Consider the following 49111-nt stretch of genomic DNA (forward strand, 5'->3'; position numbering starts at 1 on the left):
TGGCATTCGACATAGGAGCGGTAGTCGGCCAGCAGCATATACGGGTCGGACCCGAGCAGATTGTCGACGATCGGCTTGAACAGCTCGCGGTCGCCGTTGGCGAACGCCCCGTCGGCGATCGCGTCGACCACGGCCCGCAGCTCGTCGTCCGACTGGTAGTGATCATAGGGTCGATAGCCCTGGGCGAGCCGCCGCTGGACGTCCTCCACCGTCATGCCGAACAGGAAGAAGTTCTCAGCGCCGACGGCGTCGCGGATCTCGACATTGGCGCCGTCGAGCGTGCCGATCGTGAGCGCACCGTTCAGCGCGAACTTCATGTTGCCGGTGCCCGACGCCTCCTTGCCCGCCGTCGAGATCTGCTCCGAGAGATCCGCGCCCGGGAAGATCCGCTGGCTGTGCTTCACGTTGTAGTCCGGCACGAACAGGACGCGAAGCCGGCCGGCGACGCCGCGGTCATGGTTCACGATGTCGGCCACGGAGTGGATCAGCTTGATGATCCGCTTCGCCATCATGTAGCCGGGCGCGGCCTTCCCCGCGAACACGACCGTGCGCGGCGGCGCGCCGTATCCGGGGTCGCGCTTCAGGCGGTGATACAGCGTGATGACGTGCAGCAGGTTCAGGTGCTGCCGCTTGTACTCGTGGAAGCGCTTGACCTGGATGTCGAACAGGCTCGCCGGGTCTGATGTGACTCCCGTCTTCCCTTGAATCTCCGCCGCGAGCGCCTCCCGGTTTCGCCGCTTCACGCGTCGCCACTCTTCGCGGAACGCCGGGTCGTCCGCCATCGGCTCCAATGCGCGCAGCTGCTCCAGGTCGCGCGTCCAGCCATCCCCGATCGCGTCCGTCACCAGCGTCGTCAGCCCGGGATTCGTCAGCATGATGAATCGCCGAGGGGTCACGCCATTCGTCACATTCAGGAACTTCTCCGGCCACAGCTCGCTGAAATCGCGCAGCACGTCGTGCCTGAGAAGCTCGCTGTGAAGGGCGGCGACGCCGTTGATCGCATGGCTTCCGACGCAGGCGAGATGCGCCATCCTGACCGACCGGTCGCCCGATTCGTCGATCAGCGAGAGCCTTCGCTCGCGATCATGGTCGCCCGGATGCCGCGACCTGACCTCGTCGAGGAATCGGCGGTTGATCTCGTACACGATCTCGAGATGCCGCGGCAGGACGCGTCCGAACAGGCCGACCGACCATTTCTCGAGCGCCTCCGGAAGCAAGGTGTGGTTGGTGTAGCTCATCGTCTGCCGCGTGATGTCCCACGCCGGCTCCCAATCCATGCCATGGTCGTCGACGAGGAGGCGCATCAGCTCGGCGACCGCGAGCGCCGGGTGCGTGTCGTTGAGCTGAACCGTGTACTTCTCGTGGAAGCGCGAAAGGTCGGGCGCCGTCTGCCGGTAGATGCGGATCATGTCCTGCAGCGCGCAGGAGACCAGGAAGAACTGCTGTTCGAGGCGGAGCTGCTTGCCCTCCAGGCCGGTATCGTTCGGGTACAGCACCTTGCTGATCGTCTCGGAGGCGACCTTCTCCTCCACGGCGCCGTAGTAGTCGCCGGTGTTGAAGGAGTCGAACTCGAAGGAGTTGACCGCTTCCGCGCTCCACAGGCGGAGCAGGTTCGCCGTGTTGACCCGGTATCCGAGGATCGCGGTATCGTGGGCGATGCCCCTGACGAGACGCGCGGGATGCCAGCGGACGCGATAGCGGCCGGTCTCGTCCGCGTACGGCTCCGTATGGCCCCCGAAACCGACATTGATCGCGATCTCGGGGCGCGAGATCTCCCACGGATTGCCGAGGCGAAGCCATTTGTCCGCGATCTCCGCCTGCCAGCCGTCGCGGATCTGCTGGTCGAAGATCCCGAATTCGTAGCGGATGCCGTAGCCGATCGCCGGGATCTCCAGCGTCGCCAGCGAGTCGAGATAGCAGGCCGCGAGGCGCCCGAGGCCGCCATTGCCGAGGCCCGGCTCTTCCTCCTGGTCGAGCAGCTTCTCGAAATCGAAACCGAGCTCCTCCATCGCCTGCTTCGCCGTGTCGAACGCCCCGAGGTTGAGGAGGTTGTTGCCCAGATGCGGGCCCAGCAGGAACTCGGCGGACAGATAGCAGGCCGTGCGCACCTGCTTTCGGTAATAGGTCTCGGACGTCTTGACCCAGCGGTCGAGTAGCCGGTCGCGCACGCTGTAGGCGAGCGCGAGGTACTTGTCATTCGCGGTAGCGGTCGCCGGGAAGCGGCCCAGGACGTAGTAGAGGTTTCTGTGGAACGCCCGCTTCCAGGCCTCGACCTCGGTGTCGCCACCCACGTCGTCGGCCATCGCGAGATCGTCGAGACGCTCGATCGCCATCGGAGTCCTCCCTCCAGCCGTGCGTGCCGTCGCTGCATCGGGAACAATGCCCGGCACCGCCGCCGGGGAGTATGCACCCTGGACCGCGACCGCTTCATGACTGCCGGCGAAGGCCTGAAGGATCATCGGCCATATCGATGCGAATTTAGCTGGAATTCGTTGTGAGCCGCCTCGCTGATCCAGCGGATGCACGGGCCGCGCGAATCATGCTCTAAGCGATTCATCGGACTCACGAACTCCTTCCTGGATCGCGCGCGACAGCATCGGCCAGGTCACCGTCGAAACGACGACGGTCCGCGACGGCGCGCCCGGGGTGGCCATTGCAACGGAGCCGGAAAGCCATGCAGCGGATCAGCCGACTGTCTCGTCCTGTCATCGCGTCGCTTCGCCCGACCCTTGCCGTCCTCCTCATCGCCACCCCGGCGCTGGCGGCGGATTACCAGCCGCTCGAGACCTTCGCGCCGCGGGAGATGGGGCAGGCGGTCAACGCCTATCGGTCGGGCAACGGCGCGCCCGGCCCGGACTACTGGCAGAACCGCGCCGACTACCGGATTCAGGCGACGCTTGACCCCAAGACCCCGTCGCTGAGCGCCGAGGAGGTGATCGCCTACACCAACAACAGCCCGGACGCACTCGGCGAGCTGTGGCTGCAGCTCGACCAGAACATGTACCGGCCGGACAGCCGCAGCGTCTTCGCCTCCGGCAAGCCGAGAAAGGGCGCCTCCGACGGCTACGTGCTGGACGAGGTCGCCATCGAGCGCGACGGCAAGACCACGCCGGTGTCGGTGCAGGTCAGCGACACCCGCGGGCGCATCCCGCTCGGCACGCCGCTGGCGCCGAAGGGCGGCCAGCTCAAGCTCCACATCCGCTACCATTTCACCATTCCGGGCGAGGAATGGGGCGGCCGCATGGGCTGGGGCAAGGCCAAGGACGGCCCGATCTACAGCCTGGCGCAATGGTACCCGCGGATGCAGGTCTATGACGACATCCGCGGCTGGGACACGCTGCCCTTCCTGGCCCAGGAGTTCTACCTGGAATACGGCGATTTCGACTACGAGATCACGGTGCCCAGCACCATGATCGTCGCCGGCTCGGGCGAACTGAAGAATCCCGATCAGGTCCTGACCCGGGACCAGCGCGCCCGGCTCGACAAGGCCCGCGCCAGCGACGCGACGGTGACGATCATCGGCCCGCAGGAGATCGGCGACGCGGCGACGCGGCCGAAGACCGACGGCACGCTGACCTGGCATTTCGCGATGCAGCACACGCGCGACGTGGCGCTGTCGATCTCGCCGACCTTCGCCTGGGACGCGGCCCGCATCAACCTGCCGGACCACAAATCGGCGCTGGCGATGTCGTTCTATCCGGCCGAGAGCCAGGGCGCCGACCGCTGGGGCCGGTCGACCGAATATCTGAAGGACTCCGTCGAGCGCTTCTCCGCCCGCTGGTACCCCTATCCCTGGCCGGTCGCGGTCAATGTCGCGGGGCCCGACAACATCGCCGGGATGGAATATCCGGGCCTCCTGTTCGACGGCATCAGCGACGCGGGCAAGACCCTGTTCTGGATCACCGCCCATGAGATCGGCCACACCTGGTTCCCGATGATCGTCGGCTTCGACGAGCGCCGCGACGCCTGGATGGATGAGGGCTTCAACACCTTCATCGACGTCTACCAGTCGGACGAGTTCAACCAGGGCGAATACGCCCCCAAGCGCGACAGCGAATATGCGCCGGGCGGCGGCAACCCGGCCGACGAGATCCTCGCCGTGCTCAAGGACCCCGACGCGCCGGTGATCCTGTCGCGCGCCGACACGATCATCGAGACGTACCGCCACCCGGTGACCTACTTCAAATCGGCCTTCGGTCTGATTCTGCTGCGCGAGGAGATCCTCGGGCCCGAGCGCTTCGATGCCGCCTTCCGCGACTTCATCGCCGTCTGGGCCTTCAAGCATCCCAAGCCGGCCGACTTCTTCCGGTTCATGGACAGCGCTGCCGGCGAGGACCTGTCCTGGTGGTGGCGCGGCTGGTACGACCACAACTGGTCGCTCGACCTCGCCATCGGCAAGGTCCAGCCGGGCGATGCGGCCAGGGGCACGGTGATCACCATCGAGGCCAGGGACAAGCTGATCATCCCCGCGACCCTGCGCGTCGATTTCACCGATGGCAGCCACCGCGACTATCGCCTGCCGGCCGAAAGCTTCATCCGCCAGGCGGCAACGACCGTGACGACCGAGCCCGGCAAGACGGTCGCACAGGTGATCCTCGATCCCGACCACAAGCTGCCGGACGAGGACCGCACCGACAACGTCTGGAAGGCCCGCACGCATTAGAGCGGGATGGGTTCGGCCAGATCTGGTTATCCTGACCGCACCAAGGCGGTGAGTTGTTGCCTCTCCCGCTTGCGAGACCTTTTCAGAACAACTGAATCCGCTCCTTTCTAGTCCCCCTCCCCTTGCGGGAGGGGGCAGGGGGAGGGGTCTGCGCGCGTCCGCGCGCGAATGGGCAAAGGGCAAGCTTTGCCGGTTGGGGCCATTTCACCAGAGTTCAGGCGACTCTGTCGCGCCCGCACCGTTGCGGATGGTCCGGGCATGGGCTCCCGCGAATCCCGGACTCAGCCGGCGGACGGCGGCACGCCGATCAGCCGGTAGAACGCTGCCGCCTGCGGTGGCCCCTCCGGCCAGGCGGGGACCTGCGGGTCGAGCGTCAGCCAGGGCTGCTTCCGCCTCGTCCACATATGGGCGACCACGGCCAGGCGATGGCTGTCGTCGAAGGTGCCGGCCCGGATCGCCACCAGGCCCGGGCGCGAACTGTTGGTGTTGGTGACCCGGGTGAAGCAGGCCGGGCAGGCGACCTGGTGCGAGATCCGGCTGCCGTCGGCGCTGGGCAGGTCGAATCGGCCGACCGGGCCGGTGCAGGCGAACCGGTCCTGCGCCACGATCGCCTGCTGGCTGAAGGCGCTGCCGCTCCAGGTCTGGCAGTCCAGGCAGTGGCAGGCATAGGTCAGGGGCAGGCGCTCGGTATCGAGCCGCCAGCGCACGGCGCCGCAGCGGCACCCTCCTTCGATCCCGGCCAATTTGCCCTCCTGCATCGTCTGCGGGCCCGAGAATGCGGGATCGGGTCGGGGAAGGGAACGGCCGTTGTCGCGCCTGCCGATCCCTGTCTACCTCGACGGGCAGGGACGATGGGCAACCGGGGGCGCGCGATGGACGCTGCCGAGTTCTGGGCCATTCGTGCCGGAGGCACCGAGATCGAGAATCCGATCTCGCCGCACAAGCTTGACCTGCTGGCGACCATTGCCGGGTCCGCGACGGCGCGCGACGAGGCCGTGGACCTCCACGCGCCCGACCGTCTCCAAAGGGCGGAAAGCGGAAATGAGCAAAGGCGGTGACAAGGCCCCTGGCTTCGGCCATAACGACCGGTATCAGCGATCAGCTAGCGGCATTGCCGCTCTCGCATGTCCAATCTCTATCGAGCAATTCACGTCTGGCGGCGAGTCGACGCCACCAAGTCGGTTCGTTATGCCTGCTTTGAGAATATATCTCAGAAGGGCTATTGCGTACTTGCGGCAGATTTCTTCAACTTGCCACTAGATCCTCGATTGCAGGCGTGCCAGGACCGCAACCTAATAGAACTTCTGACGGAAGAAGACTTGTCGGAGCGCTGTGAGTGGTTTGCCACGCTTCTGGAAGCCGTCGAGCGCCATGACAGGAACTTTCAAAACTTTTGGGATTCATAGAGTCCGCAACGGGTCGCATGCGGTCCTCCGCGTCCAGAAGCGCGCGATCCTGAGCGTCCTTCGGACCTATTGGAGAGTAGGCCAGTTCCAGGGAAGCAGCTCTTCGATCCGAGAGATCGGGTGGCCATCGGCGATGCGGGCGAGGACGTCGCGCAGCCAGGCTTCCGGATTGAGGCCGTTGACCATGTGTCCACTGCGACCTTGATGGACACCATGATCGTGAGATCGAACCCTTGCTGATAGACGGCTCAGACCGGACGCTTACAGTTAACACATTGTTCTCTTGTATTAATCTGCGATCGTGTTCATGCTACGTTCTATGGACAAGGCGCAGACCGATTCGATTTCGGAAGCCCCGGCCGCTCCCGCGGAGGAGCGGGCGGCGCGGCGTCTGCGCGTGCTCGCCCGGCTGGTCGAGATCCAGATGGAGGTCGCCGAGGCCACCCGCACCGAAGCGGTCGAGGCGCCGCAGCCCGGCGTCGACTATTGCACCCGGATCGCCGGCATCGCCCGGTCGGTGCGTCTGACGCTGCTGCTGGAGGACAAGATGTCCCGCCCGCCCGAGGAGCGGCCGCGGAAGGCCGCGGCCAGATCGGCCGGATCGGCCCGACCGGCCGGGACGACCGACGAGGCGTCGCCCGAGCTGCGGGTGATGCTGGCCATGGGCGCCGCGGTCTATGACGGCGCCGAGACCGAGGACGAGAAGGAAGAGGCTCGCCGGCGCTTCGGCGAAATCCGCGAACGGCTGGAGCGGCCGGAGCAGGCGGAGATGGTCGAGACCTGCCCGGCGCCGGCGGCCGTGGCCCGGCTGTGCCGGATGTTCGGGCTGCCGGAGGAGACGGAGCAATGGCTGGCGGCGGCGGATGCGGCCCTGGCGGAGATGGGCTTCGCGCCGCCGGAGACGGCGGCCGCCGACCCAGGCCCGGCCCTGGACCAGGCCAGGATCCGGCGCCGGCTGCGGGTGATCATGGCGTTGGGCGCCGCGATCGAGGCCGAGAGCCAGGACGAAGAGGAAAACGACCGCCGCTTCTGCGAGATGGCCGTGCAGATGGACCGGCCGGAGGAGATGGAGATCGCCGAAAGCTGCCCGGCGGTGGACGCCGTGGCCCGGCTGTGCCCGAGATTCGGCCTGCCGCCGGAGCAGGCGGAGCGCTGGGTCGCGGAGTCGGACGAGTTCCTGGCTAGGCGGGACCTGCCGCCGGTGGACCTGCCCGAGCCTCGCTCAGCCGCCGTCAGCCGCCGCAAGCCGCCGGACACGGGATGACTGCCGGCGCGTCGCACTCACCCCATCCGCCCATTTTCGGCATCATGAGCGCAGCCTTCCACACTCCCCCTCCCCCTGCGGGAGGGGGTTGGGGGAGGGGCTGCGCGCGTCGGCGCGCTTGTGGCGAGTCTTCGTCCGGCAGTCGGGGGCTGCAGCCACCCATCGCCGGCTCCGGCGGGGCCAAACCCCTCCCCCTGCCCCCCTCCCGCAAGGGGAGGGGGAGGGTAAAATCATCGCCCGGAGGCTCGGAACAGCAAGAGGCGCCCCTCAAGCCGCCGCGATGCGCCGGCCCTTCAGTTCGAAGCCGCCGCCGTCCAGCCGGTGCAGGGCCGGGGCCGCGGCCAGCAGCTCGCGGGTGTAGTCGTGCCGTGGATGGTCGAACACCGTGTCGCGCGGCCCGGACTCGACGATCTTGCCGGACTGCATCACCGCCACCCGATCCGCTACCTGCTCGACCGCGCCCAGATCGTGCGACACGAACAGGCAGGCGAAGCCGTAGCGCTCCTGCAGCGCCCGGAACAGCTCCAGGATCTGCTTCTGCACCGTCATGTCGAGCGCCGAGACCGGCTCGTCGGCGATGACGAAGGCCGGACGGCGGATGATCGCCCGGGCGATCGCCACGCGCTGGCGCTGCCCGCCCGACAGCTGGTGCGGATAGCGCCTGGCATGGTCCGGCGTCAGGCCGACATCGACCAGGGTCTCGGCCAGCCGGTCCGCCTTCTGCTTGGCCGTCATCTCCGGCGCCAGCCGCAGCGGCTCGGCCACGATCGGGCCGATCCGCATCCGCGGGTCGAGCGAGGAGTACGGGTCCTGGAAGATCATCTGGCAGTTCAGCCGATGGTCCCGCGCCGCCTCGCCCTGGCGCGCGCCATGGACGTCCTGGCCACGGAACCGGATTCGGCCGGCGGTCGGCTTCAGCAGACCGACGATGGCGCGGCCCAGCGTGGTCTTGCCGCTGCCGCTGCCGCCGACCAGCGCCACCGTCTCGCCCGGATGGATCGCCAGGCTGACCCCGTCCACCGCCCGCTTCGGCGGGGTGCGCGAGAACAGCCGCTGCCGGCCGGCATGGTCGATGGTGACGTCCTCGACCGCGATCAGCGGCGCGCTCTGGTCGACCGGCGGCCGGGCGGTGCCGCGCTTCGGCAGCGCGTCCAAGAGCTTGCGGGTGTAGTCGTCGCGCGGGCTGAGCAGGACTTGTTCCGTCGGGCCGCCATCGACCGCGCGGCCGCGCTGCAGCACCACCACATGGCGGGCGTAGCGGGCCACCATCGCCAGGTCGTGGCTGATCATCAGCACCGCGGTGCCGTTCTCGCGCGTCAGCTCGACCATCAGGTCCAGCACCTCGCGCGCCACCAGCGTGTCCAGCGCCGTGGTCGGCTCGTCGGCGATCAGCAGCGCCGGCTTGGTCAGCATCACCGAGGCCAGCATGATCCGCTGCCGCATGCCGCCGGAGAACTCGTGCGGATAGGCCGACAGGCAGCGCTCCGGATCGGCGATGCGGATCCGCTCCAGCATCGCCAGGCTGCGGCGCCGGATCTCGGCGTCGTCCAGGCGCAGATGCAGCTTCAGCGCCTCGGCCATCTGCCGGCCGATCGGCATCGCCGGGTTCAGCGACACCATCGGCTCCTGGAACACCATGCCGATGCGGGCGCCGCGGATCTTCCGCAGGCCCTTGGGCGGCAGCGTCGCCAGGTCCTGGCCGTCGAAGCGGACGCGGCCCGCGATCCGCTGCATCGGCGGCGGCAGCAGGTCCAGCACGGCGCGCGCCGCCATGGTCTTGCCGCTGCCGGATTCGCCGACCAGCGCCAGCATCTCGCCGGCCGGCAGGGCGAAGCTCAGGTCGTCGACCACCAGCGGGCCGCCGTCGCCGGCGCGGATGGTCAGGTGCTCGACCGAGAGGAGGGGGCTCATCGCTGCATCCTGGGGTCGAGCCGGTCGCGGATCGCGTCGCCGAACAGGTTGATGCCGAGCAGGGTGAGGGAGATGCACAGGCCGGGGAAGATGCCGAGCCAGGGCGAGGTGCCGATATAGGGCCGGCTGGCGGCCAGCATGTTGCCCCAGGTCGCGGCCGGCGGCGGCACGCCGAGGCCGAGGAAGCTGAGCGCGCTTTCCGACAGCAGCACCCAGCCGAACATGCTGGTGGCCAGCACGGTCAGGGGGGCGATGCAGTTCGGCAGCACGTGCCGGGCCATGGTGAACAGCTCGGCATTGCCCATGATCTGCGACGCCTCGACGTACTCGCGGCCGCGGATCGACAGCACCGTGCCGCGCACCACGCGGACCACCGAGGGCATGTAGGCCAGGCCGAGAGCCAGGATGATGCCGTATTTGTTGGCGCCGAGCACCGCCATGATGCCGAGCGCCAGCAGGATGCCGGGGAAGGCCAGCAGCGCGTCGTTGAACATCATGATGATGCGGTCGACCCAGCCGCGCATGTAGCCGGTCAGCACGCCGATCAGCGTGCCGCCGGTGACCGCGGTGGCGACCGTCAGCAGGCTGATCCAGCTGCTGGTGGCGGCGCCGCTCATCGCCCGGCTCAGCACGTCGCGGCCGAACTCGTCGGTGCCCAGCCAATGCGCGGCCGAGGGCGCCTTGAACCGCGACAGGATGTCGATCTTCAGCGGGTCGTAGGGCGACCACACCACGCTCAGCAGCGCGGTCGCGATCAGCACGCCGATGATCAGCCCGCCGATCGCCGCATTGGCGCGGATCCGGCGCCGCTTCGGCAAAGCGAGGGTGGTGGGGGAGTCAGCCTGCGCGCTCATGCCGTCACCCGCGGGTCGAACAGGGGATACAGGAGGTCGACGAACAGGTTCACCACGACATAGATGCCGGCGACGAACAGCAGGCAGCCCTGCACCACCGGATAGTCGCGGGCATAGATCGAATCGACCAGCAGGCGGCCGAGGCCGGGGATGGTGAACACGGTCTCGACCACGGCGATGCCGCCCAGCAGGTTGCCCAGCATCAGCCCGATCAGCGTCCAGGTCGGGGCGAAGGCGGTGCGGAAGGCGTGGCGCCACAGCACCGCGCTCTCCGACAGCCCTTTGGCCCGGGCGTGGGTAATGTATTCCAGCCGCATCACCTCGATGGTGCTGGCCCGTGCCATGCGGATGATCACCCCGGTCTCGACCAGCACTAGCGTCGCCACCGGCATGATCATGTACAGCAGGGCGGCGCCGGCATCCTCGCCGAACGGGACATAGCCGATGACCGGCAGCCAGCCGAGCTTCAGCCCGAACAGCAGCAGCATCAGCAGGCCCAGCCAGAAGCTCGGGATCGACAGCAGCAGCGTGGCGCCGGAGATCACGGTCAGGTCCAGCGCGCTGTCCTGCCGCCAGGCGGCGATCATGCCGGCGGGCACGGCGACCAGGCTGGCCAGGGCCACAGCCGCCAGCACGATGGTGGCGCTGACCGAGAACCGGTCCAGGATCAGCGGCAGCACCGCCTGGCCGGTGCTGATCGAGGTGCCGAAATCGCCGGACAGGACGTTGCCGAGCCAGTACAGGAACTGCACCGGGATCGAGTGGTCCAGCCCGAGCGACCGGCGCAGGTCGGCGACGGAGGACGGGTCCGCCATGTCGCCGAGCATCAGCGTCACCGGGTCGCCCGGGATCAGCCGGATCATGGCGAAGACGGTGATGGCGACGATCAGCAGCGTCGGCACCGCCATGCCCAGGCGTTGCAGCAGGAAGCGAAGCATCGCGGCCTCCCCCGAGCGCGTCGGTTCAGTTCTTGATCGCCACGTTCCACAGCCGCGGCTTCGACGCCGCCCAGGGCTTGTAGCCCTCGAGCCGGTCGGAGACCGCGGCGATGTCGGCGCCATTATAGGTCACGATCAGCGGCACGTCGGCGATCTGCATCTGGTGCAGCTTGTCGAAGATCGCCTGGCGCTGCTTCGGATCGCTGGTCACCATCGCGTCCTGGATCAGCTTCAGCGCCTCGGGGTTCTCCCAGACCTTGCGCGGCTGGGTGTCCTTGGGGCCGGACATCATCTCGTAGCTCAGCGCCGGGTCCATGCGGGCGGAGTAGCTGAACGACATGGTCTGGTACTGGCCGGAGGTGTAGCGGTCCAGCTGGGCGCCCCAGTCCAGCACCTCCAGTTCGATGGCGATGCCGGCCTGCTGCGCCAGGGCCTGGGCCAGGATCGCGGTGTCGTAGACGCTCTGGATCTTGCGGTTGACCAGCATCTTGATCGGCTGGCCGGTGTAGCCGGCCTCGGCCAGCAGCGTCTTCGCCTCCTCGATGTTCGGCGTGTAGCCCTGCCGCTCGACGTCGGTGTAGTAGGGGCTGGCGCTCGGCATCACCGAGGGGTTCGCCGGCGAGGTGCCCTGGGTCAGCGCCTGGGCGATCTGGCTGCCGTCGATGGCCAGCGCCAGCGCCCGGCGGATGCGGACATCCTTCAGCAGCGGGTCGCGGGTCTGCAGCAGGATGGCGTTCATCGACAAGGCCTGCGCGAACTCGGTGCGCACGCCCTTCTGGCCGTCGAGCTCCTGCTTGTCCGCGATGCTGACATCCGGCACCAGGTCGATGTCGCCGGACAGCAGCGCCGTCTTCGCCGCCGCCGGGTCGCCGATGATGGTGAAGCGCACGGTCTCGGCCAGCGCCTGCTTGCCGCCGGTGTAGCCGTCGCGCTCACCGCCGCGCGAGGCGTAGTCGGCGAAGCGCTTCAACTGCACGTACTGGGCCGGCTCCCACTTCTCCAGCTTGTACGGGCCGGTGCCGATCGGGGCGATCCACTTGCCGTCCGGCCCGACCGAATCCGGATGGATGATCGCGCCCTCGGCGCAGTCGGTGCGGGCGATGGTGGCCAGGAACAGGGCGCTCGGCGCATTCAGCTTGAACACCACCGTCTTCGGGTCCGGCGCCTCGACCGCCTCGATCTTGATCCGGCCGCGGCCGTCGAGCTCCGGCAGGCAGCGCCATTCGGTCTTGGGATCGAGCCAGCGCTTCCAGCTCCACACCACCTCGGCCGAGGTCATCGGCGCGCCGTTGTGGAACTTGATCCCGTCGCGCAGCGTGAAGGTGTAGGTCTTGCCGTCGTCGGAGACGGCGACGCTGTCGGCCAGCATCGGCCCGACCGAGGCGTCCTCGCGATAGGCGACCAGGCCCTCGACGATGTGCAGGATCACCGCATCGGTGTTGTCGTCGCGCTTGGTGCCGGGATCGGTGCTGCGCAGGTCGCCGTTCAGCTGCACGCGGATGGTGTCGGATGGCGGCGCCGCCCAGGCCGGAATGGACGAGACGAGCGCCGCCGCGAGCGCAAGAAGGGAAAGTCGGGTCATCAGAGCCCCCCTGTGTTGAGGCGTTGCAACAGGCCGGACCGCGTTAGGCCGCGTTCTTCGTCCGGCGGGACAGATCGAGCGAGTAGGTGGTGAAGGTCCGGTTCAGGGCGGGCAGCGGCGCCACCTCCATGGTCCCCTCGGCCGGGCGCATGATCACCATGGCGACGGTGGCCGACAGGTTGGCGCGCGACGACGGCCGCGGCGGCCGGCACACGGCGTAGGGCGTGCCGAAATCGTCGAAGAAGGCCGCCTTCATGTCCTCGGCGGTCAGCCGGCCGCGCTTGGCCTGGAGATGCTGCTGCACCCGCCAGTCGCGGTAGTAGCTCTCGGGCGAGCCCGGGATGCCGGCGTCCTTCAGCTTCGTCAGCGCCACCGGGCTGCGCCAGTGGTTGGCATGGACCAGCAGGCCGTCCTCGGGATACAGCGGGAAGGTCTCGTCCGGCGCGCATTCGAAGTCGATGGCGAAGCCGCCGGCATTGCTCAGGATCATGTTGTTCGAGGCGGATTTCGCCGTCGTCGCCACGATCCGCATCGACAGGGCGAAATGCTCCTGCTCCAGCGCCTTGCGCCGGATCAGCGGCAGCGGCACGCCGACCTCCAGCTTGTAGTCGCGGTCGGATTCCAGGTAGTTCGCGGTGATCGCGGTGCCGGCCGAGTTCAGCCCGTTGCGGGCCAGGCCGCCGGCCTCGGTGAAGGTCAGCACGTCCGGCCCGTCCTCGCGCCGCACCCGCAGCACGATCGCGGTCTCGGCGCATTCCGCCCGCCAGTCCCAGTTCTGGCCGTGGATCAGCTGGCCGTCGGCGCTGGCCGACCCCAGGATCACGGCGCCGGTGCAGCCGTCCGGATCGTCCTCGACCATGCCCTTGCGTCGGTGCGCCAGCTGCATCACCTCGGTGCGGCAGTTGATCAGCGCCACCGCCTCGAAGTCCAGCTCCGCACCCTCGGCGATGCCGCGCATCTCCTCGATCAGCTCGGGCGCGAAATCGTCCATCTTCGGCAGGAAGTCGCTGACGAAGCCGCGGATCTGCGCCCAGTCATAGCCGAGGTCGCGCAGCTGCCGGGCATAGACCTCGACGCTCTTGCGGGTGCGGTCGGCCGCGGCGGCGCCGTATTGCCGGCCGCGCTCGCGCGGCGTGCCGTGGATGTCGACGAAGGGGAAGGGCGTCATGATCGGGGACCCGTTGTCATCGGTTGGTCACACCGTAGTGCACTTTATGGAGATGAAAAACATATTTTTGGGGCATGCTGCGAAGTCGAAAGATTTTTGCGCGCTTGGCGCACGCCCTTTCCCCGCGCCGCGCGATCGTTATCATGAAGGGGCACAGCGTGGAGCACAGCGTGTCAGCGGCGGAAGCGGCGGAGCGGGCGAGCCCGCTGCAATTGGAACTGGCCCGGCAGATCGTCGAGCGGATGCGCGACGAGGCCTGGGGGCCCGGCATTCGGGTGTCGGAGCAGGCCTTGGCCCGCACGCTCGGCGTGTCGCGCTCGCCGATCCGCGGCGCGCTTGACCTCCTGGTGGCGCAGGGCGTGCTGGAGGCGGCATCCGGCCGCGGCTTCGTGGTGCTGCGCCGGCCGGAGGGCGACGAGATCGCCCGGCTGATCCCGCGCTCGGAGGGCGAGGAGGTCTATGTCGCGATCATGACCGACCGGGCCAATGGCCGCCTGCCGCAGGAGGTGTCGGAGGCCGAGCTGATCCCGCGCTACGGCGCCCCGCGCGGGGTGGTGCGCAAGGTGCTGATGCGCTTCGCCGCGGAAGGGCTGGTGCAGCGCCAGCGCGGCCATGGCTGGCGCTTCGTCGACAGCCTGGAGACCGACGAGGCGGTGAACGAGAGCTACCAGTTCCGCATGGTGGTGGAATGCGCGGCGCTGCGGCAGCCCGGCTTCCGCGTCGACCGCGACCGGGTGCAGCAGCTGCGCCGGGCGCATCAGGACATCATGGCCCGGGCCGCCGGCGGCGTCGGCACCGACGAGTGGTTCCGGGTCAACACTGCGTTCCATGAGATGCTGGCGGCGTCGTCCGGCAACCGCTTCTTCCTGCAGGCGGTGCGGCAGCAGAACGCGCTGCGCCGGATGCAGGAATACGCCGATTTCGTGCAACTGCCCCAAGGCCGGGTCGAGCAGTCCTGCCGCGAGCATCTGGCGATCCTCGACGCGCTCGAGGCCGGCGAGGTCGAATGGGCGGCGGCGCTGCTGCACCGCCATCTGGCGCTGGCCGCCGGCACCTATGCCGGCGAGGCCGCGGTGGAGGGCAAGCAGCGGGCCGAGCTGAGCGCATGACGGCAGTCGTGCCCTACCGCATCCGCCCGGGCCGCCCCGACGAGGTCCAGGCCGTCCGCGTCATCGAGGTCGCGGCCGCGTCGCAGTTCCGCGGCATCGGCCTGCCTAAGATCGCGGCGCTCGACCCGGCGGAACGGCAGGAGGTGATGCTGCGGGCGCAGCAGGGACGGCTGCTGGTCATGGCCGACGCCGCCGACCGGCCGGTCGGCTTCGCCCTGTTCAGCGAGATCGACGGCACCCTGCACATCGAGGAGCTGGACGTCCATCCCGACCATGCCCGCCGCGGCCTGGGCGCGGCCCTGATCGAGCGGCTCGACGCCGTGGCCCGGGAGCGGGGGCTGCCGGAGCTGACCCTGTCGACCTTCCGCGACGTGCCCTGGAACGCGCCCTACTACGCCCGCCTCGGCTTCCTGCCGATGCCGGACGAGGCGCTCGGCCCCGGCCTCGCTGCGATCCGCGACATGATCGCCGACAAGGGCATCGACATCATCCCGCGCCTGTTCATGCGGCGGCCGGTGGCCCCCTGAAGCGGAGCTCGATCGGGCCGAAGAAGGGTAGGTCATCTCTCGACCCTTTGGGATAGTGCCCAGTTCGGCGAGGCGACCTATGCAACGGGTGCGAGTGTCTCGCTGCTGTCCGTGTCGATCTGACCGCCACCCGTGACGGCATTGGACTCGCGAATGAGATCGATGAACGCACGCAGGCCGGCGGGAATATGGCGCCGCCCGGAATAGTACAGAGAGAGCCCCGGGTAGGACGTCATCCAATCCTCCAGCACAGGCACGAGTCTTCCCGCGGCGACATCCTCACGGGCATACCATTCGGCGATCTGGGCCAGGCCTTGGCCTTGGCGGGCCGCCTCCTGCATCAGAATCGGCGCGTCCAGAATCAGATTGCCCGGGACATCGACGCGAAAGACTTCGCCTTGCTTCATGAACTCCCAGGGCGACGGCGCCCCGCTGGGAAGCCGGGTGCGAATGCATCGGTGCGCCGAGAGATCGTCGGGTGAACGGGGCCGTGGATTCGTGGCGAAGTATTCGGCCGACCCCACCACGATCATGCGGATGTCCGGTTTGATTGGCACCCGGATCATGTCCAGGGGCACCAGTTCGCCGGCCCGCACGCCCGCATCGAACCCTTCGGCGACGATGTCGACCATGCGGCCTTCCGTGACGATATCGACCGTCATGGCCGGATAGCGACGCAGGAAATCCAGCACGATCGGCTGGAAGATCATGCGCGCCGCCCCCAGCGAGCTGTTGATCCGAAGGGTTCCGCTGGGCGTGGAGCGATGGTCGCTGATGGCGCTCATGGCGCCCTGGATCTGGGCAAAGGCCGGCCCGACCTGGGCCAGAAACTCCTGTCCGGCCTCGGTGAGGGACACGCTCCGGGTCGTGCGATGGAACAGGCGAACGCCCAGGCGGGCCTCCAGCCCGGCCACCGCACTGCTGAGGGACGATGTGGACATGTCGAGCTCGAGCGCCGCCGCGCGAAAGCTGTGGCGCCGCGCCACGGCCAGGACAGCCTCGAATTCGACCAGTCCTGTCTTATACATTGTTCGCGATTACAGGATAACGCATCCCCGTTTCTCCTTATTATTAAAACGATGGCGGGTCCATAGATTTCACGCAACCGGAAACTCCGGATGCGATTGGAGCGAGTGTCATGAGGCGCATTTCCGAGGCCTATATCGACGGTGCCTTCGTGCCTGTGCAGGGCACCGAGGTCATCGAGACCATCAACCCGGCCACCGAGCAGGTGATCGGCACCGTCACGCTGGGCAACCAGGAAGACATGCGGCGTGCGATCGCCGCCGCCCAGCGAGCCCAGCCCGCGTTCGGCCGCACCACGAAGCTGGAACGCATCGCCATGCTCAAGCGCCTGCAGGCTGCGGTCCTGGCGCGGACGGACGACATCCGGGACGCGACCATCGAGGAGTATGGCGGCGCGTTCTCCCGGGCCCAGTGGGTCAGCCAGTATGCCTCGCAGTGCTTCGCCCATGCGGCGGACACCCTCGACGCCTATGCGTTCACCCGGCAGATGGGCGCGGCCACCGTGGTCATGGAGCCGGTGGGCGTCGCCGGGCTGGTGACGCCCTGGAACAGCACGGCAGGGTCGATCTGCAGCAAGTTGGCGAGTGCGCTAGCCGCCGGCTGCGCCACCGTGACCAAGCCCAGCGAGCTGAGCCCGATCCAGACCCAGATCGTGGCGGAGGCCCTGCACGCGGCCGGCCTGCCGTCCGGTGTCATCAACATCGTCAACGGCCGGGGCGCGGATGTCGGCACCGAGATGAGCACCAATCCCGGCATCGCCAAGATTTCCTTCACCGGGTCGACGGCCACAGGCAAATCGATCATGCGGGCCGGCGCCGAGACCATGAAGCGGGTGAGCCTGGCGCTCACGGGCAAATCCGCCACCGTCATTCTCGATGACGCGGACTTCGCCCAGGCCATTCCGGCGGCCCTGAGCGCCGGCTTCCTCAACAACGGCCAGGCGTGCATCGCCGGCACCCGCATCCTGGTGTCGCGGGCCCGGCATGCAGAAGCCATCGAACGCGTCGTGGCGGAGGTGGCAAAGCTGCGGGTCGGCGATCCGCGCGACCCTGCCACCGCCATGGGCCCGCTGGTCAACCAGGCCCAGTACGAGCGCATCCAGCACTTCATCCGCCGCGGGCTCGAGGAAGGCGCCACGCTCGTCGCCGGGGGCGAAGGCCGGCCGGAGGGGCTGCCGCGCGGATACTTCGTCAAGCCGACCGTGTTCGACAACGTGCGCAACGACATGGACATCGCGCGCGAGGAGATCTTCGGGCCGGTGCTCTCCATCCTGACCTACGAGGATGAGGACGACGCGGTGAGGATCGCCAACGACTCGCTATACGGACTGCAGGCCTATGTCTTCTCGTCCGATCCGGCGCACGCCAACCGCATCGCGGCAAGACTTGAAGCCGGCACCGTCATGATCAACGGCATGAAGGCCGAGTTCGCGGCGCCGTTCGGCGGCTTCAAGCAATCCGGCATTGGCCGGGAGTTCGGGGTTTTCGGCCTGGAGGCCTTCCTCGAAGCCAAGACCATCGTGTCGGTCTGACGAGAATGTCCGGTCCGAGTAAGGAGACGATGTCCATGTCACAGGTCTGGCTGGTTACCGGCAGCTCCCGCGGCTTCGGTCGGGCGCTCGCCGAAGCGGTGCTGGCCGCAGGGCACAGCCTCGTCGCCACGGCGCGGAACCCCGCGCAGCTCGCGGATCTGGTGCAGCGCCACGGCGACCGGGTTCGCGCCGTCGCCCTCGACGTGACCGATGCGCCGGCCGCGGACCGGGCCGTCCAGGCGGCGGTCGGCGCCTTCGGGCGGCTCGACGTGCTGGTCAACAATGCGGGCTATGGCGATATCGGCTCGATCGAGGACACCAGCGCGGAGGTGTTCCGGGCCCAGATCGAGACCAACCTGTTCGGCGTCGTCAATGTGACCAAGGCCGCGATCCCGGTGATGCGGCAGCAGGGGTCGGGTCACGTCATCCAGTTCTCCTCCATCGGCGGGCGCATCGGCACGCCGGGCCTCGGTGCCTATCAGACGGCGAAATGGGGCGTCGAAGGCTTCTCGGAGGTGCTGGCCAAGGAGGTCGGCCCCCTCGGCATCAAGGTGACGATCATCGAGCCGGGCGGTTTCCGCACCGACTGGGCCGGGGCCTCCATGACGATCCGCGACAGCCGGCCCGAATACGACGCCACGATCGGCGCGATGGCGCGCTACATCCGCGACCATCATGACGGCAACCAGCCGGGCGATCCGGTCAGGGCGGCCGCCGTCATCCTCCACATCGCCGGCCTGGCCGAACCGCCCCTGCGACTGCTGCTCGGCAGCGATGCCGTCCAGATCGCGGAGGACACCGACAAGGCGCGGATCGAAGCCGATCGGAAGTGGCGGGCCCTGAGCGTCTCCACCGACTTCGCAAACTGACGGCCGCCCCCAGGACGATCTCCGGGGTGGGGCGATGCCGCCATGCCTTTGAAATCAAGGAAAAGCACAATGTCCCAGTCCCATGGAAAGACCCTGCCGCCAAGCTCGGTTCACTGGCGCGTCGGCGACGCGACGGTGACGACGCTGTCCGACGGCTACGTGCAGCTCGAACTCAGCCAGTTCGTCACCAATGTCCCGCTGGAGGATGCGATCGCCGTGCAGCAGAAGGCGCTGCGGCCGACCAGCTTCCTGCTGGAGGTGAATCTCTATCTCGTGCGCAGTCCCCAGCATGGCCCCATTCTCATCGACACCGGGCTCGGCAGCCTTGTGCCCACGGCGGGCCATCTCCCGGCAGCCCTGGCCAATGCCGGCGTGGCGCCGGAAGACATCGAGACGATCCTCCTGACCCACCTTCATGGCGATCATGTCTCCGGACTGACCGACGCGGATGGCAAGGCCGTCTTCGCGAATGCCGAGGTCGTCGTCCACAAGGCCGAAGCGGCCTACTGGCTGGACAGCGACATCGGCACCATCCGGGACGCGGATGGTGCGGCCATCGCGCGTCGCGCCTTGGCCCCATACAGGGACCGCCTGCAGTTGATCGACGGGGGCGAAGTTGCCCCTGACATCACCGCGGTCCTGCTGCCCGGCCATACGCCCGGGCATGTCGGCTACCAGATCGGACATGGGCCTGACGCCATCCTGGTGTGGGGCGACATCGTCGGCCTGCCGCATGTCCAATCCGCTCTTCCCGACGCGGGATTCCTCACCGATTTCGATGGCGCCCTGGCGGCCGATACGCGCCGGAAGGTGTTCGCACGCGCCGCGGACGAGAGCCTGCTCGTCGCCGGGATGCACATGGAGTTCCCCGGTGTCGCCAACGTCGTCAGGGACGGCGAAGGGTTCCGCCTGCTTCCGGCCCCTTGGACGGCGCGCCAATAGGCGCCGGTCGATCCGGCCCCGGTCGCCTCCGGATCGAAAGACGACGTCAGCCGACCAGGTCTCGGCTCGGCCTCGCCCTCAGAACGCGGTCAGCCCGGCGACGTCCCGGCCGAAGGCCGATTGCGGCTGCGAGGGCTGGAAGTCCTTCGCCCGTTCGCGCCGGGCGACGCAGTCGGAGATGTCCGCCGCGATCGCGGTCCAGGCCGCGCCCCGCTTCAGCGAATCGAGGAAGCACTCGTCGTAATAGGTGTAGCGGTCGTCGGCGCCGCAGCCGAAGGACGGCCGGTCGGCCCGGGCCGCGGTCAGCACGATGCGGTCCGGCGTCGTCAGCGCCGGCGTGTCGGTGTAGATCCCGGAATAGCAGCCGGAGGTGACCAGGACGGTCGGCCGGCCGGCGCAGGATCCGTCCAGGGCCTGGGCCAGATAGGTCGGCGGGATCACCGCATCGTCGGCGGCGACGAACAGTCCGCGGCCCTTCACGCCGTGCGAGGTGAGATAGACGAAGCAGCCGGTTCCGGCGGGTCCGGCCAGGCCGGCCATGGCGCGGTCGAAATTCGCCTTGGTAGCGACCGCGCCCGGCTGGCGCGCATCGGCCTTGAGCACGGCGATGTCGGCCGGCGCCACGCCGAAGGACAGCAGGCTGCGCCGCAGCGCGTCGACGCCGTTGTCGAACACCGGCTCGGCATCGTCGGCCGCGACCAGCAGCGCCTTCCAGCGCAGCGGCGTGCCCGTCGCGGCGACGGAGGGGACGGCCTGGCCGGCGCAACCCGACAGCAGCACCGCGAGGACGGCGATGCGAAGCGATGGCGCCGGTCTCATCCGTCCCCTCTCCCCATCGTCCGGCCTACCAGGCGCCGGTGTTCGGCATCGACAGCCAGGGCTCGGCCGGCGGCTTCGAGCCGCCCTTCTGCAGGATCTCGATCGAGATGTTGTCCGGCGAGCGGACGAAGGCCATGTGCCCGTCGCGCGGCGGCCGGTTGATGGTCACGCCGGCCTTCTGCAGCCGGTCGCAGAACTCGTAGATGTCGTCGACCTGATAGGCCAGGTGGCCGAAGTTGCGGCCGCCGGTGTAGACCTCGGGGTCCCAATTGTAGGTCAGCTCGACCGGCGCGTCCTCCTGGCCCGGCGGGGCGAGGAAGATCAGCGTGAAGCGGCCCTTCTCGTTCTCGCTGCGGCGGGTCTCCTTCAGGCCCAGCAGGTCGCGGTAGAAGTGCAGCGGCTGCTCCAGGTCGGTGACGCGGACCATGGTGTGCAGGTATTTCATCTTCCATCCTCCCGAACGGGTTCGCGGCGGCGGTGTCGGATCGTCTGAGGCAGTCCGGACGGTGGCCACGCAGGCATCGCCGAATCCGGACCCGGCTACAATCGTCGCCCGGCGGCTGTCTGACAAGTCGCTCCGGCCTCGGGCCGCCATTCAGCCGGAGGCCGAGAAAATCTCGTGACGGCGCATATCAAAGGTTGTGATCGGCCCTATCGTTCATAAATGATGGAGCAGTGTCGGCCCGGCCGATGCATCCCCGACCATCTCTGCTCCGGAGGCCGAGGCGCATCCATGCCGCACGACACCCCCCTGATCGCCACCATCGTCGCCGGCCTCGGCCTGGCCTTCATCTTCGGCGCCATCGCCCACCGGCTGAAGGCGCCGCCGCTGGTCGGCTATCTGCTGGCCGGCATCCTGGTCGGGCCGCACACGCCGGGCTTCGTCGCCGACCAGGCGCTGGCGCCCGAGCTGGCGGAGATCGGCGTCATCCTGCTGATGTTCGGCGTCGGGCTGCACTTCTCGCTGAAGGACCTGCTGTCGGTGCGGGCGATCGCGGTGCCCGGCGCCGTGGTCCAGATCGGCTTCGCCACGGCGCTCGGCCTCGGCCTGGCGCTGATGCTCGGCTGGACCATCGCCAGCGGCCTGGTCTTCGGCCTCGCCTTGTCGGTCGCCAGCACCGTGGTGCTGCTGCGGGCGCTGCAGGAACGCCGGCTGGTGGAGACCGAGCGCGGCCGCATCGCCGTCGGCTGGCTGATCGTCGAGGATCTGGCGATGGTGCTGGCGCTGGTGCTGCTGCCGGCGCTGGCCGGGCTGGTCAACGGCGACATCGACCTCGGGTCCGATCCGCTCGCCGTCTCCCTCGGCCTCGACCTGGGCGTCGGCGGCGTGCTGGCGCTGACCCTGGTGAAGGTCGCCGCCTTCGTCGCGCTGATGCTGGTGGTCGGCCGGCGGGTGATTCCCTGGGTGCTGCACTACATCGCCCACACCGGATCGCGCGAGCTGTTCCGGCTGGCGGTGCTGGCGCTCGCGCTCGGCGTCGCCTTCGGCTCGGCCAAGCTGTTCGGCGTGTCGCTGGCGCTCGGCGCCTTCTTCGCCGGCATGGTGCTGGCCGAATCCGAGCTCAGCCACGCCGCGGCGCAGGAGACGCTGCCGCTGCGCGACGCCTTCGCGGTGCTGTTCTTCGTCTCGGTCGGCATGCTGTTCGACCCGACCAGCCTGTGGCGCGACCCGCTGCCGATGCTGGCGGTGGTGTTCATCATCGTCATCGGCAAATCGGTCGCCGCCTTCGTCATCGTCCGCCTGTTCGGCCATCCGGTGACGACGGCGCTGCTGATCTCCGCCAGCCTGGCGCAGATCGGCGAGTTCTCCTTCATCCTGGCCGAGCTCGGCGTGAAGCTCGGCCTGCTGCCGGAGGCCGGGCGGGACCTGATCCTGGGCGGTGCGATCCTGTCGATCCTGCTCAACCCCGTGGTGTTCAACGCCTTCGGCCGGCTGCGGCCGCTGTTGGAGCGCGCGGTGCCGGTCCCGGCCATGGCGGGCGGCCCGGCCCTCCCGGCCGAGGCGCCGCCGCCGGCCGAGGCTGCGCCCGCCGCACTGCCCGCGGCCGAGACGGCCACGCTGGCCGAGCCGGCGCTGCCGACCGCGCTCACGGATCACGTCGTGCTGGTCGGCTATGGCCGTGTCGGCAGCCTGATCGGCGCGGCGCTGCAGGCCGCCGGCCGGCCCTTCCTGGTGATCGAGGACGCCGACCAGCCTTTGGCGCGGCTGCGCGAGGCCGGGATCGAAACCATCATCGGCAACGCCGCGGTGCCGGAGGTGCTGGGGCTGGCCAACCTGCCGGCGGCCCGGCAACTGGCCGTCGCCGTCCCGAACGCCTTCGAGGCTGGCCAGATCGTCGCCCAGGCCCGGGCCGCCAACCCCGGCATCGCCATCATCGCCCGGGCGCATTCCGATGCCGAGGTCGAGCATCTCAGCAGCCTCGGCGCCGACGCGGTGATCATGGGCGAGCGCGAGATCGCCCGCGGCATGGCCGAAGCCCTGGCTGCGGGCGAGGGCGTGCAGCCCGGAGTCACGCCAGGCGCGTGACTCTCTCGAGCCGGATTGCAAATCTGTTGCGTGGGGACGCGGCTTTAGACATATTACATATTGTATACCAGTTTCGATCCTGCCAATCATGACGGGTCGCGGACGGACCCGCCGACGGTTGAGAGGACATAGTCGACCCGGCTTCGATGCCAAAGCGGCGCTCAGCGCCGGACTTCCTCCATGACTCGATTGGCGCTCAGCGCCCTACGCCTTTGCGGGCTCTGCCCGACGGCTCGGGATCAGGCAGGGCCGGCTCTCCGGAGGCCCCGGAGGACCGGTCCGATTCCGCAGCCACCGCCGCGGTAGAGCATCGCAGGCCAATGAACCGCCGGCAGTCAACGACCGGCCGAACGAGTGCAACGAGACACTGGGAGAGCCATCGCCATGAGTGCGATTTCCAACGCGAGCGCCGGGACGGGGAGAGCGCCCGCGAATCGCTGGATTCAGCTGATCGCCGGCATCGTCTGCATGGTCGCTGCCGCGAACATCCAATACGCCTGGACCCTGTTCGTTCCGGAGATCCAGGAGACCTACGGCTGGAGCCGCGCCGCGATCCAGACCGCCTTCACCATCTTCGTCGTCGTCCAGACCTGGCTGACCCCGATCGAGGGGTATTTCATCGACAAATACGGCCCGCGCGCCATGGTGCTGGTGGGCGGCGTGATGACCGGCCTGTCCTGGGTCGTGAACTCCTACGCCACCTCGCTGACCGGCTTCTATGTCGGCGCCGCGATCGGCGGCATCGGCGTCGGCTGCGTCTACGCCACCTGCGTCAACGCCGCGCTGAAATGGTTCCCGGACCGCCGCGGCCTGGCCGTGGGCCTGACCGCCGGCGGCTACGGCGCCGGCTCGGCCCTGACCATCATCCCGATCGCCAGCGTCATCGCCGACTCGGGCTATCAGACCGCCTTCTTCTGGTTCGGCCTGATCCAGGGCAGCATCATCTTCGCCGCCGCCTGGTTCCTGCGCGCCCCGGGCAAGCAGGAGGTGAAGCACTCGACCAAGGTCGCCCAGTCACGGCGCGACTACACGCTGGGCGAGGCGCTGCAGACCCGGGTGTTCTACGTCATGATGTTCATGTTCATCTGCACCGTCACCGGCGGTCTGATGGCGGTCGCCCAGCTCGGCGTCATCGCCCAGGATCTCGGCGTCAAGGACATGCCGGTGAACCTGTTCTTCTTCACCATGGCGGCGCTGCCCTTCGCCCTGATGCTCGACCGCATCATGAACGGCATCTCGCGGCCCTTCTTCGGCTGGGTGTCCGACCATATCGGGCGCGAGAAGACGATGTTCATCGCCTTCACCATGGAAGGCATCGGCATCGTCGCGCTCGGCACCTTCGGCCACAATCCGTGGGCGTTCCTGATCCTGTCGGGCGTGGTGTTCCTAGCCTGGGGCGAGGTGTACTCGCTGTTCAGCGCCACCGCAGGCGACACCTTCGGCACCAAGCATGTCGGCAAGATCTACGGCGTGCTGTACTGCGCCAAGGGCGTCGCCGCGCTGCTGGTGCCGTTCGGCAACCTGCTGATGGAGGCGACCGGCACCTGGTCGACGGTGCTGTACACCGTGGCGGCGATGGATCTGATCGCAGCGTTCTCGGCGATCGTGATCCTGCGGCCGATGCTGCAGCGCCACCATGCCCGCAACGCCTCGGCCCTGGCGACGGCCGAGCCGCAGCGGGCGGCCAGCCACAGCGGCCGGCTGGCCAGCGCCAGCTAGGCTCTCAGACCGGGCCGGCCCGTTGCCGGCCCTGCAAGAATGGAACAGCCGGGCCGGGAGGGCAGCCTCCCGCCCGGTTTTCCGTTTTTGTCAGCTCTCGAAAACCAGCTGGATGCGGTCGCTGGCGAAGCTGGACAGGCCGAACTCGACCACCCGTCCCTCGGCGTCGACATTGAGCGCCTCGGTCGCCAGCACCGGCCGGGAGCGCGTGATCTCGAGCAGCCGCTGCTCCCGCGCATCCGGCAGCCGGGCCGAGACCCGGGTGCGGCGGCGGGTGTAGTCGGCGACGCCGAGACGGGCGAAGCTCGCCGTCACCGAGCGGGTCTCGCGGAAGATCTCGACGATTCCCGGGAAGCGCGCCGCCGGGAAGTAATGGCTGGCGAGGCTCAGCGGCAGCCCGTCGGCATGCGACCGGGTGTCCAGCCGGATCACCTCGGCCCCCACCGGCACCTCCAGCTCCCGCGCGACCGCGGCCGAGGCCAGTTCGTTCGCCGATTCCAGCAGCTCCAGCCGGGCGGCGCGGTTCTCGCGGCGCATGTTCTCGTGGAAGCGGGTGCGCCGGCCGATCAGATAGGCGATGGCGCCGAGATGGACGAAGGTGCCGCGCCCCTGGGTGACATCGACCAGGCCGCGCTCCTCCAGCTCCGCCATCGCCCGCCGCACCGTGTGGCGATTGACGCCGAATCGCTCCGACAGCTCCGCCTCGGTCGGCAGCCGGGCGCCGGCCGGGTGCACGCCGTCGCGGATCTCGCGCTCCAGCGCCTCGCTGATCTGGCGCCACAGGGCGACGCCGGCGCCGCGGCTGAGCGAGGTGTGTGGAGTCATGCCAGTTCCGTCACGCAAATTTCATCCTTGCCGACTTGCGGCTGCCGTCGAATCTCGTCCATGATCTAAACATACGGATGACTAGATGAATGTGCAATAGGTTGATCGGTCGATGACCAACAAAACCGAACAGCGCCGGGACTGGATGGCCGTGCTGGCCAAGTCGGATTCGGCGACACTGCGTCGCCTGTGGTCGGATCTCGACGACGAGGCCCGATTCACCACGCTGCGCCCGGCCGAGACCGGCATGGTGATGGTGCGCGGCCGCGCCGGCGGCGACGGCATGGCCTTCGCGCTCGGCGAGATGACGGTGACGCGTTGCACTGTGCGGTTGGACGGCAGCGACGTGCTGGGCTTCGCCTATGTCGCCGGCCGCGACCGCCGCCATGCCGAGATCGCGGCCCGGGCCGACGCCTTGCTGCAGACCGATCGGCGCAACGCTGTCGAGGCCGCGTTGATTGCGCCACTGCGCGCAGCCCAGGCCGAGGCGCGGGCCGTGGCCCGGCGCAAGGCGGCGGCGACCCGCGTCGACTTCTTCACCATGGTGCGGGGGGAGAATCCACGATGACCGCGATCCTCGACTCGGCGGCGCTGCTGCCCGGCCTCGCCGACCCGGTGCTCGGCAGCCAGTCGGTGTTCCGCGCGGTGCTCGACGCCATGGCCCGACCCGGCCGGCCGGTCGGCTGCCCGGAGCCGGTCGCGGCGCCGGCCCCGCTCGGCCGCGCCATGACGGCAGCGGCGCTGACCCTGGTCGATTTCGACACGCCGGTCTGGCTCGACCCGGCCCTGGCGACCCCGGCGGTGCAGAGCTTCCTGCGTTTCCACACCGGCGCGCCCTTGGTCGCCGACCCGGCCGCGGCGGCCTTCCTGCTCGTCGCCGACGCCACGACCCTGCCGCGCCTCGGCGGCCTGGCCCTGGGCGAGGACCGCTACCCCGACCGCTCGGCGACGCTGGTGGTCGAGGTGCCGGCGCTGGACGGGCCGGAGGCGGGCCGCTTCACCGGCCCCGGCATCGCCGCGGCCGAACCCGCCCGGATCGTGGGCCTGCCGGAATGGTTCCGCGAGGACTGGGCGGCCAATGGCGCCGCCTATCCGCTCGGCGTCGATCTTCTGCTGACCTGCGGCGACCGGATGCTGGGCTTGCCGCGCACCACCCGCTGGGAGGGCTGATCCGATGTATGTCGCCGTCAAAGGAGGCGAACGTGCGATCGAGAACGCCCAGACGCTGCTGGCGGAGACCCGCCGCGGCGATCCGGCGGTGCCCGAGATCGCCCCGGACCAGATCCGCGAGCAGCTGGGCCTGGCCGTCGACCGGGTGATGGCCGAAGGCTCGCTGTACGACCGGGATCTCGCGGCGCTGGCGATCAAGCAGGCGCAGGGCGACCTGGTGGAGGCGATCTTCCTGCTGCGCGCCTACCGCACCACGCTGCCGCGCTTCGCGGTGTCGGAGCCGGTCGACACCGCCGCCATGACGGTGCGGCGCCGCGTGTCCGCCACCTACAAGGACATCCCGGGCGGCCAGATCCTGGGCCCGACCTACGACTACACCCACCGCCTGATCGACTTCGCCCTGGCCGCCGCGGGCGAGCCGGCGGCGGCGCCGGAGGGCGAGGCGGGGCCGGACGGGCCGGTGCCGCGCGTGGTCGACATCCTCAACCGCGAGGGGCTGATCGAGCGCGAGGCCGAGGCGCCGGAAGGGCATGAGCCGGTCGACCTGACGCGCGACCCGCTGAGCCTGCCGGCCGACCGCGACCAGCGGCTGCAGAACCTCGCGAGAGGCGACGAGGGCTTCCTGCTGGCGCTCGGCTATTCGGTGCAGCGCGGCTATGGCGGCAACCACCCCTTCGCCGGCGAGATCCGGCTGGGCGAGGTGGCGGTCGAGATCGTGCCGGAGGAGCTGGGCTTCGCGATCGAGATCGGCGAGGTCACCGTCACCGAATGCCAGATGGTGAACCAGTTCGCCGGGTCGAAATCGGCGCCGCCGCAGTTCACCCGCGGCTACGGCCTGGCCTTCGGCCATTGCGAGCGCAAGGTCATGGCGATGTCGCTGGTCGACCGGGCGCTGCGCGGCCGCGAGCTGGGTGAGGATTCGCGCTATCCGGCCCAGGACGAGGAGTTCGTGCTGGCGCACAGCGACAATGTCGAGGCCTCGGGCTTCGTGCAGCATCTCAAGCTGCCGCATTACGTCGACTTCCAGGCCGAGCTGGAGCTGATCCGCCGGCTGCGGGCGGAGCATGAGCGCCGCGCCCGCGAGGCGGACGACACCCGGAAGGAGGCGGCGGAATGAGCGCCGACATCGTGACGAAGAGGGTAGGGCGGGGCCACCCCCTCACCCTCCCAGCCCAAGCGGGCTGGGTCCCTCCCTCTCCCCGAGGAGAGGGGAATGGAGCCGGACGTTGTTTCACCTCTCCTTGGGGAGAGGTCGAAATCGCGCAGCGATTTCGGGTGAGGGGGCGAGCCGATGTCTGAAGTGGAAACCGCCGTGACCCGCGACCCCGGCTACAACTTCGCCTATCTCGACGAGCAGACCAAGCGGATGATCCGCCGGGCGCTGCTGAAGGCGGTGGCGATCCCCGGCTACCAGGTGCCGTTCGGCGGCCGCGAGATGCCGGTGCCCTATGGCTGGGGCACGGGCGGCATCCAGGTCACCGCCAGCATCATCGGGCCGGACGACGTGCTGAAGGTGATCGACCAGGGCGCCGACGACACCACCAACGCCGTCAACATCCGCCGCTTCTTCGCCCGCGTCGCCGGGGTGGCGACCACCGAGGACACCGGCGCGGCCACGGTGATCCAGACCCGCCACCGGATCCCGGAGCAGCCGCTGGTGGAGGGCCAGATCCTGGTCTACCAGGTGCCGCAGCCCGAGCCGCTGCGGCAGCTCGAGCCGCGCGAGGTCGAGACCCGGCTGATGCACGGCTACGCCGACTACGGGCTGATGCATGTCCGCCTGTACGAGGACATCGCCCGCTACGGCCACATCGCCACCACCTACTCCTATCCGGTGATGGTGCATGGCCGATATCTGATGTCCCCTTCGCCGATTCCGAAATTCGACAATCCGAAGATGCACATGAACCCGGCGCTGCAGCTGTTCGGGGCGGGGCGCGAGAAGCGGATCTATGCCATCCCGCCCCACACCCGGGTGGTCAGCCTGGATTTCGAGGACCATCCCTTCGACATCCAGCATTGGGACCAGCCCTGCGCCCTGTGCGGGGCCGAGGACAGCTATCTCGACGAGGTCGTGCTCGACGATGCCGGCGGGCACATGTTCGTCTGCTCCGACAGCCACCATTGCCGCACCCGGCGCGAGGCCGGCCATCACGGCGCGCTGAGCGGCGAGGCGCTGGCCGCCTATGACCGTGCGGTCGAGCAGGCGCACGAGATCCCGGGAGGCGAGGCATGAGCGGCGACATCCTGCTGCGGGTCGAGGGCCTGACCAAGCTCTTCGGCGACACCGTCACCGCCTGCCGCGACGTCTCCTTCGAGATGTCGCCCGGCGAGGTGCTGGGCATCGTCGGCGAGAGCGGCTCGGGCAAGACCACGCTGCTCAACTGCATCTCCGGCCGGCTGGCGCCCAGCGCCGGCACGGTCGCCTTCGACACCCGGGTGCGTGGCCTGACCGACATCTACGCGCTGTCGGAACCGGAGCGGCGGATGCTGGCCCGCACCGACTGGGGCTTCGTGCACCAGAACCCGCGCGACGGGCTGCGCATGGGTGTCAGCGCCGGCGCCAATGTCGGTGAGCGGCTGATGGCGGTCGGCGCCCGCCACTACGGCCGCATCCGCGGCCAGGCGCAGGACTGGATGGCGAAGGTCGAGCTCGATCTCGGCCGCATCGACGACCGGCCGGCGACCTATTCCGGCGGCATGCAGCAGCGGCTGCAGATCGCCCGCAACCTGGTCACCAACCCGCGTCTCGTGTTCATGGACGAGCCGACCGGCGGCCTCGACGTCTCGGTCCAGGCCCGGCTGCTCGACCTGCTGCGCGGGCTGGTGCGCCGGCTCGGCATCGCCGTGGTGCTGGTCACCCACGACCTCGCGGTCGCCCGCCTGCTGGCCGACCGCCTGATGGTGATGCGGCACGGACGTGTGGTGGAGACCGGCCTGACCGACCAGGTGCTGGACGACCCGCAGCATCCCTACACCCAGCTCCTCGTCTCCTCCGTCCTGCAGGTCTGAGCCATGCCGCACACGAGTCCGATGATCGAGGTCTCCGGCCTGTCCAAGACCTTCGTCCTCCACAACCAGGGCGGCGTGCGGCTGCCGGTGTTCGACGGCGTCGACTTCGCCGTGGCCGCGGGCGAATGCGTCGTGCTCGGCGGCGCGTCCGGCGCCGGCAAGAGCACCTTCATGCGCACCCTCTACGGCAACTACCTGGCCTCGGCCGGGCGGGTGCTGATCCGGCACGAAGGCGCGCCGGTCGACATCACCGCCGCGACGCCGCGCCGGATCCTCGAGCTGCGGCGCCGGACGCTCGGCTATGTCAGCCAGTTCCTGCGGGTGATCCCGCGCGTGCCGACGGTGGAGATCGTGAAGGAGCCGATGCTGGCCTCCGGCGTTGCCGAGGCGCAGGCCGACCGGCGCGCCCGCACGCTGCTGGCCCGGCTGAACCTGCCCGAGAGCCTGTGGTCGCTGCCGCCGGCCACCTTCTCCGGCGGCGAGCAGCAGCGGGTCAACCTCGCGCATGGCTTCGCGATGGAGTATCCCATCCTCCTCCTCGACGAGCCGACGGCCTCGCTCGACGCCGACAACCGGCGCGTGGTCATCGAGCTGATCGAGGAGGCCAAGGCACGGGGCGCCGCCATCGTCGGGATCTTCCACGACACGGCGGTGCGCGACCGGGTGGCGACCCGGATCTTCGACGTCACGCTCTACAAGGCGGCCGCATGAGCACGGATCTGATCTTCTCGAACGCCCGGATCGTCACCCCCGAGGCCATCGTCACCGGAACGCTGCGGGTCGAGGACGGCCATATCGTGGCGGTGGAGGAGGGCGGGGCATCCCCCGTCGGCGATGATGCCAACGGGGACTACCTGATCCCCGGCATGATCGACCTGCACACCGACCATCTCGAGCGCCATGTGGCGCCGCGGCCGGGGGTGATGTGGAACAACGTCTCGGCGGCGATGGCGCATGACGCGCAGGTCGCCACCGCCGGCATCACCACCGTGTTCGACAGCCTGTCGCTGATGGGCGAGCACAAGGGCGTGCCGCGCGGCACCCTGCTGCGGCCGATGGTCGACGGGCTGGAGGCGGCGCGCCGCCAGGACATGCTGCGGGCCGACCATTTCCTGCATCTGCGCTGCGAGGTCGGCGACCCGCATGTGCTCGACTATCTCTCGGTGCTGGTCGACGACCCGGCGGTGCGGCTGCTCTCGATCATGGACCACACGCCCGGCCAGCGGCAGTACGCCCAGGTCGAGAAGTGGCGCCAGGCCAACCGCCACCGCTACAGCGAGGCGGAGCTGGACGTGGTGATGAAGCAGCGGCAGGCGTCGCAGGAGGCGCATGCCCACCGGCACCGCCTCGCCATCGCCGAGCTCGCCGCCGGTCGCGGCCTGGCGCTGGCCAGCCATGATGACGAAACCCCAGCCCATGTCGACGAAGCGGTGTCGCTCGGCGTCTCGATCTCGGAGTTCCCGACCACCGCCAGCGCGGCCCAGGCGGCGCGCAGCCACGGCCTGTCGATCCTGATGGGCGCGCCGAACGTGGTCCGCGGCGGCTCGCACAGCGGCAATGTCGGGGCGGCGGACCTCGCGGCGGCCGGGCTGCTCGACATCCTGGCCTCCGACTATGTGCCGATCAGCATGCTGCACGCCGTCTGCCTCTTGGCCGAGGCACCGGTCGGGCTCGGCCTGCCGGGGGCGATGGCGCTGGTCAGCGCCAACCCGGCCAGGGCGGCGGGGCTGGACGACCGCGGCCGGATCGCGCCGGGGCTGCGGGCCGATCTCGTCCGCTTCCGCCTGATCGACGGCGTGCCGCACATCCGCGCCGTCTGGCGCGCCGGCAAGCGGGTCGCCTGAGCATGACCCGACGCTACGCGATCTACTTCGCGCCGCCTCCCGACTCTGCCCTGGCAGGGCTCGGGGCCGAGCTGCTCGGCCGCGATCCGGAGACCGGGGAGGCGAGGCCGCAGCCGCGGCTCGACGGGATCGACCCCGACCGGTTCCACGCCATCACCGAGGACCCGCGGCACTACGGCTTCCACGCCACGCTGAAGGCGCCGTTCCCACTGGCCGAGGGTGTGTTTGGCGAGGCGCTGCATGCGGCAGCCGAGGCCTTCGCCGTCGGCCGCGCCCCGGTGTCCTGCCCGGCCCTGGCGCTCGCCTCGATCGGTGGCTTCCTGGCCCTGGTGCCCTCGGCGGCGGCGCCCGAGGTGCATGCCCTGGCCGATGCCTGCGTCGAGGCCTTCGACCGGTTCCGAGCCCCGCTCACGGCCGCGGAGCTGGAGCGCCGGCGGCGGTCGCCGCTGACCCCGGCGCAGGACCGGCATCTCGAGCGTTGGGGCTACCCCTATGTGTTCGACGAGTTCCGCTTCCACATGACCCTGACCGCCCGCCTGACCGACACCGCGGAGCACGAGCGGGTCCGCGCCGTGCTGGCCGAGCGGACCGCGCCCGTCTGCATCGATCCGCTGCGGATCGACGCGATCGCGGTGTACGAGCAGGCCGACCTTCAGGCCCCCTTTCTCGTCACCGGCCGCTACAAGCTGCGGGGCGGTGCGGCATGACCGCGGTGGTCACGGCGGTCGGCCTCAGCCCGACCCACAGCTTCAGCAAGCCGCTGCTCGACGCGATCCGCCTGCTGGCCGGGCTCGGGGTCGAGGGCGACGCCCATCTCGGCGTCACGGTGAAGCACCGGTCGCGGGTCAAGGTCGATCCGACGCAGCCCAATCTGCGCCAGGTGCATCTGATCCAGGGCGAGCTGCATGACGAGCTGGCCGCGGCCGGCTTCACCGTGGTGCCCGGCGATTTGGGCGAGAACGTCACCACCCGCGGCATCGACCTGCTCGGCCTGCCGACCGGCGCGAAGCTGCGGCTTGGTGCCGAGGCGGTGGTCGAGATCACCGGGCTGCGCAACCCCTGCAGCCAGATCGACGGCTTCCAGCAGGGCCTGCTGAAGCTGGTCGTGGGCCGGGACGAGGCCGGCAACCTGGTGCGCAAGGCCGGGGTGATGGGCATCGTCCTGGCCGGCGGCACGGTGCGCCCCGGCGACCCGATCGGGGTTGAACTGCCGCCGGAACCTCACCGGCCGCTGGAGCGGGTGTGATCGCTACCGTCGCAGGTTGGTCTTCGCCAGCTCGATCAGCTCGCTGCCGCGGCCGTTGATCACGGCGCGCAGCATGTACATGCCGAAGCCGGCGACCTGGCTGGCCGAGACGGTGGGCGGCATCATCAGCTCCAGCTTGTTGGTGGCGACGTCGATCACCACCGGCCCGTCATGGTGCAGGCCGCGCCGTACCGCGGTCTCGACCTCACCCGGATCCTCGACCCGGATGCCGAAGATGCCCATCGATTCCGCCATCGCCGCGAAGTTCGGGTTCTCCAGATCGGTGTAGGTGTCGAGGAAGCCGGTCGCCTTCATCTCCATCGCCACGAAGCCCAGCACGCCGTTGTTGTAGACCACCACCTTCACCGGCAGGTTCTGCTGCTTCAGCGTGATCAGGTCGCCCATCAGCATGGTCAGGCCGCCATCGCCGGACAGCGACACCACCTGCCGCTTCGGGCACGCCGCCTGGGCGCCGATCGCCTGGGGCAGGGCGTTGGCCATCGAGCCGTGATTGAGCGACCCGATCAGCCGCCGCTTGCCGTTGACCTTCAGATAGCGCGCCGCCCACACCGACGGCGTGCCGACATCGAAGGTGAAGACCGTGTCGTCGTCGGCCAGGTCGCTGACCACCTTGGTGAGGTATTGCGGATGGATCGGCGGCCGGCCCGCCGTACCGACCGCGAGGTCGTCCAGCCCTTCGCGCGACTTGACGTAGTCCTGCAGTGCGGCGTCGAGGTGGTCGCGGTCGTCCTTGACCTCCAGCCGCGGCAGCAGCGCCGCGATGGTCTCGCGCACATCGCCGACCAGGCCCAGCTCGAGATTGCAGCGCCGGCCCAGATTCTCGGCCCGGATGTCGACCTGGATGATGCGGGCATCGGCCGGATAGAACTGGCGGTATGGGAAATCCGTGCCCAGCATCAGCAGCACGTCGCAGCTCATCATGGCGGTGTAGCCGGAGGAGAAGCCGATCAGCCCGGTCATGCCGACATCGTAGGGGTTGTCGTACTCGACGAACTCCTTGCCGCCGAAGGCGTGGACGATCGGGGATTTCAGCGTCTCGGCCAGGCCCATCAGCGCCTCATGGGCGCCGGCGCAGCCACGGCCGCAGAACAACGTCACCCGGCGGGCCTCGTTCAGCAGCGCCGCCGCGCGATCGATCTCGGCCTTGGCCGGCACCACCACCGGCTGCGCCGGCAGCAGGAACGGGGAATGGCGCCGGTCGCCGATCTCCTTCAGCGCCACGTCGCCGGGGATGACGACGACCGCGACGCCGCGCTTGGCCACCGCTTCGCGCATCGCGATCTCCAGCACGCCGGGCAGCTGCGAGGGGTCGGAGACCAGCTCGCAATAATGGCTGCACTCCTGGAACAGGGACTGCGGATGGGTCTCCTGGAAATAGCCGCGGCCGATCTCCGAGCTCGGGATATGCGCCGCGATCGCCAGCACCGGCACGCGGTTGCGGTGGCAGTCGAACAGGCCGTTGATCAGGTGCAGGTTGCCCGGCCCGCAGCTGCCGGCGCAGACCGCGAGCTCGCCGGTCAGATGGGCCTCGGCCCCGGCGGCGAAGGCCGCGACCTCCTCGTGCCGCACCCGGATCCAGTCGATCGTCTTCTTCCGCCGCAGGCTGTCGGTCAGCCCGTTCAGGGAATCGCCGACGATGCCGTAGATCCGTTGGACCCCGGCATCGGCCAGCATGTCGGCGATCAGATCGGCAACCGTTCTCTTGGCCACGACCGGTCCTCCTGCAATCGGGTTGGGCTCCGGCATGATAGCCGCTTCCGTTGCCATCCGAAGACCGGACGGTTCGATGACGGATGCAACAGGTTTCGTGGACCCCGACATGCGGCCGTAGCGCTGCCGGGACACGCTGCGCTGCTCTAGGGTCCCGATCCGACGTCCCTTTGGTAAGACAAATCGCTCATCGAACGGCAGAGCCCGACATGACCCATGCCATCGCCGCCGAGCTTCTATCGGCGCGGCGCCTGACCGCCGGCGACTATCGCACCCTCGGCCTGGCCGCGCTCGGCGGCGCGCTGGAATTCTACGACTTCGTCATCTTCGTGTACTTCGCGACGGTGATCGGGCTGCTGTTCTTCCCGCCGGACATGCCGGACTGGCTGCGCCAGTTCCAGACCTTCGGCGTGTTCGCGGTCGGCTATCTGGTCCGGCCGCTGGGCGGCATCGTCATGGCGCATTTCGGCGACCTGTTCGGCCGCAAGCGGATGTTCACGCTCAGCATTCTGCTGATGGCGGCGGCGACGCTCGGCATGGGGCTGCTGCCGACCTATGCCCAGATCGGCATTTGGGCGCCGGTCGCCCTGCTGCTGCTGCGCATCCTGCAGGGCGCGGCGATCGGCGGCGAGGTCCCGGGCGCCTGGGTGTTCGTGGCCGAGCATGTGCCGGCGAACCGCATCGGCTATGCCTGCGGCACGCTGACCGCCGGGCTGACCGCCGGCATCCTGCTGGGGTCGCTGGTGGCGACCGCGATCAACGGCAGCTTCAGCCAGGCCGAGATCGCCGGCTGGGCCTGGCGGCTGCCGTTCCTGCTCGGCGGCGCCTTCGGCCTGTTCTCGGTCCATCTGCGCCGGATGCTGCACGAGACCCCGATCTTCCAGGAGATGCGGGCCCGCAAGGCGCTGGCGTCGGAGCTGCCGCTGAAGGCGGTGCTGCGCGACCACCGCGGCGCGGTGCTGGTGTCGATGCTGCTGACCTGGCTGCTGTCGGGGGCCATCGTCGTGGTCATCCTGATGACGCCGACGTTGCTGCAGAAGCTGCACGGCGTGCCGCCGACGCAGGCGCTGCTGGCCAACAACCTGGCCACTCTGGGGCTGACGGCCGGCGTCGTCCTGGCCGGCCTGATCGTCGACCGGATCGGGGCGGGACGCTTCTTCGCCGTCGGCTGCCCACTGCTGGGGATCGGCGTCTGGCTGCTCTACACCAAGGGCGCCACCAGCCCCGAGCTGCTGCTGCCGACCTACGCCCTGGCCGGCCTTCTCGTCGGCGTGGTCGGCGGGGTGCCCTTCGTCATGGTCCGCGCCTTTCCGGCGGCGATCCGCTTTACCGGCCTGTCCTTCTCCTACAACGTCTCCTACGCCGTGTTCGGCGGCCTGACGCCGGTGGTGGTGCCGCTGCTGCTGGCCGCGGATCCCCTGGCGCATCTGCACTACATGCTGGCGCTGTGCGTGCTCGGCTGCGGGGCCGGCCTGTGGCTGATGCGGCGGGAGGGCTGACCCTCACCGCATCATCAGCACCGGGATCAGGCAGGACCGCACCGTCGCCGTGGTGGTGCTGCCGATGATCAGGTTGCGGATGCGGGAGTGGCCGTAGGCGCCCATCACCAAGAGGTCGATCGACGCCGCCGCCACCTCGGCCGCGATCACCGCCTCCGGCTCGCCGGGCAGGATCCGGGCGCGGATGTCCCAGCCGGCGTCGCGCAGCCTGGTCTCGGCGGCGTCCAGCCTGGCCTCGGCCTCCTCGTCCGGGCTGCCGGCCATCAGCAGATGGCCTTCCAGCCCGCGCAGCAGCTGGCCGTTGGCGATCAGGTCGACCGCCTTGGTCACGCTCGGGCCGCCGTCGAAGGCGATCAGGAAGCGCCGGATCGGCTTGAAGGCGCGGGCGGCGACCAGCACCGGCTTCTTGGCGGCGCGCGCCACCCGCTCGAGATTCGAGCCGAGATGCAGCTTGGCGAAGTCGGCCGCCTCGCCGCGCTTGCCGATGACGATGACGCTGGCGTCGGGCTCGAACTCGCCCACCGTCTCGACCAGGTCGCCATTGTAGAGATGGGTGTCGACATCGGCGATTCCGGCCTCCTGCAGCCGGGTGCGGCCTTCGTCGAGAATCAGACGGCCGCGCTTCTGCGACAAGCCGGCCCGCTGCTCGTCCATCGCCGCCAGCTCGGCCAGGATGTCCTGGGAATAGGCGACCAGCGTGCCGCTGATGTCGACCGGGATGGTCGACACCTCGCGGCGACCCAGCACATGCAGCAGCTCGACCGGCTGGCTCAGCCGCGACGCCGCCCAGGCCGAAAGATCGCAGATGCTGTGGGAGTACATCGAGCCGTCGATACAGGCGAGCACCTTGGCCATCTGATCGACTCCATGTTGGCCGGGCCCGCGCTGGGCGATCGGCGACAATGGAAGACTGACTCAATGCCGGTCCTGACTCAACCAATCTGGGGTGGAAGCCCGCCAATCCAAGACCCCAGCGGATCGGACCGCTAGGTGCCGGGCGGTCCGCGGCGCACGGCCTCGGTCAGGCCGGCCTCCAGCAGCGCCGCCTCCATCGCCCGGCCCAGGCCCAGCACCGCCTCGTCGGCGAAGCGGTGGCCGACGATCTGCAGCCCGACCGGCAGGCCCTGCGGCGTCAGCCCGGCCGGCAGCGACAGGGCGGGGCAAGGGGACAGCAGGTTGAACGGGGCGGTCATGTCGAGGCCGCCATAGCGCCCATCCGGGTCGTCGGCGGCGAAGTCGTCATCGGTCAGGGTGACGGGCGGCGGCGGGACGGCGCAGGTCGGGCACAGCAGGGCGTCGCGGCCGGCCAGGATCGGGGCCAGCTCGTCCCACATCGCGCTGCGCAGGATCTCGATCCGCTTGACCTCGGCAGCGCCCAGGGTCAGGCCGCGGTCGATCAGCCCGACCAGGATCGGGTCCATCCGGTCGCGGTACTCCGCCAGCCGGTGGCCGTGGAACGCCGCCATGAACACGCACCACAGGTCGAGCCAGCGGTCGCTCACCGCCCGGGTCCAGGGCAGGCGCACCTCCTCGACCACGGCGCCGGCGCGGCGCAGCGCCTCCGCCGCCGCCAGGACCGCGGCCTCGACCGCCGGGTCCACGGCGTAGTAGCCGAGATCCAGCGACAGGCCGAAGCGCCGCCCGGCCAGCCCGTCGATCCGCGTCGCCGCAGCGTCGAAGGGCAGGGGCAGGGAGTTGATGTCCTCGTCGCTCGGCCCCGCGGTCGCGGCCAGGAAGGCGACGGCGTCGTTGACGCAGCGGGCCAGCGGGCCGAAATGCGAGATGTCGTCGAACTGGCTGGGCAGGATGGTCATCGGGATCCGGCCCAGGCTCGGCTTGAACCCGACCACGCCGCAGAAGGCGGCCGGGATCCGCACCGACCCGCCCATGTCGGTGCCCTCGGCGAAGGGCACCACACCGGCCGCGACCGCGGCGCCGGAGCCGCCGGAGGAGCCGCCCGGCGTCCGCTCCGGGTCCCAGGGGTTGCGGGTGACGCCCCAGCGCGGGCTGTAGGTGAAGCTGGAATGGGCGAATTCCGGGGTGGTGGTCTTGCCGATCACGATCGCGCCCGCCGCCTCCAGCCGCCGGACCACCAGCGCCGACCGGTCCGGCACCCAGTCGCCGGTCGAATGCGAACCCAGCGTGGTCAGATGCCCGCCGGTCGGCGTCAGGTCCTTGATCGCCACCGGCACGCCGTGCAGGGGGCCGAACGGCCGGCCGGCCGCGACCGCCTCGTCGGCCGCGGCGGCGGCGGCCAGGGCCTCGTCGTCGAGGATCAGGGTGAAGCAGTTCAGCCGGGCCTGCGCCGCATGGGCGCGGTCCAGGGCGCCGGTAATCACCTCGCGGGCGCTGGTCCGGCCGGCGGTGATGTCGGCGGCGATGGCGCGGGCGCTGGACGGGGGCGTGTCGGGCATCTCTCGATCCTCAGGGACGGCTTGCGGCCTGCGCCGCTCCGCCCAAGGATAGCGGGCTGGAGCGGAAAGGCAGGAGTTCGTCGGGCCTCCAATCTAGCCCGGGGTGGGCGAAGTCCAAGGCACCTGCCTCATGAAGTCGGCGAGAATGGCCTCGGATGCGCTATCCTGGACCGGCGTGACGCGGTACTTCACGATCCAGAGGTTCTGGACGTAGCAGAAGATGTAGATCTCCGACCGCACCAACCCCTTCGTGTTGTTGATGAAGTCGCGGGTCTCGTAGGTCACGACATTCCCCGGCACGCCGGCTTCACCGTGCGGCGGCCTGATCGCGCCTTCACGAAGCAGCCGAGCTTCGGGATGGAAGTCCAGGAGCTCCTGCTTTCGTCGATCCTGCTCCTGCCGGCACAGCTCGCTGCGGATCAACCCCTCCGAAAGGCGGACCGCTGCCGCGTCGGCTTCTTTCGGGGGCTTGAGGGCGAAGGCCAGCGGAACGGGGTAGACATAGGCCGAGATCCGCATCCGGCCTGAGGGCGTCGGCACATCATAATTGGCGCTGACATCCCGTCCCTTGTCGTCGAACTGCGTGACGGTGACCCGGACGAAGCGGGAGCCCGCGGCCGTGCCATCCGTCGGAAAGGCCATGCCTGAGCCGGCATGAACATAGCGGCCCTGGACGGCGACCTCTCCCGGCTGGGACAGGATCGGCGTCGAGCCTTCAGGGGTTCGTGGCCCGGCGCATCCGGCCAGGACCAGGAACCCCACGGCACACCATCGGGCCGATCCGGCCCTGAAGCTTTTCGGCATCGCCCCCTCCCTGTGATGCCGCTCCACGATGCCATAGCTTGCGGAACGGAGCGAGGCGGGGGCCTCGAAGGGGGATGGACCCGCCGAAACGGGCGCCGCGTCAGGCGGCCTGGGACAGCGGCGCCGCGTCGGCCGGCAGGGTGACGCCCAGATCGATCACGGCCTTGAGCGGCAGGTGATCCGAGGCGATCCGCGACAGCGCGCTGCGATGGACGTCCACCTGGTGCAGCACGCCTTGCGGCCAGCCCAGGATACGATCGAGCGAGATCAGCGGCAGCGGGGCGGGGAAGCTGGGCGGGCTGGCCTGCAGCGGCCCGAACAGTGCGCCGAGCGGCCGTAGCGAGGAGCGCCGCCCGGGACGCCATTCGTTGAGGTCGCCGACCAGCAGCGTCGGCATGCTCTCGCCCTCGGCGATCTCGTCGAGAATCATCGCCGCCTGGCGCATCCGGCAGCGCCGCAGCAGGCCGAAATGAGCCGCCACCACCCGCAGGCGGCCGGCGGGCAGCGCCAGCTCGGTGACGATGGCGCCGCGCGGTTCGGCGCCCGGCAGCGTCAGGCGGCGCAGGCGGGTGACCACGCCGTTCCGCACCAGCAGGGCATTGCCGTGCCAGCCATGGCCGTCGGGCAGGTCGGAGACATGCACCAGATGCAGGCCGCTGTCGCGGCGCAGCGTCTCGGCGTCGAGCAGGCCGGAGCGGCGGCCGAACCGGCGGTCGACCTCCTGCAGCGCCACCACGTCGGCGTTGAGCTCGGCGACCACGTCGGCGATGCGCAGCGGGTCGAAGCGCCTGTCCAGGCCGACGCATTTGTGCACGTTGTACGACCCGACCACGACCGTCCGGACGGGGGCCGTCGGTGTCTCGGGCAGGCTACCAGCGCGGAAGGATGCGTCGTACGGGGCCATCTCGGTTCCGAAAGCCGGGACCGTCAGACAGCACCCGGGACTAGCGGGATTTAATCTACCACGGCGCCGATGCCAAGATGCCGCGACGGAATGTACCGCCCCAGGCCCTGGCTGCATCGATGGAGAAGGCAGGGATCTGCGGGTGCTTGAACCCCGAGAGGCAGCCCCGTTGCCCGTTTCCGGCAAGTCGAGCAAGACCACGATGCGCAGAATATGAATCTATCTGCAGAGATCAGGATATTGTTTTCTTTGTTCTTCAGTGACGTCGGCTGTGAATAATTGCGATGCTTTTCTGAGTATGGAGTTCGGGAAAACATGGACCGAGACGCCGAACCGATTTCAGATCAGTGGCGATACGGCGAGCCCGGCAGCGACAATGTGCTTTATCTGCCGCGTCGAGACGGTGCGAGGGATCCGAAGGGCGATCCGGGCCATGTCGTCTCGCAGGAAGACAGGTACGTGTCCGGAACCCATTTCGAGGCGCCGCTGATCGTGTATCGCCCCGACGGCTCGCTGAAGTCCGAATGGTGGTTCAGCGCGGATGGCGCCCATCGCATCGACGGGCCTGCCTATGTCCGCCACAACCGGGACGGCAGCCGCGTCGAGCACTGGTACCTGCATCACCGCCGGCACCGGACCAGCGGGCCCGCGGTCATCGAGTGGACGAACGACGGCAGCGTGCGGCGCGCCCAATGGTGGATCGGCGGCAGGGAGGTCACGGAGATCGCGGAATCCTTCCTGGCCGAGGCCGAGGCGCCCTGGCCGTTCGACACGGCGGACGAGAGCACCTTTCTCCGCCGCTGTGTCGGCGAGCTGCGCTCTCGCCGCCCGGGCGACGAGATCATGCGGCCGGAACCGATCGTGGTCGGCGTGTGCCTGGCCAGCCTGTTCTGGCTGCCTGTGGTTCTGACGGTCGCACTGCTCTGGGCTTAGCGGGCTTGGCCCGTCAGCGGTCATCCGCCGCCGATGGCTCCGGATGCTGGCCGGCCGCCGCCGTGCCGCGCCCGGACCGCGGCGGCCGGCCGAACTGCTTCTTGTACAGCCGATAGAAGGTCGACGCGTTGCTGAAGCCGTAGTCCAGCAGGATGGTCGCCACCTTCTTCCTGCCCTGCTCGAGATCGCGACGCGCGGCTTCGAGCCGCAGGGTGATGATGGTCTCCCGCAGGGATGCGCCCAGCCGCTCGAACAGGCCGTACAGCTTTCGCGGCGAGATCTCGAAATGCCGGGCGATGGATTCGGGCGAGAGGTCCCGGCTGCTCAGGTTCTCGGTGATGTGCATCTTGATCTGCTGGTGCAGCATCCGGTCCCTGTCATGGGTGCGCGACGGAGCCATCCCGAGCAGATAGGCGCGGATGATCTCGACCAGATGGTTGAACGACGGAACCTCCGGGATGGCCGTCAGCTCCGCCCCCTGGTCGCTGGTCATCAGCTCGTTGTGGAACCGGATATAGGTCGTGATCGCCTCGCTGTTGATCACCGCGAGGGCCTCCAGGCCCGGGAACAACGCCTCGGCGCCCTGGGTGATGTGAAGCCAGTCGAGGAGACAGGAGCGCCCGGACTCCTTCTCCAGGACCAGATCGAAATCGCAGCTGCCGTCGAGGACGACGGCCGCGCCCGGCTTCAGCCGGACAGTCTGGTCCTTGATCAGGAGCGCGCAGCTGTTGCCGGTGGCGATGACGAGGCAATGGGCGGAGGCGGGGGTGCCCAGCGCGCCGCGGCGGCGGAGGATTCCGGGCGTGCAGTACAGCCGCAGGGACCGATGATCTTCGACGATGCCGAGCTTGGCCGTGACCCGGAACGGCACATCGGTGGTCGGCACGAAGTCCGCGTGCAGCAGCGGCTGGCAGAACTGTGACCGGAAATAGTCGACACCTCCCTCATACAGCATCGAGCCGGATGTCGTGACGCGCTGGCCGGCCGAGGCGGTTTGGTGGGGGATGACCATCGTCTTGCATCACCGGTGGCGGGAACATCGGAGGAGCGCGGCATCCGTCTCCGCGGCCGTTTATGCGGCGATGGAGGCCGGGGTCGGCGCGCATGCATCCGATATAGCGGGGTTGGCAGGCCGATTGGCGCGACTTGGAATATCGTCCTGCGCAGATGTGATATCAATTTATGCAGGACAATATCGATTGATGCGGCCGCTGGGAGGCCGCTCGCGTAAGACCGTGACAGCGCTCCGGACGGTCCGGAATTCCGACATTCACATGCCCGGGCTCGCGGCAGCCGGACGCCTTCCGCCTCGGCTGCGCTCTCCGGCGGACGGTGCGCCGACGTGTCATGCTTTGGGCGAAGATCTGCTCCGGGTCGGACGACACGATCGGTTTTTACCATCACAAAGGACATCTTCGGATGATCTCGACCGCCCAGGCGGTTTGTTGGAACAGGGGCTGCCGGGGAACGTTCCCTATGGTAACGTCACCATGGTGCGGCGGGCCCGGCAAGGATTCGGAAGGAATGCCCCCCGATTCTTCTATTTCTCCGCAGCCCACTGTCTTTCAGGAATTCAAAATGAAATATTATTTCGATTCTATGAGAGGGGATAAACTTATTGTGATTTAAATTCACCACGCTTAGTTATCTCTGCGGTTCGGGAAGCACAAATCGAAGGAACCTCTCTGATGGATTGCGTGACCCTGTCTTGCTTCCCCGACCAGGCAACAGACATCTGGTTGAGATGAGGCCGCTCCTTCGCCGGAGCTGCGGAGTTGCCGATGCTGCATTGCAGTCCCGGGGCCCGACAGCGCCCGTCCTGGATCGCCTGTGGCGCCGGTACGGGCCGTGTCCGGTGATGGCGATCCGTGTTCTTCGTGAGAGCAAAGTCCTATCGCGAAGCCGCATGACCACGCCACGCGCATGACGCTGCAGACATTGAGACATGCGAGAGAGTTCTGCCTGGGGATCCATCCTGTGCGCTGGCCCGGACGAGCATTGCCGACAGCTGTGCCAGCCGCTTCTCGATGCCTCGCTGGAGCCGCTGGGAAACCAGTCCGGGCCCGCCAATGTGCTGTTCGGCTTCGTCGGCCGGCACCGGGCCATCCAGATCCGCTCGGGTCCCGGCGTCATCCGTCGGCCGGCCGGGGGCTTCTCCCGGCTCGGCGACCACTACCTGGTCCTGGTGCCCTGGAGCGCCTGCCTGCTGATCAGCGGGGAGCAGAGCTGCGCCCTCGCGCCCGGCATGGTCGCCGCCATCGACGGCGATCGGGGCTTCGAACTGCAGCTGGGTGACGGCGGCGGCGAGAGCCATATGGTCGACTGGCTGCACATCGCGGCGCCCAGCCTGCCGGAGCTGCGCCGGGCGACCGGCTGCATCGCCATGACCAGCTTCATGCTGGCGCGCTACGTGTCCAGCCATGCGAGGCTGATCGTCAAAGGGGTCGGGGCAGACGAGCCGCTGGCGGCGCGAATGCCGATCTTCGACTACATCCGCAGGGCGATCAGGGACTATGTGCAGCAGGCGGATGCGGCGGAGCCCGAGGGGCCGCGGTCGCTCCACCGAATCCAGTCCTTCATCGAGAGCCATGTGAAGCATCCGCAGCTGGGGGCCGATCTGATCGCCCGGGAATTCGGCATCTCCAAGCGCAAGCTGTACGCCGTCGTCGGCGAGAGCGGCGCCTCGCTGCACGACATGATCATGGCGGCGCGGCTGGAGGCGGCGCATCGGGCCATCGAGGCCGGCGGACAGAAGATGGCGAGCATGATCCGCGACCACGGCTTCACCAACGCCTCGACCTTCTACCGCAACTACAAGCGGCGGTTCGGCCGGACGCCGCGGGCCGGGTAGGGCTCCGAATCCTGATTTGGGGCGTCTGGCCCCGCGCTCGGGATTCCCAGGACGCCGCAGGCCAGATCGATGACCTTTTCGATCTCGACTGGATCGAAGGGGTCCAGCCCGGTCAGGATGCGGTATTCGTGGGCGAAGACGAAGCTCATCGTCACCGAGCCGATGAAGGCATAGTGGAGCCGACCCGGATCTCCGGGCCGCGCCGCCCCGGCGGCTTGGGCGGCACGGATCAGGCCGGTCGAGAAGTCGAAATAGGGGCGCATGTGGGTTTCGATCAGCCACCGGATCCGGGTATTGTCGATTCGCCCCTCAAAGGTGACGATGCGGTGGAATTCCGGCCGTCGCGCGGCGAACAGAACGAATTCCCGCACCATGATCCGCAGGGCCTGCTGGGGGCTCTGGCCCGCCAGTCGCACCAGCATGTCGGCGAACTGCGCGGCGACTTCGCTCATGATCGAGGCGAGCGCAGCCCGCCACAGCCCTTCCTTGGTCTTGAAGTGATAGACGACCAGCTGGTGCATTACACCAGCGCGATCCGCAATCTGCCGTAGGCTTGCTCCCTCGAAGCCGAGCGTGGAAAACACCTCCAGCGCGGCCGCCAGAATCCGCGCGCTGCCGTTCTCCTGGCGCGTTCCGTCGATCATTGTGCTGTGTTCCACGCTGTCCTCCGTTCCGCCGACCGCGCCACCCCGATGGATTATTGACTTTCCGGATGGAAAGTCCATTCTTGCGAGCCTTTCCGAACGGAAAGTCAGCGGATGGAGGCGCGGTCCGTGACATTGGACTCGAGCGTGATCTTCGCCCGAGACAGCCGGGCGCGCGGGCCTTTGTGCGCCGCGCGGACAGCATCGTCAACCGGGTGTCCGGTCCTCTCCGGCCGGGGCGGCCGTGCTGCCGCGCAGGAGAAGCCGGCTCGACAGGGTGGTGTTGAGAGGCGACGGGGCGGCGCCATCCGCAAGCTGCAGCATGATCTCCGCGGCGCGGGATCCGAGATCCTCGGTCGGCTGCGCCAGCGTGGTCAGGGGCGGATCGCAGAAGGCCCCGACCGCGGCCCCGTCGAAGCCGACGACGGAGACGTCGCCGGGCACCGCGACGCCGTGCGACCGGACCGTGGCGATGAACGAGATCGCGGCATCGTCGGCGCAGCAGATCACCGCGGTCGGGCGCCGCTGCATCGCCAGATAGGCCTGCGCCGCCTCGACGCCGCTTCGCAGGCCTTCGTTGAAGCCGAAACGGCCCCCATGGCGGATCACGGCCGCCTCCGAGAGGCCCGCCGTCGCCAGGGCGTCGAGCAGGCCGGAGTAGCGCTCGACCTCGTGGTAGTTGCCGGCCTCGCCGGCGACATAGAGGAACGACCGGTGGCCGAGGGCGGCCAGGTGGAGCGCACCCTCCCGCATCGCGCCGCGATCATTCGTGACCACGCTCGGGATGCCGGCCGCACTGCGGTCGATCAGCAGCGACACGACCGGGACGTCAGCGTCAGTGAGCGATCGGCGCCCGTAGGACGGCAGGGCCTCGGCTCCGAAGACGACCACGCCGCGGACGGAGCCGCCGAAGGCCTGGCTGAGGATGTGCCGCTCGGCGGCCGGGGAGTTGCGGTTGCAGAACAGGAGATCGAAGCCATGTTCCGAGAGGGTGGCGGCGAGGCTCTGCACCACCGCTGGAATGATCTGGGCGACGCCGAAGATGGTGCTCGGGCCCGGCAGGGTGGCCATGATGTTCGTGGATTTGCCGGCGCGCAGGCTCCGTGCCGCGGCGTTCGGGATATAGCCGAGCTGCTCCGCCGCGGCGGCGACGCGCCGCCGGGTCTCCTCGTTGACCCGGCCGGGAATGGCGAGGGCCCGGCTGACCGTGGAGGTGGCGACGCCCGCCAGGCGCGCGACATCGCTCATCAACGGCCCCGAACTCCGGCCGTCCCTGGGTCGCCTTGGCATGCCGTTCGTGCTCCTTCCGCCCCGTCTCATCCGTGAAAGAATTGTTGCAAATGTGGCGGCTGGCCGGGGGCGTTCCGTGGTCTCAGCGGGCCGGAAGAAAAATCTTGCAAACAATCCGACAATCACTATCGTTGGCAAACGATTGCCAAGCATCGCCCGGATCGACTGGAAGGGTTCGTTCCGTGATGTTGGCCAACCAGACCCCTGCAGGCGACGCTGTCTGCCCAGGGGCGATTTTCTCCAACCCACTTTCATCAACCGACCGATGCGCCGGATAGCGTCCCACGTCGTCCCCAGGCAAGGCAACTCCGTCTCCGGATCGATCCTCTTCGCCGATGCGGAGGCGTTCGCCCGGCAGGTCTGCGACTCCGTGCTCGGCGCGGCCTTCGTGCCGGACGGCGGGGATTTCCGCGCCGCGATCCGGTTCAACCTCGTCGGCTGCAGCGGGGCGGCCCATCTGCGCATCACCCCGGGGGTGCTCACGCGCCACGGCCGGCCCTGCGACGGTCCCTGCGGCGGGCCGCATTTCCTGGTCCTCGTCCTGCGGGAAAACGGCCACCTGACGGTGGGGGGGATCGGGCGGCCGCTGTCGCCGAATTCGGTGGTCGTGATCGGCGGCGATCTGGGGTTCAGCCTGGCCCTGTCGGCCGGGACGTCGGGCGGCTGCGAGCTGGATGTGCTCCAGGTCGCCGGGGCCGAGCCGACGGCCCTGGCCAAGGCGTCCGGCGTGGTGGTGGCGACCAGCGCCTCGCTGGCGGACTACATCCTCGGCCTGGCCGAGCTGGTCCAGCCGGAAGGCGGGGAGATCGGGCCGTGCCAGCGGGACATTCCGATCTTCGACTATATCGGGGCCGCGATCCGCGACTATCTGGCGGCGGATGACGGCGAGAACGCCTCGCGTCCCGACCACGGCCTCTATCAGCGGATCAAGGGCTTCATCGCCCAGAACGTGAAGAACCCGGCCCTTGGCGCCGATCTTCTGGCCCGCAACTTCGCCATCTCGAAGCGCAAGCTCTACAGCATCTTCTACGACAACCGCGCCTCGCTGCACGAGACGGTGATGACGGCGCGGCTCGAGGCCGCGCGACGCGAGATCGAGGCGGGCGGGCAGAAGGTGGCGAGTGTGATCCTCGACCACGGCTTCTCCAACCCCTCGACCTTCTATCGCAACTACAAGCGCCATTTCGGCCGCGTGCCGCGCGCATAGCCAGCGTCGCGAGCCGGCGCATCTGATACGGCGGCGTGAAATATGGACCCGTCATGGCGAGCCCCGCAGGGGTACCAGCGGCACCGGTCCCTGGATGGCCCCTTCTGTACTCAAAGGGGGGCTCCGTACCTCGCCATGACGAAAAGGCCAGAAAGCTGATCTCAAGGGTCGATTATCTGAATTTTATTTGTCATCTAAAATGAATATCACAGTTTAGCAATATTTTCTCCTTCAAGATACGCCTATTACTGCACATAATGCGCTGCCTGTGACAATAATTGCTCGTTTTGAGAGATTGGTTTGCACCAAACGGCACGGCGAGTGATGCAGCATTCGGGAATATGCAGATCACTTTCGCCGATATGCAGATGGTTTGGGGGACGATCGATAGTCGCGGGGCAATCATTGCGGCATCCCGGGAATGGGGGCCGCCGGTGCAGGCCGTGGAGACGCTGACCCCTCGCCATCCGGGCAGATCGACGCCAGGCCATCTCGGCTCGTCATGAGAGGGAAGGCGGAATGAACCGATCGGATGCTCGGCCCTTCGGGGACGATGCGGCGGCCGGCGCCCTGGTCGGGCTCGCCCCCGCGATCCCGGGCCGGCCCGTTGCAACGATATCGTTCCCGCCGCCGGGCCCGCCGCCGGGATGGCCGGACCCTCATCTCCAGCCGGCGGCCGGGCTGTCCGTGCGCCCCGGATGGCAGGACCGGGTCCAGCTCGACCATTATCGCGACGTGCTGGGGTGGGAGCCGTTCCCGCCGGCGCCGCGCGATTTCGGCGACAAGCGGCCGTCGGCCCCGCGCGGCGTGTCGACCCTGGCCTACGCGCCGGAGGAGCAGTTCGAGGTCTGGCGCGCGCATCACGGTCCGCTGATGGATGTCGGCCTGCCGCCCGGGACGACGCCCGCGCACGGCTTCGTCGCGGAGTTCATGACTTGCGGCCTGGGCGGCCTGTCCCTGGCCTATGGCCACGCCGATGCCCATTCCTTCGGCCACGCCCTCGGCCAGGCGGGGGGAGGGGGCCGCCGCACGCCGATCGGCTGCTGGCGCCTGATGCTGCTGACGGTCGGGGAGATCTGGATCGAGAGCCCCGACGGCCAGGTCCAGATCCGGCCGGGCGATTTGTTCCTGCTGTCGCTGGACGAGCCGTTCCGGGGCCGCGCGGCCCACCATGGCGGGCTGTCCCTGACCCTGCCGCGGGACCTGTTCGTGGCCGCCGCCGCGAATTTCGACAGCGCCTCGGGCACCGTCCTGACCGGCCCGCTCTCGGCCCTCCTGGTCGACTATCTGCGCAGCCTCGAGGCGCGGCTGATCGGCATGTCGCCGGAGGAGCTAGTGCTGGCGGGGCGGGCCACGGCCGAGATGCTGGCGGCCTGCGTCGGGCCGTCCCGCGACCGGCAGGCGCAGGCGCGCAGCGCCATCACCTCGATCCTGTTCGACCGCGCCCGCTCCCACATCCAGGCCCATTTCGGCGACCCCGAGCTGACGCCGGAGCGTGTGGCCCAGGACCTGCGCGTCTCGCGCTCGAATCTCTACCGGGTGTTCGAGCAGGCCGGCGGGGTGTCGCACTACATCCAGCAATGCCGCCTGTTCGCCGCCCATGCCGCCCTGACCCATGAGAGCGGGCGTCGGATCCAGGACATCGCCTACAGCTGCGGCTTCAAGCTGGCCTCGGACTTCACCCGGGCGTTCCGGCGCGAATTCGGCTTCAGCCCGCGCGAGGCCCGCGCCGCTTGGCGCAAGACCGCGGAGCCGGCGCTCATCCCGGCCTCCTCGCCGGCGGAGTGAGCCGGCGGCCGCTGAGCCACCCCTTCACCCTCCCGCCGCTTTCGACGTCGGGCCCCTCCCTCTCCCCGAGGAGAGGGGATCAGAGACGCTGCCC

43 protein-coding genes and 1 pseudogene (1 of these 44 cut by a window edge) are annotated in these 49111 nt (G+C 68.9%); 24 read left to right on the forward strand and 20 right to left on the reverse strand.

What is annotated here, in order from left to right; all coding sequences use genetic code 11:
* A protein-coding gene (locus ACTOWL_RS11060) for a glycogen/starch/alpha-glucan phosphorylase (protein ID WP_441321280.1) crosses the window boundary here: on the reverse strand, positions 1-2459 show its 5' portion. It extends 154 nt beyond the left edge of the window; the window shows 2459 of its 2613 coding nt (coding positions 1-2459); the start codon lies at positions 2457-2459; the stop codon falls past the left edge of the window.
* A gap of 215 nt (positions 2460-2674) precedes the next feature.
* On the opposite strand from ACTOWL_RS11060, the gene ACTOWL_RS11065 reads away from it, so the two are divergent.
* Entirely contained in the window at positions 2675-4663 is a 1989-nt protein-coding gene (locus tag ACTOWL_RS11065; protein WP_441321281.1) for a M1 family metallopeptidase, read from the forward strand.
* A 281-nt stretch (positions 4664-4944) separates the two neighbouring features.
* Here the strand turns inward: ACTOWL_RS11065 and ACTOWL_RS11070 are convergent, their stop codons facing one another.
* Positions 4945-5406, reverse strand: coding sequence for a GFA family protein (locus ACTOWL_RS11070; protein ID WP_441321282.1), 462 nt, complete (start codon positions 5404-5406; stop codon positions 4945-4947).
* 129 nt (positions 5407-5535) lie between these two features.
* Between ACTOWL_RS11070 and ACTOWL_RS11075 the strand changes: the two genes are divergently transcribed.
* Positions 5536-5721 carry a hypothetical protein gene (locus ACTOWL_RS11075; RefSeq protein WP_441321283.1) on the forward strand — a complete coding sequence of 62 codons (186 nt, stop codon included), beginning with the start codon at positions 5536-5538 and terminating at the stop codon, positions 5719-5721.
* A 414-nt stretch (positions 5722-6135) separates the two neighbouring features.
* Here the strand turns inward: ACTOWL_RS11075 and ACTOWL_RS11080 are convergent.
* Positions 6136-6252 (reverse strand): annotated as a pseudogene (locus ACTOWL_RS11080) (transposase domain-containing protein); the annotation flags it as partial.
* 124 nt (positions 6253-6376) lie between these two features.
* Here ACTOWL_RS11080 and ACTOWL_RS11085 point away from each other — a divergent pair.
* Entirely contained in the window at positions 6377-7333 is a 957-nt protein-coding gene (locus ACTOWL_RS11085; RefSeq protein ID WP_441321284.1) for a hypothetical protein, read from the forward strand.
* Positions 7334-7600: 267 nt separating this feature from the next.
* Here the strand turns inward: ACTOWL_RS11085 and ACTOWL_RS11090 are convergent, their stop codons facing one another.
* The 5 genes from ACTOWL_RS11090 to ACTOWL_RS11110 are packed head-to-tail and all read right to left on the reverse strand — an operon-like array spanning position 7601 to position 13786.
* Positions 7601-9244, reverse strand: coding sequence for an ABC transporter ATP-binding protein (locus ACTOWL_RS11090; RefSeq protein WP_441321285.1), 1644 nt, complete (start codon positions 9242-9244; stop codon positions 7601-7603).
* Positions 9241-10098: an ABC transporter permease gene (locus ACTOWL_RS11095; RefSeq protein WP_441321286.1), complete on the reverse strand. Its 858-nt coding sequence runs from the start codon at positions 10096-10098 to the stop codon at positions 9241-9243. The genes ACTOWL_RS11090 and ACTOWL_RS11095 overlap by 4 nt, the downstream gene beginning before the upstream one ends.
* Positions 10095-11036, reverse strand: coding sequence for an ABC transporter permease (locus tag ACTOWL_RS11100; protein ID WP_441321287.1), 942 nt, complete (start codon positions 11034-11036; stop codon positions 10095-10097). The genes ACTOWL_RS11095 and ACTOWL_RS11100 overlap by 4 nt, the downstream gene beginning before the upstream one ends.
* A 25-nt stretch (positions 11037-11061) precedes the next feature.
* On the reverse strand, positions 11062-12618 hold the full coding sequence (locus ACTOWL_RS11105; protein WP_441321288.1) for an ABC transporter substrate-binding protein: 1557 nt from the start codon (positions 12616-12618) through the stop codon (positions 11062-11064).
* Between the two features lie 43 nt (positions 12619-12661).
* Positions 12662-13786, reverse strand: a complete 1125-nt coding sequence (locus ACTOWL_RS11110; protein WP_441321289.1) for a C45 family autoproteolytic acyltransferase/hydolase — start codon at positions 13784-13786, stop codon at positions 12662-12664.
* 143 nt (positions 13787-13929) lie between these two features.
* Here ACTOWL_RS11110 and ACTOWL_RS11115 point away from each other — a divergent pair, with 143 nt between their 5' ends.
* Both ACTOWL_RS11115 and ACTOWL_RS11120 read left to right on the forward strand, forming a co-directional pair.
* Positions 13930-14895, forward strand: coding sequence for a GntR family transcriptional regulator (locus ACTOWL_RS11115; protein WP_441321290.1), 966 nt, complete (start codon positions 13930-13932; stop codon positions 14893-14895).
* A complete protein-coding gene (locus ACTOWL_RS11120) occupies positions 14892-15422 on the forward strand; it encodes a GNAT family N-acetyltransferase (RefSeq protein ID WP_441321291.1) in 531 nt (176 codons plus the stop codon). The genes ACTOWL_RS11115 and ACTOWL_RS11120 overlap by 4 nt, the downstream gene beginning before the upstream one ends.
* A gap of 77 nt (positions 15423-15499) precedes the next feature.
* Here ACTOWL_RS11120 and ACTOWL_RS11125 read toward each other — a convergent pair whose 3' ends face one another.
* A complete protein-coding gene (locus ACTOWL_RS11125) occupies positions 15500-16450 on the reverse strand; it encodes a LysR family transcriptional regulator (protein WP_441321292.1) in 951 nt (316 codons plus the stop codon).
* A 155-nt stretch (positions 16451-16605) separates the two neighbouring features.
* Between ACTOWL_RS11125 and ACTOWL_RS11130 the strand changes: the two genes are divergently transcribed.
* The 3 genes from ACTOWL_RS11130 to ACTOWL_RS11140 all read left to right on the forward strand — a co-directional run bounded on the left by ACTOWL_RS11130 (position 16606) and on the right by ACTOWL_RS11140 (position 19790).
* A complete protein-coding gene (locus ACTOWL_RS11130; protein WP_441321293.1) occupies positions 16606-17979 on the forward strand; it encodes an aldehyde dehydrogenase family protein in 1374 nt (457 codons plus the stop codon).
* A gap of 35 nt (positions 17980-18014) precedes the next feature.
* Positions 18015-18848, forward strand: a complete 834-nt coding sequence (locus tag ACTOWL_RS11135; RefSeq protein WP_441321294.1) for an oxidoreductase — start codon at positions 18015-18017, stop codon at positions 18846-18848.
* Positions 18849-18917: 69 nt separating this feature from the next.
* The gene (locus ACTOWL_RS11140; protein WP_441321295.1) at positions 18918-19790 is read left to right on the forward strand and encodes an MBL fold metallo-hydrolase; all 873 of its coding nucleotides are present in this window, start codon (positions 18918-18920) and stop codon (positions 19788-19790) included.
* 78 nt (positions 19791-19868) lie between these two features.
* On the opposite strand, the gene ACTOWL_RS11145 is transcribed toward ACTOWL_RS11140, so the two are convergent.
* The gene (locus ACTOWL_RS11145) at positions 19869-20609 is read right to left on the reverse strand and encodes a C13 family peptidase (RefSeq protein WP_441321296.1); all 741 of its coding nucleotides are present in this window, start codon (positions 20607-20609) and stop codon (positions 19869-19871) included.
* 25 nt (positions 20610-20634) lie between these two features.
* Entirely contained in the window at positions 20635-21054 is a 420-nt protein-coding gene (locus tag ACTOWL_RS11150; protein WP_441321297.1) for a VOC family protein, read from the reverse strand.
* A 288-nt stretch (positions 21055-21342) separates the two neighbouring features.
* Between ACTOWL_RS11150 and ACTOWL_RS11155 the strand changes: the two genes are divergently transcribed.
* Together ACTOWL_RS11155 and oxlT are read left to right on the forward strand one after the other, a co-directional pair.
* Complete coding sequence (locus tag ACTOWL_RS11155) at positions 21343-23136, forward strand: cation:proton antiporter domain-containing protein (RefSeq protein ID WP_441321298.1); 1794 nt, start codon at positions 21343-21345, stop codon at positions 23134-23136.
* 384 nt (positions 23137-23520) lie between these two features.
* Entirely contained in the window at positions 23521-24855 is a 1335-nt protein-coding gene (gene oxlT / locus ACTOWL_RS11160; RefSeq protein ID WP_441321299.1) for an oxalate/formate MFS antiporter, read from the forward strand.
* A 90-nt stretch (positions 24856-24945) separates the two neighbouring features.
* Here oxlT and phnF read toward each other — a convergent pair whose 3' ends face one another.
* Positions 24946-25680, reverse strand: coding sequence for a phosphonate metabolism transcriptional regulator PhnF (gene phnF / locus ACTOWL_RS11165; RefSeq protein WP_441321300.1), 735 nt, complete (start codon positions 25678-25680; stop codon positions 24946-24948).
* A gap of 112 nt (positions 25681-25792) precedes the next feature.
* On the opposite strand from phnF, the gene phnG reads away from it, so the two are divergent.
* From phnG to ACTOWL_RS11210, 9 genes are all read left to right on the forward strand, one after another.
* The gene (gene phnG, locus ACTOWL_RS11170) at positions 25793-26248 is read left to right on the forward strand and encodes a phosphonate C-P lyase system protein PhnG (RefSeq protein ID WP_441321301.1); all 456 of its coding nucleotides are present in this window, start codon (positions 25793-25795) and stop codon (positions 26246-26248) included.
* The gene (phnH, locus tag ACTOWL_RS11175; RefSeq protein WP_441321302.1) at positions 26245-26850 is read left to right on the forward strand and encodes a phosphonate C-P lyase system protein PhnH; all 606 of its coding nucleotides are present in this window, start codon (positions 26245-26247) and stop codon (positions 26848-26850) included. The genes phnG and phnH overlap by 4 nt, the downstream gene beginning before the upstream one ends.
* Before the next feature lie 4 nt (positions 26851-26854).
* Positions 26855-27967: a carbon-phosphorus lyase complex subunit PhnI gene (locus ACTOWL_RS11180; RefSeq protein WP_441321303.1), complete on the forward strand. Its 1113-nt coding sequence runs from the start codon at positions 26855-26857 to the stop codon at positions 27965-27967.
* Between the two features lie 174 nt (positions 27968-28141).
* Positions 28142-29086, forward strand: coding sequence for an alpha-D-ribose 1-methylphosphonate 5-phosphate C-P-lyase PhnJ (locus ACTOWL_RS11185; RefSeq protein ID WP_441321304.1), 945 nt, complete (start codon positions 28142-28144; stop codon positions 29084-29086).
* Positions 29083-29862, forward strand: a complete 780-nt coding sequence (gene phnK, locus ACTOWL_RS11190; RefSeq protein WP_441321305.1) for a phosphonate C-P lyase system protein PhnK — start codon at positions 29083-29085, stop codon at positions 29860-29862. Before ACTOWL_RS11185 ends, phnK begins: the two co-directional genes overlap by 4 nt.
* Positions 29863-29865: 3 nt before the next feature.
* On the forward strand, positions 29866-30573 hold the full coding sequence (phnL, locus tag ACTOWL_RS11195) for a phosphonate C-P lyase system protein PhnL (protein WP_441321306.1): 708 nt from the start codon (positions 29866-29868) through the stop codon (positions 30571-30573).
* Positions 30570-31706, forward strand: a complete 1137-nt coding sequence (locus tag ACTOWL_RS11200) for an alpha-D-ribose 1-methylphosphonate 5-triphosphate diphosphatase (RefSeq protein WP_441321307.1) — start codon at positions 30570-30572, stop codon at positions 31704-31706. The genes phnL and ACTOWL_RS11200 overlap by 4 nt, the downstream gene beginning before the upstream one ends.
* A gap of 2 nt (positions 31707-31708) precedes the next feature.
* Entirely contained in the window at positions 31709-32413 is a 705-nt protein-coding gene (locus ACTOWL_RS11205; protein WP_441321308.1) for a DUF1045 domain-containing protein, read from the forward strand.
* Complete coding sequence (locus tag ACTOWL_RS11210; RefSeq protein WP_441321309.1) at positions 32410-32952, forward strand: MOSC domain-containing protein; 543 nt, start codon at positions 32410-32412, stop codon at positions 32950-32952. Before ACTOWL_RS11205 ends, ACTOWL_RS11210 begins: the two co-directional genes overlap by 4 nt.
* A 3-nt stretch (positions 32953-32955) precedes the next feature.
* Here ACTOWL_RS11210 and poxB read toward each other — a convergent pair whose 3' ends face one another.
* Positions 32956-34683, reverse strand: a complete 1728-nt coding sequence (gene poxB / locus ACTOWL_RS11215) for a ubiquinone-dependent pyruvate dehydrogenase (protein WP_441321310.1) — start codon at positions 34681-34683, stop codon at positions 32956-32958.
* A gap of 209 nt (positions 34684-34892) precedes the next feature.
* On the opposite strand from poxB, the gene ACTOWL_RS11220 reads away from it, so the two are divergent.
* Positions 34893-36182 carry an MFS transporter gene (locus tag ACTOWL_RS11220; RefSeq protein WP_441321311.1) on the forward strand — a complete coding sequence of 430 codons (1290 nt, stop codon included), beginning with the start codon at positions 34893-34895 and terminating at the stop codon, positions 36180-36182.
* A gap of 3 nt (positions 36183-36185) precedes the next feature.
* Here the strand turns inward: ACTOWL_RS11220 and ACTOWL_RS11225 are convergent, their stop codons facing one another.
* The 4 genes from ACTOWL_RS11225 to ACTOWL_RS11240 all read right to left on the reverse strand — a co-directional run bounded on the left by ACTOWL_RS11225 (position 36186) and on the right by ACTOWL_RS11240 (position 40304).
* Complete coding sequence (locus ACTOWL_RS11225; RefSeq protein ID WP_441321312.1) at positions 36186-37037, reverse strand: universal stress protein; 852 nt, start codon at positions 37035-37037, stop codon at positions 36186-36188.
* Between the two features lie 131 nt (positions 37038-37168).
* Positions 37169-38596 carry an amidase gene (locus ACTOWL_RS11230; protein ID WP_441321313.1) on the reverse strand — a complete coding sequence of 476 codons (1428 nt, stop codon included), beginning with the start codon at positions 38594-38596 and terminating at the stop codon, positions 37169-37171.
* 93 nt (positions 38597-38689) lie between these two features.
* The gene (locus ACTOWL_RS11235; RefSeq protein WP_441321314.1) at positions 38690-39400 is read right to left on the reverse strand and encodes a hypothetical protein; all 711 of its coding nucleotides are present in this window, start codon (positions 39398-39400) and stop codon (positions 38690-38692) included.
* Positions 39401-39500: 100 nt separating this feature from the next.
* Positions 39501-40304: an endonuclease/exonuclease/phosphatase family protein gene (locus ACTOWL_RS11240; RefSeq protein ID WP_441321315.1), complete on the reverse strand. Its 804-nt coding sequence runs from the start codon at positions 40302-40304 to the stop codon at positions 39501-39503.
* A gap of 315 nt (positions 40305-40619) precedes the next feature.
* On the opposite strand from ACTOWL_RS11240, the gene ACTOWL_RS11245 reads away from it, so the two are divergent.
* Positions 40620-41237, forward strand: coding sequence for a hypothetical protein (locus ACTOWL_RS11245; protein WP_441321316.1), 618 nt, complete (start codon positions 40620-40622; stop codon positions 41235-41237).
* Between the two features lie 13 nt (positions 41238-41250).
* Here the strand turns inward: ACTOWL_RS11245 and ACTOWL_RS11250 are convergent, their stop codons facing one another.
* Positions 41251-42249: a helix-turn-helix transcriptional regulator gene (locus tag ACTOWL_RS11250; RefSeq protein ID WP_441321317.1), complete on the reverse strand. Its 999-nt coding sequence runs from the start codon at positions 42247-42249 to the stop codon at positions 41251-41253.
* Between the two features lie 933 nt (positions 42250-43182).
* On the opposite strand from ACTOWL_RS11250, the gene ACTOWL_RS11255 reads away from it, so the two are divergent.
* Positions 43183-44088, forward strand: a complete 906-nt coding sequence (locus ACTOWL_RS11255; protein ID WP_441321318.1) for a helix-turn-helix domain-containing protein — start codon at positions 43183-43185, stop codon at positions 44086-44088.
* On the opposite strand, the gene ACTOWL_RS11260 is transcribed toward ACTOWL_RS11255, so the two are convergent.
* Both ACTOWL_RS11260 and ACTOWL_RS11265 read right to left on the reverse strand, forming a co-directional pair.
* Positions 44049-44747, reverse strand: coding sequence for a TetR/AcrR family transcriptional regulator (locus ACTOWL_RS11260; RefSeq protein ID WP_441321319.1), 699 nt, complete (start codon positions 44745-44747; stop codon positions 44049-44051). The genes ACTOWL_RS11255 and ACTOWL_RS11260 overlap by 40 nt on opposite strands.
* A gap of 192 nt (positions 44748-44939) precedes the next feature.
* Positions 44940-45980, reverse strand: a complete 1041-nt coding sequence (locus ACTOWL_RS11265; protein WP_441321320.1) for a LacI family DNA-binding transcriptional regulator — start codon at positions 45978-45980, stop codon at positions 44940-44942.
* 307 nt (positions 45981-46287) lie between these two features.
* Between ACTOWL_RS11265 and ACTOWL_RS11270 the strand changes: the two genes are divergently transcribed.
* The gene (locus ACTOWL_RS11270; protein ID WP_441321321.1) at positions 46288-47229 is read left to right on the forward strand and encodes a helix-turn-helix domain-containing protein; all 942 of its coding nucleotides are present in this window, start codon (positions 46288-46290) and stop codon (positions 47227-47229) included.
* Positions 47230-47916: 687 nt separating this feature from the next.
* Positions 47917-49017, forward strand: a complete 1101-nt coding sequence (locus ACTOWL_RS11275; protein ID WP_441321322.1) for a helix-turn-helix domain-containing protein — start codon at positions 47917-47919, stop codon at positions 49015-49017.
* Positions 49018-49111 lie beyond the last annotated feature (94 nt).

This window comes from Inquilinus sp. CA228 (genome assembly GCF_052078665.1).
Lineage (GTDB): Bacteria > Pseudomonadota > Alphaproteobacteria > DSM-16000 > Inquilinaceae > Inquilinus.

Bases quoted from the DNA above. Each gene is read 5' to 3' on its own strand.
- ACTOWL_RS11065 (WP_441321281.1), top strand. From the start codon at position 2,675: ATGCAGCGGATCAGCCGACTGTCTCGTCCTGTCATCGCGTCGCTTCGC.
- ACTOWL_RS11075 (WP_441321283.1), top strand. From the start codon at position 5,536: ATGGACGCTGCCGAGTTCTGGGCCATTCGTGCCGGAGGCACCGAGATC.
- ACTOWL_RS11085 (WP_441321284.1), top strand. From the start codon at position 6,377: ATGCTACGTTCTATGGACAAGGCGCAGACCGATTCGATTTCGGAAGCC.
- ACTOWL_RS11090 (WP_441321285.1), bottom strand. From the start codon at position 9,244: ATGAGCCCCCTCCTCTCGGTCGAGCACCTGACCATCCGCGCCGGCGAC.
- ACTOWL_RS11095 (WP_441321286.1), bottom strand. From the start codon at position 10,098: ATGAGCGCGCAGGCTGACTCCCCCACCACCCTCGCTTTGCCGAAGCGG.
- ACTOWL_RS11100 (WP_441321287.1), bottom strand. From the start codon at position 11,036: ATGCTTCGCTTCCTGCTGCAACGCCTGGGCATGGCGGTGCCGACGCTG.
- ACTOWL_RS11105 (WP_441321288.1), bottom strand. From the start codon at position 12,618: ATGACCCGACTTTCCCTTCTTGCGCTCGCGGCGGCGCTCGTCTCGTCC.
- ACTOWL_RS11110 (WP_441321289.1), bottom strand. From the start codon at position 13,786: ATGACGCCCTTCCCCTTCGTCGACATCCACGGCACGCCGCGCGAGCGC.
- ACTOWL_RS11115 (WP_441321290.1), top strand. From the start codon at position 13,930: ATGAAGGGGCACAGCGTGGAGCACAGCGTGTCAGCGGCGGAAGCGGCG.
- ACTOWL_RS11120 (WP_441321291.1), top strand. From the start codon at position 14,892: ATGACGGCAGTCGTGCCCTACCGCATCCGCCCGGGCCGCCCCGACGAG.
- ACTOWL_RS11125 (WP_441321292.1), bottom strand. From the start codon at position 16,450: ATGTATAAGACAGGACTGGTCGAATTCGAGGCTGTCCTGGCCGTGGCG.
- ACTOWL_RS11135 (WP_441321294.1), top strand. From the start codon at position 18,015: ATGTCACAGGTCTGGCTGGTTACCGGCAGCTCCCGCGGCTTCGGTCGG.
- ACTOWL_RS11140 (WP_441321295.1), top strand. From the start codon at position 18,918: ATGTCCCAGTCCCATGGAAAGACCCTGCCGCCAAGCTCGGTTCACTGG.
- ACTOWL_RS11145 (WP_441321296.1), bottom strand. From the start codon at position 20,609: ATGAGACCGGCGCCATCGCTTCGCATCGCCGTCCTCGCGGTGCTGCTG.
- ACTOWL_RS11150 (WP_441321297.1), bottom strand. From the start codon at position 21,054: ATGAAATACCTGCACACCATGGTCCGCGTCACCGACCTGGAGCAGCCG.
- ACTOWL_RS11155 (WP_441321298.1), top strand. From the start codon at position 21,343: ATGCCGCACGACACCCCCCTGATCGCCACCATCGTCGCCGGCCTCGGC.
- oxlT (WP_441321299.1), top strand. From the start codon at position 23,521: ATGAGTGCGATTTCCAACGCGAGCGCCGGGACGGGGAGAGCGCCCGCG.
- phnF (WP_441321300.1), bottom strand. From the start codon at position 25,680: ATGACTCCACACACCTCGCTCAGCCGCGGCGCCGGCGTCGCCCTGTGG.
- phnG (WP_441321301.1), top strand. From the start codon at position 25,793: ATGACCAACAAAACCGAACAGCGCCGGGACTGGATGGCCGTGCTGGCC.
- phnH (WP_441321302.1), top strand. From the start codon at position 26,245: ATGACCGCGATCCTCGACTCGGCGGCGCTGCTGCCCGGCCTCGCCGAC.
- ACTOWL_RS11180 (WP_441321303.1), top strand. From the start codon at position 26,855: ATGTATGTCGCCGTCAAAGGAGGCGAACGTGCGATCGAGAACGCCCAG.
- ACTOWL_RS11185 (WP_441321304.1), top strand. From the start codon at position 28,142: ATGTCTGAAGTGGAAACCGCCGTGACCCGCGACCCCGGCTACAACTTC.
- phnK (WP_441321305.1), top strand. From the start codon at position 29,083: ATGAGCGGCGACATCCTGCTGCGGGTCGAGGGCCTGACCAAGCTCTTC.
- phnL (WP_441321306.1), top strand. From the start codon at position 29,866: ATGCCGCACACGAGTCCGATGATCGAGGTCTCCGGCCTGTCCAAGACC.
- ACTOWL_RS11200 (WP_441321307.1), top strand. From the start codon at position 30,570: ATGAGCACGGATCTGATCTTCTCGAACGCCCGGATCGTCACCCCCGAG.
- ACTOWL_RS11205 (WP_441321308.1), top strand. From the start codon at position 31,709: ATGACCCGACGCTACGCGATCTACTTCGCGCCGCCTCCCGACTCTGCC.
- ACTOWL_RS11210 (WP_441321309.1), top strand. From the start codon at position 32,410: ATGACCGCGGTGGTCACGGCGGTCGGCCTCAGCCCGACCCACAGCTTC.
- ACTOWL_RS11220 (WP_441321311.1), top strand. From the start codon at position 34,893: ATGACCCATGCCATCGCCGCCGAGCTTCTATCGGCGCGGCGCCTGACC.
- ACTOWL_RS11225 (WP_441321312.1), bottom strand. From the start codon at position 37,037: ATGGCCAAGGTGCTCGCCTGTATCGACGGCTCGATGTACTCCCACAGC.
- ACTOWL_RS11230 (WP_441321313.1), bottom strand. From the start codon at position 38,596: ATGCCCGACACGCCCCCGTCCAGCGCCCGCGCCATCGCCGCCGACATC.
- ACTOWL_RS11235 (WP_441321314.1), bottom strand. From the start codon at position 39,400: ATGCCGAAAAGCTTCAGGGCCGGATCGGCCCGATGGTGTGCCGTGGGG.
- ACTOWL_RS11240 (WP_441321315.1), bottom strand. From the start codon at position 40,304: ATGGCCCCGTACGACGCATCCTTCCGCGCTGGTAGCCTGCCCGAGACA.
- ACTOWL_RS11245 (WP_441321316.1), top strand. From the start codon at position 40,620: ATGGACCGAGACGCCGAACCGATTTCAGATCAGTGGCGATACGGCGAG.
- ACTOWL_RS11250 (WP_441321317.1), bottom strand. From the start codon at position 42,249: ATGGTCATCCCCCACCAAACCGCCTCGGCCGGCCAGCGCGTCACGACA.
- ACTOWL_RS11255 (WP_441321318.1), top strand. From the start codon at position 43,183: ATGCGAGAGAGTTCTGCCTGGGGATCCATCCTGTGCGCTGGCCCGGAC.
- ACTOWL_RS11265 (WP_441321320.1), bottom strand. From the start codon at position 45,980: ATGAGCGATGTCGCGCGCCTGGCGGGCGTCGCCACCTCCACGGTCAGC.
- ACTOWL_RS11270 (WP_441321321.1), top strand. From the start codon at position 46,288: ATGCGCCGGATAGCGTCCCACGTCGTCCCCAGGCAAGGCAACTCCGTC.